The organism is Streptomyces griseus subsp. griseus (genome assembly GCF_000720255.1).
Lineage (GTDB): Bacteria > Actinomycetota > Actinomycetes > Streptomycetales > Streptomycetaceae > Streptomyces > Streptomyces griseus_I.
On sequence record NZ_JOJE01000001.1, the window covers coordinates 455,306 to 511,859 of the forward strand.

53 protein-coding genes and 1 riboswitch (2 of these 54 cut by a window edge) are annotated in these 56,554 nt (G+C 70.8%); of the genes, 23 read left to right on the forward strand and 30 right to left on the reverse strand.

The window, feature by feature from the left end; all coding sequences use genetic code 11:
* From IG99_RS02065 to IG99_RS02085, 5 genes are all read right to left on the reverse strand, one after another.
* Positions 1-186: the beginning of a lipoprotein gene (locus IG99_RS02065; protein WP_037668970.1), read on the reverse strand. Its footprint begins 1,005 nt before the window's first position; 186 of the gene's 1,191 nt are visible here — the first part of the coding sequence; the start codon lies at positions 184-186; its stop codon lies beyond the left edge, outside the window.
* Positions 187-233: 47 nt separating this feature from the next.
* Positions 234-1,244, reverse strand: coding sequence for a C40 family peptidase (locus tag IG99_RS02070; RefSeq protein WP_037668971.1), 1,011 nt, complete (start codon positions 1,242-1,244; stop codon positions 234-236).
* 237 nt (positions 1,245-1,481) lie between these two features.
* Complete coding sequence (locus IG99_RS02075; protein ID WP_037669603.1) at positions 1,482-2,519, reverse strand: C40 family peptidase; 1,038 nt, start codon at positions 2,517-2,519, stop codon at positions 1,482-1,484.
* Positions 2,520-2,743: 224 nt separating this feature from the next.
* Positions 2,744-4,087 carry an NYN domain-containing protein gene (locus IG99_RS02080; RefSeq protein ID WP_037668973.1) on the reverse strand — a complete coding sequence of 448 codons (1,344 nt, stop codon included), beginning with the start codon at positions 4,085-4,087 and terminating at the stop codon, positions 2,744-2,746.
* Between the two features lie 37 nt (positions 4,088-4,124).
* Positions 4,125-4,364, reverse strand: coding sequence for a hypothetical protein (locus IG99_RS02085; protein ID WP_020939540.1), 240 nt, complete (start codon positions 4,362-4,364; stop codon positions 4,125-4,127).
* A gap of 201 nt (positions 4,365-4,565) precedes the next feature.
* Here IG99_RS02085 and IG99_RS02090 point away from each other — a divergent pair, with 201 nt between their 5' ends.
* Positions 4,566-5,309, forward strand: coding sequence for a rhomboid family intramembrane serine protease (locus tag IG99_RS02090; protein WP_037668976.1), 744 nt, complete (start codon positions 4,566-4,568; stop codon positions 5,307-5,309).
* Positions 5,306-5,587, forward strand: a complete 282-nt coding sequence (locus tag IG99_RS02095) for an Lrp/AsnC family transcriptional regulator (RefSeq protein WP_037668979.1) — start codon at positions 5,306-5,308, stop codon at positions 5,585-5,587. The genes IG99_RS02090 and IG99_RS02095 overlap by 4 nt, the downstream gene beginning before the upstream one ends.
* Before the next feature lie 27 nt (positions 5,588-5,614).
* On the opposite strand, the gene IG99_RS02100 is transcribed toward IG99_RS02095, so the two are convergent.
* From IG99_RS02100 to ctaE, 6 genes are all read right to left on the reverse strand, one after another.
* A complete protein-coding gene (locus IG99_RS02100) occupies positions 5,615-6,979 on the reverse strand; it encodes an aminotransferase class V-fold PLP-dependent enzyme (protein WP_037668981.1) in 1,365 nt (454 codons plus the stop codon).
* A gap of 178 nt (positions 6,980-7,157) precedes the next feature.
* A riboswitch (SAM riboswitch) is annotated at positions 7,158-7,274 on the reverse strand.
* A 98-nt stretch (positions 7,275-7,372) separates the two neighbouring features.
* Positions 7,373-8,437: an anthranilate phosphoribosyltransferase gene (gene trpD / locus IG99_RS02105; RefSeq protein WP_037668984.1), complete on the reverse strand. Its 1,065-nt coding sequence runs from the start codon at positions 8,435-8,437 to the stop codon at positions 7,373-7,375.
* Between the two features lie 140 nt (positions 8,438-8,577).
* Entirely contained in the window at positions 8,578-10,215 is a 1,638-nt protein-coding gene (gene qcrB / locus IG99_RS02110) for a cytochrome bc1 complex cytochrome b subunit (protein WP_037668986.1), read from the reverse strand.
* Complete coding sequence (gene qcrA / locus IG99_RS02115) at positions 10,212-11,270, reverse strand: cytochrome bc1 complex Rieske iron-sulfur subunit (protein ID WP_037668988.1); 1,059 nt, start codon at positions 11,268-11,270, stop codon at positions 10,212-10,214. The genes qcrB and qcrA overlap by 4 nt, the downstream gene beginning before the upstream one ends.
* A complete protein-coding gene (qcrC, locus tag IG99_RS02120) occupies positions 11,267-12,079 on the reverse strand; it encodes a cytochrome bc1 complex diheme cytochrome c subunit (RefSeq protein WP_037668989.1) in 813 nt (270 codons plus the stop codon). Before qcrC ends, qcrA begins: the two co-directional genes overlap by 4 nt.
* A gap of 77 nt (positions 12,080-12,156) precedes the next feature.
* The gene (gene ctaE, locus IG99_RS02125; RefSeq protein ID WP_037668991.1) at positions 12,157-12,777 is read right to left on the reverse strand and encodes an aa3-type cytochrome oxidase subunit III; all 621 of its coding nucleotides are present in this window, start codon (positions 12,775-12,777) and stop codon (positions 12,157-12,159) included.
* A gap of 178 nt (positions 12,778-12,955) precedes the next feature.
* Here ctaE and IG99_RS02130 point away from each other — a divergent pair, with 178 nt between their 5' ends.
* Positions 12,956-13,357, forward strand: a complete 402-nt coding sequence (locus tag IG99_RS02130; RefSeq protein ID WP_037668993.1) for a response regulator — start codon at positions 12,956-12,958, stop codon at positions 13,355-13,357.
* Positions 13,358-13,394: 37 nt separating this feature from the next.
* Here IG99_RS02130 and IG99_RS02135 read toward each other — a convergent pair whose 3' ends face one another.
* From IG99_RS02135 to ctaC, 4 genes are all read right to left on the reverse strand, one after another.
* On the reverse strand, positions 13,395-14,669 hold the full coding sequence (locus tag IG99_RS02135; RefSeq protein WP_037668994.1) for a L,D-transpeptidase: 1,275 nt from the start codon (positions 14,667-14,669) through the stop codon (positions 13,395-13,397).
* A gap of 132 nt (positions 14,670-14,801) precedes the next feature.
* Complete coding sequence (locus IG99_RS02140; RefSeq protein WP_037668996.1) at positions 14,802-15,200, reverse strand: cytochrome c oxidase subunit 4; 399 nt, start codon at positions 15,198-15,200, stop codon at positions 14,802-14,804.
* Positions 15,197-16,933: an aa3-type cytochrome oxidase subunit I gene (gene ctaD / locus IG99_RS02145; RefSeq protein WP_037668999.1), complete on the reverse strand. Its 1,737-nt coding sequence runs from the start codon at positions 16,931-16,933 to the stop codon at positions 15,197-15,199. The genes IG99_RS02140 and ctaD overlap by 4 nt, the downstream gene beginning before the upstream one ends.
* Positions 16,930-17,889 (reverse strand): aa3-type cytochrome oxidase subunit II, encoded by a 960-nt coding sequence (gene ctaC, locus IG99_RS02150; protein ID WP_037669000.1) that lies wholly within the window; start codon positions 17,887-17,889, stop codon positions 16,930-16,932. Before ctaC ends, ctaD begins: the two co-directional genes overlap by 4 nt.
* A 314-nt stretch (positions 17,890-18,203) precedes the next feature.
* Between ctaC and IG99_RS02155 the strand changes: the two genes are divergently transcribed.
* The gene (locus tag IG99_RS02155) at positions 18,204-19,586 is read left to right on the forward strand and encodes a cysteine desulfurase/sulfurtransferase TusA family protein (RefSeq protein WP_078947486.1); all 1,383 of its coding nucleotides are present in this window, start codon (positions 18,204-18,206) and stop codon (positions 19,584-19,586) included.
* 17 nt (positions 19,587-19,603) lie between these two features.
* Here IG99_RS02155 and IG99_RS02160 read toward each other — a convergent pair whose 3' ends face one another.
* Entirely contained in the window at positions 19,604-20,575 is a 972-nt protein-coding gene (locus IG99_RS02160; protein ID WP_037669006.1) for a carbohydrate kinase family protein, read from the reverse strand.
* Between the two features lie 130 nt (positions 20,576-20,705).
* On the opposite strand from IG99_RS02160, the gene IG99_RS02165 reads away from it, so the two are divergent.
* Together IG99_RS02165 and IG99_RS02170 are read left to right on the forward strand one after the other, a co-directional pair.
* A complete protein-coding gene (locus IG99_RS02165; RefSeq protein ID WP_037669008.1) occupies positions 20,706-20,915 on the forward strand; it encodes a hypothetical protein in 210 nt (69 codons plus the stop codon).
* 128 nt (positions 20,916-21,043) lie between these two features.
* Entirely contained in the window at positions 21,044-22,897 is a 1,854-nt protein-coding gene (locus IG99_RS02170; protein WP_037669009.1) for a hypothetical protein, read from the forward strand.
* Between the two features lie 78 nt (positions 22,898-22,975).
* Here the strand turns inward: IG99_RS02170 and IG99_RS02175 are convergent, their stop codons facing one another.
* Positions 22,976-23,335 carry an iron-sulfur cluster assembly accessory protein gene (locus IG99_RS02175; RefSeq protein ID WP_037669012.1) on the reverse strand — a complete coding sequence of 120 codons (360 nt, stop codon included), beginning with the start codon at positions 23,333-23,335 and terminating at the stop codon, positions 22,976-22,978.
* Positions 23,336-23,577: 242 nt separating this feature from the next.
* Here IG99_RS02175 and nadA point away from each other — a divergent pair, with 242 nt between their 5' ends.
* Positions 23,578-24,774: a quinolinate synthase NadA gene (gene nadA / locus IG99_RS02180; RefSeq protein WP_037669604.1), complete on the forward strand. Its 1,197-nt coding sequence runs from the start codon at positions 23,578-23,580 to the stop codon at positions 24,772-24,774.
* A 19-nt stretch (positions 24,775-24,793) separates the two neighbouring features.
* Here nadA and IG99_RS02185 read toward each other — a convergent pair whose 3' ends face one another.
* The 6 genes from IG99_RS02185 to IG99_RS02210 form a co-directional block, all read right to left on the reverse strand.
* The gene (locus IG99_RS02185; protein ID WP_037669014.1) at positions 24,794-25,009 is read right to left on the reverse strand and encodes a PQQ-binding-like beta-propeller repeat protein; all 216 of its coding nucleotides are present in this window, start codon (positions 25,007-25,009) and stop codon (positions 24,794-24,796) included.
* Positions 25,010-25,169: 160 nt separating this feature from the next.
* On the reverse strand, positions 25,170-28,292 hold the full coding sequence (locus IG99_RS02190) for an efflux RND transporter permease subunit (RefSeq protein WP_037669015.1): 3,123 nt from the start codon (positions 28,290-28,292) through the stop codon (positions 25,170-25,172).
* 159 nt (positions 28,293-28,451) lie between these two features.
* On the reverse strand, positions 28,452-29,135 hold the full coding sequence (locus IG99_RS02195) for a response regulator (RefSeq protein ID WP_037669016.1): 684 nt from the start codon (positions 29,133-29,135) through the stop codon (positions 28,452-28,454).
* Complete coding sequence (locus IG99_RS02200; protein WP_037669018.1) at positions 29,132-30,406, reverse strand: sensor histidine kinase; 1,275 nt, start codon at positions 30,404-30,406, stop codon at positions 29,132-29,134. Before IG99_RS02200 ends, IG99_RS02195 begins: the two co-directional genes overlap by 4 nt.
* 69 nt (positions 30,407-30,475) lie before the next feature.
* Positions 30,476-30,754 carry a PspA-associated protein PspAA gene (gene pspAA, locus IG99_RS02205; RefSeq protein ID WP_037669019.1) on the reverse strand — a complete coding sequence of 93 codons (279 nt, stop codon included), beginning with the start codon at positions 30,752-30,754 and terminating at the stop codon, positions 30,476-30,478.
* Between the two features lie 34 nt (positions 30,755-30,788).
* Positions 30,789-31,559, reverse strand: coding sequence for a PspA/IM30 family protein (locus IG99_RS02210; RefSeq protein ID WP_037669021.1), 771 nt, complete (start codon positions 31,557-31,559; stop codon positions 30,789-30,791).
* A gap of 323 nt (positions 31,560-31,882) precedes the next feature.
* Between IG99_RS02210 and IG99_RS02215 the strand changes: the two genes are divergently transcribed.
* Positions 31,883-32,482 carry a DUF3043 domain-containing protein gene (locus IG99_RS02215; protein WP_037669022.1) on the forward strand — a complete coding sequence of 200 codons (600 nt, stop codon included), beginning with the start codon at positions 31,883-31,885 and terminating at the stop codon, positions 32,480-32,482.
* Between the two features lie 44 nt (positions 32,483-32,526).
* Positions 32,527-33,267, forward strand: coding sequence for a class I SAM-dependent methyltransferase (locus IG99_RS02220; protein ID WP_051864839.1), 741 nt, complete (start codon positions 32,527-32,529; stop codon positions 33,265-33,267).
* An 84-nt stretch (positions 33,268-33,351) separates the two neighbouring features.
* Here the strand turns inward: IG99_RS02220 and IG99_RS02225 are convergent, their stop codons facing one another.
* Positions 33,352-33,570, reverse strand: coding sequence for a hypothetical protein (locus tag IG99_RS02225; protein ID WP_037669023.1), 219 nt, complete (start codon positions 33,568-33,570; stop codon positions 33,352-33,354).
* A 162-nt stretch (positions 33,571-33,732) separates the two neighbouring features.
* On the opposite strand from IG99_RS02225, the gene IG99_RS02230 reads away from it, so the two are divergent.
* Positions 33,733-34,938: a bifunctional adenosylcobinamide kinase/adenosylcobinamide-phosphate guanylyltransferase gene (locus tag IG99_RS02230; RefSeq protein WP_037669025.1), complete on the forward strand. Its 1,206-nt coding sequence runs from the start codon at positions 33,733-33,735 to the stop codon at positions 34,936-34,938.
* 26 nt (positions 34,939-34,964) lie between these two features.
* Here IG99_RS02230 and IG99_RS02235 read toward each other — a convergent pair whose 3' ends face one another.
* Complete coding sequence (locus IG99_RS02235; RefSeq protein WP_037669027.1) at positions 34,965-35,894, reverse strand: class I SAM-dependent methyltransferase; 930 nt, start codon at positions 35,892-35,894, stop codon at positions 34,965-34,967.
* Between the two features lie 154 nt (positions 35,895-36,048).
* On the opposite strand from IG99_RS02235, the gene cobT reads away from it, so the two are divergent.
* From cobT to IG99_RS48580, 3 genes are all read left to right on the forward strand, one after another.
* Positions 36,049-37,164, forward strand: coding sequence for a nicotinate-nucleotide--dimethylbenzimidazole phosphoribosyltransferase (cobT, locus tag IG99_RS02240; protein WP_037669029.1), 1,116 nt, complete (start codon positions 36,049-36,051; stop codon positions 37,162-37,164).
* Positions 37,165-37,267: 103 nt separating this feature from the next.
* Complete coding sequence (locus tag IG99_RS02245) at positions 37,268-38,968, forward strand: phosphatidylglycerol lysyltransferase domain-containing protein (protein ID WP_037669032.1); 1,701 nt, start codon at positions 37,268-37,270, stop codon at positions 38,966-38,968.
* Positions 38,965-39,705, forward strand: coding sequence for a hypothetical protein (locus IG99_RS48580; RefSeq protein ID WP_037669035.1), 741 nt, complete (start codon positions 38,965-38,967; stop codon positions 39,703-39,705). The genes IG99_RS02245 and IG99_RS48580 overlap by 4 nt, the downstream gene beginning before the upstream one ends.
* Here the strand turns inward: IG99_RS48580 and IG99_RS02255 are convergent.
* Positions 39,609-40,370, reverse strand: coding sequence for a hypothetical protein (locus IG99_RS02255; protein WP_037669036.1), 762 nt, complete (start codon positions 40,368-40,370; stop codon positions 39,609-39,611). The two genes, IG99_RS48580 and IG99_RS02255, sit on opposite strands and share 97 nt — an antisense overlap.
* Before the next feature lie 60 nt (positions 40,371-40,430).
* On the opposite strand from IG99_RS02255, the gene IG99_RS02260 reads away from it, so the two are divergent.
* Entirely contained in the window at positions 40,431-41,225 is a 795-nt protein-coding gene (locus IG99_RS02260) for an adenosylcobinamide-GDP ribazoletransferase (protein ID WP_037669038.1), read from the forward strand.
* A 52-nt stretch (positions 41,226-41,277) separates the two neighbouring features.
* The gene (locus IG99_RS02265) at positions 41,278-41,889 is read left to right on the forward strand and encodes an RDD family protein (protein ID WP_234311730.1); all 612 of its coding nucleotides are present in this window, start codon (positions 41,278-41,280) and stop codon (positions 41,887-41,889) included.
* On the opposite strand, the gene IG99_RS02270 is transcribed toward IG99_RS02265, so the two are convergent.
* Positions 41,849-42,652, reverse strand: a complete 804-nt coding sequence (locus tag IG99_RS02270; RefSeq protein WP_037669043.1) for an endo alpha-1,4 polygalactosaminidase — start codon at positions 42,650-42,652, stop codon at positions 41,849-41,851. The two genes, IG99_RS02265 and IG99_RS02270, sit on opposite strands and share 41 nt — an antisense overlap.
* A 250-nt stretch (positions 42,653-42,902) precedes the next feature.
* Here IG99_RS02270 and IG99_RS02275 point away from each other — a divergent pair, with 250 nt between their 5' ends.
* The 7 genes from IG99_RS02275 (at position 42,903) to IG99_RS02310 (ending at position 53,982) form a co-directional block, all read left to right on the forward strand.
* Positions 42,903-44,441, forward strand: a complete 1,539-nt coding sequence (locus IG99_RS02275; RefSeq protein WP_037669044.1) for a leucyl aminopeptidase — start codon at positions 42,903-42,905, stop codon at positions 44,439-44,441.
* A gap of 381 nt (positions 44,442-44,822) precedes the next feature.
* Positions 44,823-46,211 (forward strand): dihydrolipoyl dehydrogenase, encoded by a 1,389-nt coding sequence (gene lpdA, locus IG99_RS02280; RefSeq protein ID WP_037669046.1) that lies wholly within the window; start codon positions 44,823-44,825, stop codon positions 46,209-46,211.
* A 60-nt stretch (positions 46,212-46,271) separates the two neighbouring features.
* Positions 46,272-48,083, forward strand: a complete 1,812-nt coding sequence (gene sucB / locus IG99_RS02285; RefSeq protein ID WP_037669049.1) for a 2-oxoglutarate dehydrogenase, E2 component, dihydrolipoamide succinyltransferase — start codon at positions 46,272-46,274, stop codon at positions 48,081-48,083.
* A 283-nt stretch (positions 48,084-48,366) separates the two neighbouring features.
* Entirely contained in the window at positions 48,367-48,990 is a 624-nt protein-coding gene (locus IG99_RS02290; protein ID WP_037669052.1) for a GntR family transcriptional regulator, read from the forward strand.
* A gap of 276 nt (positions 48,991-49,266) precedes the next feature.
* Complete coding sequence (gene aceE, locus IG99_RS02295) at positions 49,267-51,969, forward strand: pyruvate dehydrogenase (acetyl-transferring), homodimeric type (RefSeq protein WP_037669055.1); 2,703 nt, start codon at positions 49,267-49,269, stop codon at positions 51,967-51,969.
* A gap of 93 nt (positions 51,970-52,062) precedes the next feature.
* Positions 52,063-53,406 (forward strand): helix-turn-helix transcriptional regulator, encoded by a 1,344-nt coding sequence (locus IG99_RS44960; protein ID WP_078947490.1) that lies wholly within the window; start codon positions 52,063-52,065, stop codon positions 53,404-53,406.
* A gap of 57 nt (positions 53,407-53,463) precedes the next feature.
* Positions 53,464-53,982, forward strand: coding sequence for a DUF4240 domain-containing protein (locus IG99_RS02310; protein WP_037669057.1), 519 nt, complete (start codon positions 53,464-53,466; stop codon positions 53,980-53,982).
* 13 nt (positions 53,983-53,995) lie between these two features.
* On the opposite strand, the gene IG99_RS02315 is transcribed toward IG99_RS02310, so the two are convergent.
* Both IG99_RS02315 and IG99_RS02320 read right to left on the reverse strand, forming a co-directional pair.
* A complete protein-coding gene (locus IG99_RS02315) occupies positions 53,996-54,235 on the reverse strand; it encodes a hypothetical protein (protein WP_037669059.1) in 240 nt (79 codons plus the stop codon).
* 73 nt (positions 54,236-54,308) lie between these two features.
* A complete protein-coding gene (locus IG99_RS02320; RefSeq protein ID WP_078947491.1) occupies positions 54,309-55,133 on the reverse strand; it encodes a peptidoglycan recognition protein family protein in 825 nt (274 codons plus the stop codon).
* A gap of 187 nt (positions 55,134-55,320) precedes the next feature.
* On the opposite strand from IG99_RS02320, the gene IG99_RS02325 reads away from it, so the two are divergent.
* Positions 55,321-56,505, forward strand: a complete 1,185-nt coding sequence (locus tag IG99_RS02325) for a MarP family serine protease (RefSeq protein ID WP_037669061.1) — start codon at positions 55,321-55,323, stop codon at positions 56,503-56,505.
* Positions 56,506-56,520: 15 nt separating this feature from the next.
* Here the strand turns inward: IG99_RS02325 and IG99_RS02330 are convergent, their stop codons facing one another.
* On the reverse strand, positions 56,521-56,554 hold the 3' portion of the coding sequence (locus tag IG99_RS02330) for a GNAT family N-acetyltransferase (RefSeq protein ID WP_037669063.1). Its footprint extends 467 nt past the window's final position; 34 of the gene's 501 nt are visible here — the last part of the coding sequence; its start codon lies beyond the right edge, outside the window; the stop codon is at positions 56,521-56,523.

The following is a 56,554-nucleotide window of genomic DNA, read 5'->3' on the forward strand; positions in this document are numbered from 1 at the left end:
GGTGCCGGTGGCGCGGAAGGCCCTCTCGTCGTGGTGGAGGACCGCGGCGGCCCTGCGGTCCAGCACCCGCTGCACGTCGGCCCGGACGCCGTCGCCGACGGGCCGTCCGCCGCACGCCACCAGGGAGACGAGCAGCAGACAGAGCAGCACCGCGGAGGAACCCGACGCCCGCCTTCGACCAGCCACCTTGCCGATCGTACGGGTGCCGCGCCGCCTTGGTCAGACCCCCTCGGTCAGACCCTGGTGACCGTCGCGCCCGGCATCATGCCCACCGGGTCGTAGCGCACCGGCGCTCCCGGGTAGGGGGCGTGGATGACCTGGCCGTTGCCGGCGTACATGCCGACGTGACTGGCGTCGGACCGGTAGGTGACGAGGTCGCCGGGCTGCGCCTGGGAGAGCGGGACCTGCCGGCCGGCGTACCGCTGAGCCTGCGAGGTGCGCGGCAGGGAGACGCCGGCCTGCGCGTAGGACCACTGCATCAGGCCCGAACAGTCGAAGCCGGAGGGGCCGTTGGCGCCCCACACGTACGGCTTGCCGAGTGCGGCTCGGGCGGCGGCCACAGCGGCGGCCGCGCGGCCGGAGACCGGCACTGCGCCCCCGAGGCCGGGCAGGTCGTCGCGGCCCGAGCGGGAGGCCCGCTCGTAGGCCGCGCGCTCCTCGTCGGGCAGGGAGTTGAGCAGCTGCCGCGCCTTGGCGAGCTTCTTCTCCACCGTCCGCTTGTGGGAGGCGACGGACTTGCGGCTCTTCTCCAGCTCCGCGAGCTTCTTGGCCGCCTCGGCCCGCTCCTGGGCGAGTTGGCGCATCACGTCCTGGAGGTCCTTGAGCTCACCGGCCTGGTGGCTGCTGATGCGGTCGAGGACGGAGGCCCTGGAGAGGTAGTCGTCCGGGTCGTCGGAGAACAACAGGGCCAGCGTCGGGTCGATGCCGCCGGAGCGGTACTGCGCGCCTGCCAGTGAACCCAGCCGCTCGCGCATGGAGTTGACGCGCTCCTGCTGCCGGGCGATCCGGTCCTGGGCGTCGCCGACCTGCTCCCGCAGGACGTCGGCGCGCTCATCGGCCTTGTTGTAGGCCTCGGTGGCCTTCTCGGCCTCCTCGTAGAGGCGGTCCACCCGGGACCGGGTGTCGTCGTGCGGTGCGGCCACCGCCGGTACGGTGCCCAGGGCCGCGGTGGCGGCGGACAGCACACACAGGGCGGCGGCCCCCCTGTCGAACCCGGACGGCACAAGGCGGCGATGGGACCCCACGAAAGCCGCGCTCCTTCCACTGGCGGACACTGGCGGAACCCGGCCGCACGGGGGCGGACCGGGAAACGCGCCAGACAGTAGCCGCGTGAGGGGGCGCCGACCAACGACCGCCATGGGTACGCAACGTGACGCCCCGCCGCTGACGCAGGTCACCGGCGGGGCGTGGGGTCATTCGGAGTCATCGTAATTCGCCCGTTCGGGCGGTGCGCCGACTTGAATCTTGGGGCGTGGCCCGGGTCAGACCCGGACGCCGAACATGAAGGGGCCGCCGATGGTGCTCATCGACTCGTAGCGCACGACCGTGCCGGTGCGCGGGGCGTGGATGATCTGGCCGTTGCCCGCGTAGAGGCCCACGTGGTGCAGGTCGTTGAAGAAGAAGACGAGATCGCCGACCTGGAGCTGGCTCTCCGAATAGATGCGGGTGCCGATCTGGGCCTGCGCCTCGGAGGTGCGCGGGATCTGCACGCCAGCCGCGGCGTAGGCCCGGGAGGTGAGGCCGGAGCAGTCGTAGGAGCTGAGGCCGGTGGCGCCGTAGACGTACGGCTTGCCGAGCTGGCTCTGGGCCCAGGCGTAGGCCGCGCCGGCCCGGCCGGAGGCGGCGGTGGAGGAGCCGAGGACGTCGCGCTCGCTGGCGCGGCTGGAGCGCTCCTGCTCGGCGGCGAGCGCCGCCTTCTCCTTGGCCGTCAGGGTGTTGAGCAGCCGCTGTGCCTCGGCGAGCTTGCCCTGGACCTGCTTCTTCTTCTTGCCCAGCTCGGTGCGGGTGGAGGCGAGGTCCTTGAGCTTGGCGGAGGCCTCGGAGCGCTCCTGGGCGAGCTCGCGCTGCTTCTCCTGGATCTTCTTCAGCGCCTCGACCTGCTGGGCGCTGAGCTGGTCCATGGTGGACGCCTTGTCCAGGTAGTCATCGGGGTTCGACGACAGGAACAGCTGGACGGAGGAGTCTATGGTGCCGGTGCGGTACTGGGCGGCGGCCGCCAGACCGATGCTGTCGCGCAGCTGGTTGAGCTCTTCCTGGCCGCGGGCGACGTTGTCCTGGATGGTGGAGATCTCCTTCTGGAGCTTCTCCTGCTTCTCCTTGGCACCGTTGAACTTCTCGGTGGCCTGCTCGGCCTCCTCGTAGAGCTTGTCGACCTTCGCCTTGACCTCGTCCTTGCTGGGCTTCTCGCTCGGCGCGGCGTTGGCGGCCTGCGAGCTCAGGGCTACGGCGGCAGCGGCCGCGGTGGTGAGCACGGTCACGCGCGTTCGGCTCGGCTGCTTGGGTCGACGATGGGACGCCACGGAGGTGAACTCCTTCTTCTGAGTGATCACCCGCTCGGAGGTTCGATGGCAGACCCTAGTGACCTACTCGTGATCAGTTCAAATCCTGACGCCGAAATTATCAGTCACGCAATGCATTCTTTGCCCGGAACTCACCTGCCGTGATGCCCGGTTGACGCTACGTTGCGTGACAGTTCAGTCAATTCGGGCATTCCATGAGGAGGTTGACCTTAGGGACAGCGCCTTCAGGACAGCCGCTTCAGAAGTACCGCCGACGCCACCGGACGCGCTCCCGCCCGGGCCACCCCGTCGGCCACCTCACGGTCGGTCGAGGCGACGATGACGGGTCGGCCCGGCGGCTCGGCGCGCACCAGCTGCCGGATCAGCTCGTCCGCGGTGACCCCGGGCTTGGAGAACAGCACCCGCACCCCGCGAGGGGGCGCGAGCAGCACCGGAGCGGCCAGCTCGGCCCCGTCGAAGACACAGGTGACCTCGGCGCCGGTCTGCGCGGCGAGCTGCGAGAGCTGCCCGAGCAGCCGGAGGCGCTGCTTCTCCAGCGGCATCTGCGGATAGCCGGTCTTGGTGACGTTGTAGCCGTCGACGACGAGATGCGCCTGGGGCAGCGCGAGGAGTTGGTCGAGGATCGCGGGATCATTTTCGGACAAAGCCCGGGCGGCGATGTCCTTCGGAGTCATTCGTCCCGGTTCGACCGCGTCCACGGTCTCCGCGGGCCGCACCGACACCGGCGGCAACGCCAGTTCGCGGCGCAGCCCCTGGGCCGCGTCCAGCACGGTGTCGAGCAACAGCCGCACCCGCATGTCCCCGACGCTGCGCCCCTCGCGGGCCGCCCTGCGGGTGGCCTCCAGGGCGGCCTCGGCCTCCCCGAGCCGCGCCTTGAGCCGCCGGGTCTCGCTCTCCGCGGCGGAGACATGGGCCTGCCCCTCCGCGCGGACGGCCTCTATCTCGCCCTGGACCTTGCGCAGTGCCGCCTCGCCGCGCTTGACGTCACTGAGGGCCGCGCGCAGCTTGCGGTGAAGCGATTCCGCTTCCTTCCTGGCCGCCTCCAGCTCGACCCGCAGCCCCTCGGTCTCGGTGCGGGTCTGCTCGCGGGCGTGCGCCAGCTGCTCGCGCAGCCGCTCCAGCTCGGCCCGGCTCTCCTCGTCGGCCCGCTCGGCGTCCGCGCGCTGCGCCTCCTCACCGGCCGCGGCGACCAGCTTCACCCAGCCCGCGGGCCGCAGCACGTAGGCCGCGGCCGCCACATCGAGCGGGTCCGCGGCCGGGGGCGGCGAGCCGGAGTCCAGGGCGCCGGCGAGCTCCGGCTGGGCCTCTCTGAGCTTCTCCCCGATACGCTGACGGAACAGCGCGTCGGTCTCCAGCGCGGACGCCATCGCGTTTCCCGCGAACTTGGCCCGCCGGTTCGGCGCGAAGCGCGCGTACTGCCGTAGCTGCGCGGGAAGTTCGGCGACGGTCAGCCCGCCGAAGCCGTCCGAGACGATCTGCACGACTCTGCGCCGCACGCCGTCGGGCAGCGGACGGTCGAGCACCTCGGCGGCGCCGTCGCCCGGCCCCCCGCCCGTGGTCTCCGCCATCCGTCACACCCCAATGCCTGTGCGGGGCCGCTCCCAGTCAGGAGCCGGCGCCCGGCCTGTCCACGAGTTCCACCTGGTCCACGGCGTTGCACCAGCGGCACCGCACCGACTCGATGGTCTCACTGACCACCTCGCGCTCCTCGACGTTCGGCTCGCCCGCGAGGTCGAGATGGACGTACTCGACGACCTTCGACGAGCGAGTCACGTCGAACCGGGTGAGGTTGCCGCAGAGGGTGCAGCGCCACCGGGTGGTGGCGGTCGGCAGGGGAACCGTCATCGTGACTTGTCCGCTTCCTTCTAGTGTCGTCGTTCTTCGAGCGTCGTACTTCGTCGTCGTTCTCGCGGTGTCGGGTCGCGCCCAGGCTCCCCGCCCCGTGTGGCTCGTAACCCTACGGCCTGGCGGGTACTCGCCGCTCGGGCGTCCACGGCGGCGAGGCGGTCTGCGGGTGTGCGTCCCGTTACGTCATGCTCTGTGGTCATGGTCGGTAACTGGAGCGTGACGCTCGGCAGCACGGTCAGGGCGGTCCGGCGGACATCCACGCCGGTGACGTACTCACTGATCGCCCTGTGCTGCCTGGTCTTCCTGGTCGGCCCGGCGTCGGGGCTCAGTCCCGTGTACGGCTCCGGTGACGAGCTGCTCCTGGCGCAGCGGGGCTATTTCCGGCGTTGGGGCGTGATCCCCGCAGAACTGTTCGAGGGTTCACCCCGGGCCGCCCTGACCCCCGCCACGGCCCTCTTCGTGCACGGCAGCTGGGTGCACCTGCTGGGCAACATGCTCTTCCTCTACGTCTTCGGGGCCATGACCGAGGAACGGATGGGCCGGGTCCACTTCACGCTGTTCTACGCGGGCTGCGGTTACCTGGCCCTGCTGGGGTACGCGATCGCCAACGCCGGCTCCGAACAGTCGCTGGTCGGTGCGTCCGGGGCGATCTCCGCGGTCCTCGGTGCGTTCCTGTACCTCTTTCCCCGGGCCCGGGTGACCAGTCTCCTGCCGTTCCTGTTCTTCCTGCCCCTGCGATTCCCGGCGTGGGTCGTGCTGCCGCTCTGGGTGGCCCTGCAGTGGGTGGCGGCGGGGCGGGCGGGGCAGGGGCCCGGGGTGGCGTACCTGGCCCACCTGGTGGGCTTCGGGCTGGGCTTCCTCTACGCGTGGGTCCGATACGGGTGGGCGACTAGAGTGAAGGCCGCCCCAGCAACGGCCCCCGAGGGAGAGAACCAGCCGTGATCACCGCGATCGTCCTCATCAAGACCAGCGTGGACCGGATCCCCGAGATCGCGGAGTCGATCGCCGCGCTGGAGTCCGTCAGCGAGGTCTTCTCCGTCACCGGCACGTATGACCTGATCGCGATGGTGCGGGTGCGGGCGCACGAGGATCTGGCGGACGTCATCCCCGGGCGGATCAGCAAGATTCCCGGGGTCGAGGCGACGGACACGCATGTGGCGTTCCGGACGTACTCGCAGCATGATCTTGAGGCTGCGTTCGCCATCGGGCTGGACTCATGACAGGCGCCCATTGAGCCCCTGAGCAATTCAGCTCACCGCCGGGACGCAGCGGCCGTTCTCCGTCCTGTACGTCCACTTCGCGCCGCTGGTGATCAGTTCCCGGACCGCGCTCACGAAGCGGTCCACGTGCTCGTCCGGGGTTCCGGCGCCGAAGCTGACCCGGATCGCGTTGAGGGACTTCTCGCCCGGGGCCGCCTCGGGGGCCCCGCACTCGCCCTGGGTCTGGGGGTCGCTGCCGAGGAGCGTGCGCAGGAGGGGGTGGGCGCAGAAGAGGCCGTCGCGCACGCCGATGCCGTACTCGGCGGAGAGGGCGGCGGCGAAGTGGGAGCTGTTCCAGCCCTCGACGACGAAGGAGATCACGCCCACGCGGGGGGCGTCGTCGCCGAAGAGGGAGAGGATCCGGACCTCGGGGACGCCCGCGAGGCCCTCGCGGACCTTGGTGATCAGGTGCCGCTCGCGGGCGACCAGGGTGTCGAAGCCGGCCTCGGTGAGCGCCTTGCAGGCGGAGGCGATGGAATAGGCGCCGATGACGTTGGGGGAGCCCGCCTCGTGCCGGGCGGCGGTGTCGTGCCACTCCACGTCCACTCCCCCGTCCTCGCGCCGGGTGACCCTGCGGCTGGCGCCGCCGCCGGCGAGGTACGGATCGGCCGCGCGCAGCCAGTCGGCGCGGCCGGCCAGAACGCCGGAGCCGAACGGGGCGTACAGCTTGTGGCCGGAGAAGGCGACCCAGTCGACGTCGAGGTCACGGACGGAGACGGGGTGGTGCGGGGCCAGCTGGGCGGCGTCCAGGACGATCCGGGCGCCGTGGGCGTGGGCGGCCGCCGCGAGCTCCCGTACGGGCCACAGCTCGCCGGTGACGTTGGAGGCGCCGGTGACGCAGACGAGGGCCGGGCCGCAGGAGTCCCGGTCGGCGAGGGCCCGCTCCAGCGTCCGGACGGCCTCACCAGGGGTGCGCGGGGCGTCGAGGTAGGTGACCCGGGCCTCCTGCCAGGGGAGCAGGGAGGCGTGGTGCTCGGTCTCGAAGACGAAGACCTGGCAGTCGGCGGGGAGGGCGGCGGCGAGAAGGTTGAGGGAGTCGGTGGTGGAGCGGGTGAAGATCAGCTGGTCGTCCACGCGGCAGTCGAGGAACTCCGCGACCGTGCTGCGGGCGTTCTCGAAGAGGTCCGTCGACAGCTGCGAGAGGTAGCCGGCGCCCCGGTGGACGCTGCCGTAGTAGGGGGCGTACGCCGCCACGTCGTCCCAGACGCGCTGGAGGGCGGGGGCGCTGGCCGCGTAGTCGAGCGCGGCGTAGGTGACCTCTCCGCCCGTGACGAGCGGGACGGTGACATCGCTGCCCAGAACGGGCAGGGGGGAACAAAGCGACTGGGCGGCGGCAGCGGTGGAGACGGACATGACGGAACTCCCGTGAAGGCAGGCGGAATCACCGTGCCGGACAGCGCGTCGACGGCACGGGAAAGGTGAAAAGGGGGATGCGGAGGCGGGGCTCGGCGCCCTAGCGCATTCGCTTGCTCACGGAAGGCTCCCTCGATGACCAGGATCCCTGGGCTGTGCTCATCTCAAGAGCGTGAGGGATCCGCGCTTGCCGTGGACCTCGCTGCCTACGGCCTGGTCTTCACCCGGGGCACCCCACCACGGACGGAGGGTTGCCGGACAGTCGGCCGGGGCCTCATGACTGTCACTCATGACCTGCGAAAGAACGTACGTGAGGTGATCGCGGTCCCGCAACTCGTGTCCGGATCGCGGGACCGCATCTGGTTGTCCTCCGCGTTGCCCGCGGTGACCTTCCTACGCGTTGCTCGCGGCCACCCAGCGCTCCAGGGCCCGCTTGGCCGCTCCCGAGTCGATCGATCTCGCGGCCTTCTCCATGCCGGCCCCGATCTGCTCGGCCAGGGTTCCGGGGCCGGGGTCGAGGGCCACCAGGGCCGCTGCCGAGTTGAGCAGGACGGCGTCGCGGACCGGGCCCGGCTCGCCCTCCAGGAGGCGGCGGGCGACCTCCGCGTTGTAGGACGGGTCGGCGCCGCGCAGCGCCTCCACCGGGACCAGCTCGATGCCGACGTCCCTCGGGTCGAAGGTCTCCTCGGTCACCTTGCCGTCGCGGACGACCCAGACCCGGGAGGTGGCCGTGGTGGTCAGCTCGTCGAAGCCGTCGTCGCCGCGGAAGACGAGGGAGGAGTTGCCGCGTTCGGCCAGGACACCGGCGATGAGCGGGGCCAGGCGTGGGTCGGCGACGCCCACCGCCTGCGCCTTCACCTTCGCCGGGTTGGTGAGCGGACCGAGCGCGTTGAACGTGGTGCGGATGCCCAACTGGCCGCGGGTGGCGGCCACATGACGCAGCGCCGGATGGAACTTGATGGCGAAGCAGAAGGTGATCCCGGCCTCCTCGGCCACCTCGGCCACCCGCTTCGGAGTGAGTTCGAGGTTGACGCCGAGCTTCTCCAGGACGTCCGAGGCGCCGGACGCGGAGGACGCGGCCCGGTTGCCGTGCTTGACGACCTTGGCGCCCGTGCCGGCGATGACGATCGACGACATCGTGGAGATGTTCACCGTCTTGGCGCCGTCGCCGCCCGTACCGACGATGTCGACGGTCCGCCCCGGCACCTCGATCACGTTGGCGTGCTCGTACATCGTCCGGACCAGGCCGGTGATCTCCTCGACGGTCTCGCCCTTGGCGCGCAGTGCCACCGCGAACCCGGCGATCTGCGCGTCGGTCGCCTCGCCGCGCATGATCAGGTCCATCGCCCAGGCGGTGTCGTCCGCGGTGAGGTCGTGGCCGTCCAGCAGGCCGTTCAGCAGCATGGGCCAGGAGCGGGCCGCCGCGGTGTCGCCTCCAGCGGGGGTCACAGCGCTCATAGGGCCGCTCCGGGGTGTCGTAGAAGAGGGTGTCGTGGAAAGAGTGTGATGCCACCCTATCCAGCCGGAAGGCACGGCAGAGGGCCCCGTCCGAAGACCGGACGGGGCCCTGTGCGTTCGGCGTGGCGACGCCGCAGTGATCAGTGGTGGCCGTGGCCGCTCGTGATCTCCTTGTATTCCTCGACGGTGGGCTTGGGGATCTGGGACTCCTCGCCGTAGTACGCCTCGCTGAGCTTGGCGCGCAGCTTCTCGGAGCCCTTCACCTTGCGCTCGACGCCGTTCTCGTCGACCGTCGGGCCGATCTCGGCCGGCTTGTACTGCTCGTGCGCCGTGAGGGTGTGCAGCGCCTCCTGGCTGAGCGGCTCGTGGACCTCGATGAACTCACCGTGCGGCAGGCGCTTGATGGTGCCGGTCTCGCGGCCGTGCAGGATCTTGTCCTTGTCACGGCGCTGGAGGCCCATGCAGATCCGCTTGGTGACGACGAAGGCCAGGACCGGCCCGACGAAGAAGCCGATCCGGACGAACCAGGTGACCGCGTTGATCGACAGGTGGAAGTGGGTGGCGACGATGTCGTTGCCACCACCGATCAGCATGATCATGTAGCCGGTGACCCAGGCGACACCGAGGGCCGTACGGGTCGGGGCGTTGCGCGGGCGGTCCAGGATGTGGTGCTCGCGCTTGTCCCCGGTGACCCAGGACTCGATGAACGGGTAGAGCGCGATCAGGCCGAGGAACAGACCGAAGAGGACCAGCGGGATGAACACGCCCAGGACGAGCGTGTGACCCCAGAAGTTGATCTCCCAGCCCGGCATGGCGCGGATCAGACCCTCGGCGAAGCCCATGTACCAGTCGGGCTGGGCGCCCGTGGACACCTGGTCCGGCCGGTAGGGGCCCATCGCCCAGATCGGGTTGATGGACGCGATGCCGGCGAGGGCCGCGATGGCACCGAAGACCAGGAAGAAGAAGCCTCCGGCCTTGGCCATGTAGACCGGCAGCAGCGGCATGCCGACGACGTTCTTGTTGGTGCGTCCGGGACCCGCGAACTGCGTGTGCTTGTGGTAGAAGACCAGGATCAGGTGGCCGACCACGAGACCGAGCATGATGCCCGGCAGCAGCAGGATGTGGATCGAGTAGAACCGGGCCACGAAGTCGTGGCCGGGGAACTCTCCGCCGAACAGGAACATCGAGATGTACGTGCCGACGATCGGCACGGACAGGATCGCGCCCTGGGTGAAGCGGACACCGGTGCCGGAGAGCAGGTCGTCCGGGAGCGAGTAGCCGGTGAAACCGGTGAACATGCCCAGGACGAACAGCAGGAAGCCGAACAGCCAGTTGATCTCACGCGGCTTGCGGAAGGCGCCCGTGAAGAAGACGCGCATCATGTGCACGAACATGCCGGCGAGGAAGATGACCGCCGCCCAGTGGTGGATCTGCCGGATCAGCAGACCACCGCGGACGTCGAAGGAGATGTGCAGCGTGGAGCTGAACGCCTCCGACATCAGCTGGCCCTGCAGCGGGACGTAGCTGCCGTGGTACTCCACCTCGTTCATCGACGGGTGGAAGAACAGCGTCAGGTACACACCCGTGAGGATGATGATGATGAAGCTGTAGAGGCAGATCTCACCCAGCATGAAGGACCAGTGGTCCGGGAAGATCTTGCGCATGTTGGCCTTGGCCAGGGAGTAGATCCCGAGCCGGCCGTCGGCCCAGTCGGCGACGCGCTCGCCGGCCGGTGCCTTCCCGCGCGAGCGGGGCGTGGTGTTCTCGTTCGTGCTCATCCGCGCTCCCAGAATGCAGGACCGACGGGCTCTTCGAAGTCGCCGAGCGCCTCGAGGTAGCCCTCGTCGTTCACGCCGATGCGCAGCTGCGGCAGGGCGTGACCGGCGGGGCCGAAGATCACTCGGGCACCGTCGGAGAGGTCGAAGGTGGACTGGTGGCAGGGGCACAGCACGTGGTGCGTCTGCTGCTCGTACAGGGAGATCGGGCAACCGACGTGGGTGCAGATCTTCGAGTACGCGACGATGCCCTCGTGCGACCACTCGAGCTCGCGCTTGTCCTTGATGTTGCCCGGCTGGATACGGACGATCATCAGGGCCGACTTGGCGATCTCGTTCTGGAAATCCTCGTCGTGCTCCTCCAGGCTCTCGGGCTTGGCGAAGGTGAGCGAGCCGACGGCGACGTCCGAGGGACGCAGCGGCTCGTTCGTGTTCATGTTGACGAGCAGCTTGCCCTTGGCCCACAGCGTGTGGCGCAGCTTGTCCTCGGGCAGCGGGCCCAGGTCGCGCAGCAGCACGACGCCGGAGAGCGGAACCAGCGTCAGTGCGCCGAACAGGGTGGTGCGGATCAGCTTGCGACGGCCGATCGCCGACTCCTTGGCGCCCTGCCGGAAGTCCGAGAAGACCTTCTCGCGGACCTCGGGGGACGCCTCGATCGCGTGCCGGTCGTCGGCGACCTCCACGTCGGACATCAGGGTGCGGGCCCAGTGGACCGCGCCCGCGCCGATGCAGAAGAGCGCCGCGCCGAGCGTCAGGCCCAGCGCGAAGTTCAGCGCGCTGATGTGCCCGAGCGGGAAGACGAAGATCGACTTGTCGGCCGGGATCGTGACGTACGCGGCGATGAAGCCGATGGTGGCCAGCATCGACACCGTGAACAGGAAGGCGACGGCACGCTCGGACCGCTTCGCGGCACGCTCGTCGATGTCCTGGACGCGGTGCTCGTGGGGCGGCAGCCCCGGGTCGGCGAACGGGTTCTTCTCGTCCACGACCCCTACGCCGCCATGGGCGTTGTCCTGCTCAGCGGGCAGGTTCTCTTCTGGAATGTCTTGGCTACTCATGACTTCTTGGCCTTTGCGGTCCGGGCGGCGACCCACACGGCGACGGCGATCAGTCCGCCGAGACCGAAGATCCAGCCGAACAGGCCTTCGCTGACCGGCCCGAGGCCGCCCAGCTCGAGACCTCCGGGGCTCTCCGTCTCATCACCGTTGACCGCGTTGAGGTAGGCGATGATGTCCTTCTTGTTCTGCTCCGACATCGTGGTGTCGGGGAAGGAGGGCATGTTCTGCGGGCCGGTCTGCATGGCCTCGTAGATGTGCTTCGGGTCCACGCCCTCGAGCGACGGTGCGAACTTGCCCTTGGTCAGAGCGCCGCCCGCGCCGGTGAAATTGTGGCACTGCGCGCAGTTGGTGCGGAACAGCTCGCCGCCCTTGGCGATGTCCGCGCCCTCGGGGCCGTACTCGTTCTTGGTGGGAACGGCCGGGCCGGCGCCGAGCGACGAGATGTACGCGGCGAGCTGGTCGATCTGTGCCTGCGTGTAGACGACCTTCTTCTTCGGCACCTGGGCGCCCTGGGAGGTCGCCGCCGGCATACGGCCGGTGCCGACCTGGAAGTCGACCGCAGCGGCGCCGACGCCTACCAGGCTCGGACCGTCGGACGAACCCTGACCGCCGGTGCCGTGGCAACTGGCGCAGCCGACGGCATAGAGCTTCTTGCCCTCGTCGATGGCCAGGGACTGGGCGGTTTCATCGGCCTTCACCTTGCCCGCGGGCGCGAACAGGGTGTACAGCCCCCCAGTGCATACCAGCGCCAGGAGTAGGACGACGAGCGCCGCCAGCGGATGGCGTCGTCGTGCGGAGAGCTTTTTCACGGATTACCCCGGTGTCAGGATCTTCTGCGTCGATGCTTCTGGAAGGTGCGCGTGACCGCGCTTGGGAACGGGCCCTGCTACTTGATCAGGTAGATCGTGGCGAACAGGCCGATCCAAACGACATCGACGAAGTGCCAGTAGTAGGAAACGACGATGGCCGCGGTCGCCTGCTCGTGGGTGAACCTCTTGGCCGCGTACGTACGCCCGAGGACCAGCAGGAAGGCGATGAGACCGCCCGTCACGTGCAGGCCGTGGAAGCCGGTGGTCAGGTAGAAGACCGAGCCGTACGGGTCCGAGGAGAGCGAGAGCCCGTCCTTCTTCACCAGCTCGGTGTACTCGTAGATCTGACCGCCGATGAAGATCGCGCCCATGATGAACGTGACGATGAACCAGCCCCGGAGCTTCTTCACGTCACCGCGCTCGGCGGCGAAGACGCCGAGCTGGCAGGTGAGGGAGGAGAGCACCAGGATCGTGGTGTTCGTCGCCGAGAACGGAAGGTTCAGGCTGTGCGCCATTTCCTTCCAGTGATCGGGTCCCGTGACCGATCGCAGGGTGAAGTACATCGCGAAGAGGGCCGCGAAGAACATCAGCTCGGAACTCAACCAGATGATGGTTCCGACGCTGGTGAGGTTCGGCCGGTTGACCGACGGGTGCGCGTGCCCGGTTTCTACTGTCGTTGCTGTCGCCACGACCGACATTATGTCGGTCGCTTATCCAGCCCTCACCCCGGGGGGTCCCGTTCGGAGTGTTCGTACCGTGCGCACTGCCCGTATGGCCCACCGAAGTGCAGTTCGGACGGGTGTTGACGCGGTGTTCCAGGGGGTAGCATCCGCCGCATCGGTCCTGTCCGTACGACGCTGACGTCTCGGAGGAACAATGCAGCCGACCGCCACGGTGCTGGTCTACAGCGACAATTCCAACACCCGCGAACAGGTGCGGCTGGCGACGGGCCGCAGGCCCGCTCCGGATGTGCCCGTGGTCGAGTTCCTGGAGTGCGCCACGCCCGCGGCCGTGATCCGGGAGCTCGACAAGGGCGGGATCGACATCTGCGTCCTGGACGGCGAGGCCGTCCCCATGGGGGGAATGGGCGTCTGCCGGCAGATCAAGGACGAGATCTTCAACTGCCCGCCGGTGCTGCTGCTGATCGCCCGCCCGCAGGACGCCTGGCTGGCCACGTGGAGCCGTGCGGACGCCGCTGTGACGCTCCCGGTGGACCCGGTGGAGTTCGCGGCCGCACTGGCCTCCCTGCTGCGCCGGAAGAAGCTCACGAGCGCCTGAGGCGGGCTCTGGGGCCGCCGTCCCGTCCGAGGGGCGCTCAGACGCTCTGAGGCCGCAGCCGCGCCCGGTCCGCCGCGTCCGGTGCGTCCGGTGCGTCCGGGTTGCCGGCCACCAGGGCGCTGCCGGTGCGCCAGTTCTCCCAGGCGAGGTTCCAGTCGCCGAAGCCGTTGCCGAACGGCTCCATCGTGTCACCCGCGCTGTTGATGACCTGGACGATGTCGCCCTCGCGGACGGTGTCGAAGAACCACTGGGCGTTGTCGGTGCTCATGCCGGTGCAGCCGTGGCTGACGTTGGCGTACCCCTGGGAACCCACGGACCAGGGGGCGGCGTGGACGTACTCGCCGCTCCAGGTGACCCGGGTGGCGAAGTAGACGGGCAGGTCGTACGACTCGGACGACCCCTCGGCGATGCCCACGGTGCTGCTGCGCATCTGTACGAAGCGTTCCTTGCCCAGGACGACCTTGACCCCGTTGCGGGTGTCGAAGCCGGGCTTGCCGGTGGTGACGGGGATCTTCTTGATCTCCTCGTCGTTCTTGTAGACCGTCATGGTGTGCGTCGCGGCGTCCGTGACGGCGATGAGGCGGTCGCCGGTGGTGATCTTCAGCGACTTGGCCTTGCCGCCCCACAGCCGGTCGCCGATCTTGATGCCGTCCAGGTTGCTGCGGACCTGGATGGTGGCGTTGGTGGGCCAGTACTCCTTGGGCCGGTAGTGGAGCTTCTTGTCGTCCACCCAGTGCCAGGCGCCCTGTGCGGCGGGCTTGGAGGTGACCTTCAGGGCCCGTTCGACGACGGCGCGCTGGGCCGGGTCCTTGACGGGCTTGTTCAGCTCGGCGGTGATGGGCTGGCCGACGCCGTACGTGCCGCTCTTGGGGCCGAAGGTGACGTCCAGGGTCTTCTTGGTGGTGGGCTTGCCGGTGTCGAAGCTGAGGACCCGGCGGCCGGGGGCGCCGTCCTCGTCCTCCGTGCTCACCCGGACCGTGTAGTGGGCGTTGGCGGCCAGGGGCTCGGTGCTGTGCCAGCGGGCGCCGTCGGCGGAGAGTTCTCCCGCCACGTAGCGGCCCGTGGCATCTATCGCCGTGACGTCCGTGATGCGCCCGTCGGAGTCCTCGGAGGTGACCTCCAGGGGTTTGTCCGGGTCGGCCTTCTTTCCGTCGCCTGAGGGGGCGTTGAAGGCCACCTGGTCCGACGCGTCGTACGGCGCGGCCGACAGGGGGTTGCCGTCGCTGCTGCATCCGGGGACCGCGGTGGTCAGGGCGACGACCAGCAGCGTGCAGCTGGCCGCGGTACGGGGGCGGGGTGTGTGGCTGCTCATGGAGTCGACGCTAGGAACGTTCGTCAATGGCGGCGCGCCGAGTGACTCGTACGAGGGATGGCTATTGCTGCAAACGCAGGAGCCCGGACCCTCCTTGCGGAGTGTCCGGGCTCCCGATGCGTTCGGCGCGTGCTACTGGGTGCGGTTCTCACCGCGGTAGTACTCGAAGACCCAGCCCCAGAGACCGATCAGGATCAGCGGGGCGGAGAAGTACAGCAGCCACCAGCCGACCGCGATACCGAGGAAGGCGAAGGCACCGCCGATGCCCAGGGACAGCGGCTGCCAGCTGTGCGGGCTGAAGAAGCCCAGCTCGCCGGCGTCGTCCGCGACGTCCGCCTCCTTGTTGTCCTGGGCACCCGTGTCGACCCGCCGGGCGGTGAAGCCCAGGTAGAAGCCGATCATGATGGACAGACCGAAGGCCAGGAACAGGGCCGTCGTACCGGCGGGCTCCTTCGACCACACGCCATAGACGATCGCCATGACGAGGATGAAGACGCTCAGCCAGATGAACATCTTGCCCTGGATCTTCACTTGCCGGCCTCCTTGCTGCCCGCGATGGCGCTCGCACCGTGATCGCCGTGCTCCAGCTGCTCGAGCGCCGCGATCTCAGGGTGGTGCAGGTCGAACGCCGGGGATTCGCTGCGGATCCGCGGCAGGGTGAGGAAGTTGTGCCGGGGCGGCGGGCAGGCGGTCGCCCACTCGAGCGAACGGCCGTAGCCCCACGGGTCGTCGACGCCGACCGGCTTGCCGTACTTGGCGGTCTTCCACACGTTGTAGAAGAACGGCAGGATCGACAGACCGAGCACGAAGGAGCTGATCGTCGAGATCGTGTTCAGGGCGGTGAAGCCGTCGGCCGCGAGGTAGTCGGCGTAACGACGCGGCATGCCCTCGGCACCCAGCCAGTGCTGGACCAGGAAGGTGCCGTGGAAGCCGATGAACAGCGTCCAGAAGGTGATCTTGCCGAGGCGCTCGTCCAGCATCTTGCCGGTCATCTTCGGCCACCAGAAGTGGAAGCCGGCGAACATCGCGAAGACGACGGTTCCGAAGACGACGTAGTGGAAGTGGGCCACCACGAAGTACGAGTCGGAGACGTGGAAGTCCATCGGCGGCGAGGCCAGGATGACACCGGTCAGACCACCGAAGGTGAAGGTGATCAGGAAGCCGGTCGCCCAGAGCATCGGTGTCTCGAAGGACAACGAGCCCTTCCACATCGTTCCGATCCAGTTGAAGAACTTCACGCCGGTCGGGACGGCGATGAGGAACGTCATGAAGGAGAAGAACGGCAGCAGAACACCACCGGTGACGTACATGTGGTGCGCCCACACCGTCACGGAGAGACCGGCGATCGAGATGGTCGCGGCGATCAGGCCCATGTAGCCGAACATCGGCTTGCGGCTGAAGACCGGGATGATCTCACTGATGATACCGAAGAACGGTAGCGCGATGATGTACACCTCTGGATGGCCGAAGAACCAGAAGAGGTGTTGCCATAGCAAGGCTCCGCCGTTGGCCGCGTCGAAGACGTGGGCACCGAACTTGCGGTCCGCCTCCAGGGCGAACAGCGCGGCCGCGAGGACCGGGAAGGCCAGCAGGACCAGCACGGCGGTCAGCAGCACGTTCCACACGAAGATCGGCATGCGGAACATCGTCATGCCCGGTGCGCGCATGCAGATGATCGTGGTGATGAAGTTGACCGAGCCGAGGATGGTGCCGAAGCCGGAGAAGGCCAGACCCATGATCCACAGGTCGGCGCCGATGCCCGGGCTGCGGACCGCGTCCGACAGCGGGGAGTAGGCGAACCAGCCGAAGTCGGCCGCACCCGACGGCGTCAGGAATCCGCCGACCGCGATGAGAGAGCCGAACAGGTACAGCCAGTAGGCGAACATGTTCAGCCGCGGGAACGCCACGTCCGGCGCGCCGATCTGCAGCGGCATGATCCAGTTCGTGAAGCCGGCGAACAGCGGCGTCGCGAACATCAGCAGCATGATCGTGCCGTGCATCGTGAACGCCTGGTTGAACTGTTCGTTCGACATGATCTGCAGGCCCGGACGGGCCAGCTCGGCGCGCATGAAGAGCGCCATCACGCCACCGATGACGAAGAACGCGAACGACGTGACGAGGTACAGCGTGCCGATCGTCTTGTGGTCCGTGGTCGTCAGCCACTTGATGACGACTTCACCGCGGCGTTGGCGCCGGACCGGCAGCTCGTCCTGGTAGTGGGACCCTGCTGCCGCGGCACCCTGGGGTTCGTTGAGGATGCTCACAGGTTGTTCGTCTCCCGGTTCTTCTCGTGGCTCGTCTGCTCGATGCCCGCGGGAACGTAACCGGTCTGCCCCTTCTTGGCGAGGTCCTTGAGGTGCTGCTCGTAGCGCTCGGGGGAGACGACCTTCACGTTGAACAGCATCCGGGAGTGGTCGACGCCGCAGAGCTCGGCGCACTTGCCCAGGAAGGTGCCCTGCTTGTTCGGGGTCACCTGGAAGGCATTGGTGTGGCCCGGGATGACGTCCTGCTTCATCAGGAACGGCACCACCCAGAAGGAGTGGATGACGTCACGCGAGGTGAGGATGAAGCGGACCGTCTTGCCCTCGGGGAGCCAGAGGGTCGGACCCGGGTTGTGGGTCTGCGGGTTCCGCTCGCCGGGGGTGCCACAGGTGTAGACGCCGCCCGCGTCGGCCGGGAACTGGTCCTTGAACCGGTTCGGAATCGCGTCGAGGTTCTTGTCGGTCTTCGCGTTGCCGGTGGAACCCTCGACGTTCTCGACGTAGTTGAAGCACCAGCTCCACTGGAACCCGACCACGTTGACCGTGACGTCGGGCTTCTTGTCGAGGCTGAGGAGCTTCGACTCGTCGCGGGCGGTGAAGTAGAACAGCACCGAGACGATGATGATCGGAACGACCGTGTAGAGCGCCTCGATCGGCATGTTGTACCGGGTCTGCGGAGGGATCTCCACCTTGGTGCGGCTGCGCCGGTGGAACATCGCACTCCACAGGATGAGGCCCCACACCAGCACGCCGACGGCGAGCGCGGCAGCCCAGGATCCCTGCCACAGGGAGAGGATCCGCGGAGCCTCTTCCGTGGTGGGGGTGGGCATACCAAGGCGGGGGAAGTCCTCCCATGTGCAACCGGTGGCGGTCGCCAGGACCAGGCCCGCGGTCATTGCCTGCAGCAGCTTCCGCCGCATCGGGCGCCGCGGCGAGCGGTCGGAGCCGTTGGGACTCACGTAGCGCCTTCCCGAGAGTCTCGCCCGCGCGGTTGGCTGCGGCCTTCTCGCTGGTCGGTCGCCGCCCTGCGTCGGGCAGGGGTTTGGATGTTTATGCGGACCAAACCCTACTGGACGCCTTCGGGCGGGTCGCGGGGAGGGGTGCCATACGCGCCGCGGGTCAGCCCGAAGGGGGGTTGCCCGGCGGGAGCGCCCCATATCTCGGGCAGTTCGGTTGCGTTCGCGGCTGCGGATCCGTCGTGGTTCGTCGCGCCACGCGGCGGAGCCGCACATGTCACTGTCCCGCACCCCTTCGGGGCGCTTAGCGTTGCTGTGTGTCCTACTTCGATGCCGCATCCTCCGCTCCTCTCCATCCCGTCGCTCGGCAGGCTCTGCAGGCCTCACTCGACGAAGGGTGGGCCGACCCTGCCCGCCTGTACCGGGAGGGGCGCAGGGCACGGATGCTGCTGGACGCAGCACGGGAGGCGGCTGCCGAGGCGGTGGGGTGCCGAGCCGACGAGCTGGTGTTCACCTCGTCGGGGACCCGGGCCGTGCACTCCGGTATCGCGGGGGTGTTGGCGGGGCGGCGGCGGATCGGGCGCCACCTGATCGTGTCAGCGGTCGAACATTCTTCGGTTCTGCATTCGGCGGAGACGTTCGAGGCGGACGGTGGCGCGGTGACGCGAGTACCGGTGCTGCGGACGGGAGCGGTGGCCGTCGAGGCGTATGCGGATGCCCTTCGCGCCGACACGGCCCTGGCGTGTCTCCAGTCGGCCAACCACGAGGTGGGGACGGAGCAGCCGGTGGCCGAGGTGGCCGAGGTGTGCCGGGCGGCCGGGGTCCCGTTGCTCGTGGACGCGGCGCAGTCGCTGGGCTGGGGGCCGGTGGACGGCGATTGGTCGGCTTTGGCGGCAACTGCCCACAAATGGGGCGGTCCGTCGGGAGTTGGGTTGCTCGTGGTGCGGAAGGGGGTACGGTTCGCGGCTCAAGGTCCGGTGGACGAGCGGGAGTCGGGGCGGGCGGCCGGGTTCGAGAACATCCCGGCGATCGTCGCCGCTGCGGCCTCGCTGCGGGCGGTGCGGGCGGAGGCGGCGGCCGAGGCGGTACGGCTGCGGGAGCTGACGGACCGGATCCGGGCACGGGTGCCGGAACTGGTGCCGGACGTGGAGGTGGTCGGCGACCCGGTGCGCCGGCTGCCCGGCGTGGTCACCTTCTCCTGCCTCTACGTCGACGGGGAGGCCCTCCTCCACGAGCTGGACCGGGCTGACTTCTCCGTCTCCTCCGGCTCGTCCTGCACGAGCAGCACCCTGACGCCCAGCCACGTCCTGAAGGCGATGGGCGTGCTGAGTGAGGGGAACGTGCGGGTGTCGCTGCCGCTGGGGACACCCGCGGAGGAGGTGGAGCGGTTCCTGTCCGTTCTCCGGGACGCGGTGACGACGGTGCGGGAGAAGCTCGGCGCACCGGCATCATCCCCGGCCACGGTGTCCCGGGAGGACACCCTCGTCGTGGACACCCTCGGCAAGCGGTGCCCGATCCCGGTCATCGAACTGGCGAAGGTCATCGGAGACGTACCGGTCGGCGGCACGGTACGCGTCCTCTCCGACGACGAGGCGGCCCGCCTGGACATCCCGGCGTGGTGCGAGATGCGGGGGCAGGAGTACGAAGGTGAGGAGCCGGCGGAGAAGGGAACCGCTTACGTGATCCGCCGGCTCAGCTGACGCACCCGCACCCGGCCTCAGAGATGCGTCCGGACCTCCGCCGCCGCATCGTCCCCGTACGCCTTGGTGAACCGGTCCATGAAGTGCCCGCGCAGCAACTGGTACTCCTGCGTGCCGACCGTCTCGATGACGAGAGTCGCCAGCATGCACCCGACCTGCGCGGCCCGCTCCAGGGAGACACCCCAGGCCAGCCCCGAGAGGAAGCCCGCGCGGAACGCGTCGCCGACACCCGTGGGGTCGGCCTTGCGCTCCTCGTCCGGGCAGCCGACCTCGATCGGGTCCTCGCCGGCCTGCTCGATCCGGACGCCGCGGGAGCCGAGGGTCGTCACCCGGTGGCCGACCCGGGAGAGGATCTCCTCGTCCGTCCAGCCCGTCTTGGACTCGATGAGGCCCTTCTCGTACTCGTTGGAGAAGAGGTAGGTCGCCCCGTCCAGCAGTATCCGGATCTCCTCCCCGTTCATCCGGGCGATCTGCTGGGAGAAGTCGGCGGCGAACGGGATGGACCGGGAGCGGCACTCCTCGGTGTGCCTGAGCATCGCCTCCGGGTCGTCCGCGCCGATGGAGACCAGGTCCAGGCCGCCGACGCGGTCCGCGACGGTCTTCAGCTCGATCAGGCGGGCCTCGCTCATCGCGCCCGTGTAGAAGGAGCCGATCTGGTTGTGATCGGAGTCGGTGGTGCAGACGAAGCGGGCGGTGTGCAGGGTCTCGGAGATGCGGACCGAGTCGGTGTCGACGCCGTGCCGGTCGAGCCAGGCGCGGTACTCGTCGAAGTCGGATCCCGCGGCGCCCACCAGGATCGGCCGGGTGCCCAGCTGGCCCATGCCGAAGGCGATGTTCGCGCCGACTCCGCCCCGGCGTACGTCGAGCTGGTCGACGAGGAAGGACAGCGAGACCGTGTGCAGCTGGTCCGCGACGAACTGGTCGGCGAAGCGGCCGGGGAAGGTCATGAGGTGGTCGGTGGCGATGGAGCCGGTGACTGCGATGCGCACGGCGTGGACTCTCCTGCGGGGAGACGGATTGACAGTTCACGCTATCGGGTCGGCGCCGGGCTCTGAAGCAGGCAAAACTACCCGATAGTAGATCTTTCTTCGCAGGGTTTGGGGTGCCTACGGTTCCCTCATGACAAACCTTACGGTCCATGCCCCCGTCCCGGCCGACTTCGAGGGCGACCTGGCGTCACTGCGTGGCGACTGTGCCCGGATGGTGCCGCACTGGACGACTCCCGACCGGATCATTTCCACTCCCGTCTCCCCCGCGCTCATCCACGGTGTGAACGTGCCGCCGTCGTCGGCGCGGCTGCTGGAGGCGATGTCGGACTACGGGGACTGAGCCGGCCGCGCTTCGAAGGGCACGGGGCGCTTTTTGAGGGAACCGTGCGCTCCCCCGCTGCGTCCCATCGCTGTCCCCCGTAAAGAGGATGCGGGATACGACAGCAGTGCAGCCGAAGGAGCGATGCGGTGAACACCGAGCGACCCGAGAACGACGACTCCACGGGCGCCTCCGGCGACGTTCCGGAGGATGCCCGGGAGGAGAAGGGGGCTGTCGGCTCGGGAGAGGCCGAGACGGGGGCCGAGGACGAGGTCCGCGGCGAGGCGGAGGAAGACCGGACCGAGGTGGCGGCGGAAGCTCCCCGAGACCCGGCGAAGGCCGAGGCCGAGGCCGATGGCGAGCCGGAGACGCCCTCGACGGCAAGCGAGACCGACGCGGCCGCTGACACCGGCGCCACCGCCGACGCCGACGCCACCCCCGCTGGAACCGGCGACGAGAAGCCCAGCGCGGCTGCCCGAACAGTGGCCGACGCGCCCACCTCCGCCACCGAGCCGCTCGCCTCCGCCACCGAGGCGCCCGCCTCCCCCGGCGACGACGCCGAACTCACGCCTCTCGCTCACGGCGAGCCCTCCGCCGGTGCCCCCGGGCGTCGACGCTCCCCCGCGATCATCGCGTCCGTGGCCGCTGCCGTGCTGTTGGTCGGGGGCGGTGGGGCGTTCCTCGCGGCGAACGCTTCCGGTGGAAGCGGGGGCGGTACGGAGTCGGGGGCGCCCGGTGGGGGCGGGACTCCGCCGCCGATCGCGCTGGACGGGTATTCCGAGGCGAGCCCCAGCGGGGGGACCAACGGGATCGCGCCCGGCGAGCCCAATCCGTACGGCCAGTCGTTCAAGGTCGACGGCAAACTCCCGGACGGTCCCGACTCGGCGCCCGTCTACTGGGCGAAGGGCGAGGTCACCAAGGAAGAGGTGGCTGGTCTCGCCAAGGCGCTCGGTGTCGACGGGGCGCCGGTGGCCGAGGGTGAGGCCTGGCAGGTGGGTCCGGCCAAGGCCGGCGAGGGGCCGACTCTGCACGTGGACCGGAAGGCGCCGGGCGCCTGGACGTTCACCCGGTTCACCCCCGGTACCGACAACTGCAAGGGCGGCGCCGCCGTCTGCATGAAGGACCCCATGTCACCGGCCGCCGACCCCGTGAGCGTGGAGGCCGCGAAGAAGGCGGCCGCGCCGGTCCTCAAGGCTGTGGGCCAGGACGACGCGAAGGTGGACGCGAGCCAGGTCATGGGCGCGCAGCGGGTCGTGAACGCCGATCCCGTGGTCGGCGGGCTGCCCACGAACGGCTGGACGACCGCGCTGACCATCGGTCTGCAGGGCGAGATCGTCGGCGGCAGCGGCCAGCTGGACGCTCCGGTCAAGGGCGACACGTATCCCGTGCTCGGCGCGCGGAAGACGCTCGAGTTGCTGAGCACCACTCCGGGGGCGGCCCATCGAGGGGTGTCGAGCGAGGCTCCGGCGACGGAGTCCACCACGGTCGAGGGCGCGGTGTTCGGGCTGGCCTCGCACACCTCGCGCGGACAGCAGACGCTCCTGCCGTCCTGGTTCTTCGAGGTACGCGCGCCGGGGTCCGACGAGGTCGCCACGGTGACGTACCCCGCGCTCGACCCCAAGTACCTCACCTCGACCATCACGAGCGAGCCGTCCGGGCAGCCCAGCCCGCGGCCGAGCGGCCCCGGCGACGAGGCGACCGGAGCGCCGCGGGACGTCAAGGTGGACGGCTACACGGCCGAGGGCAAGGAGCTGACCGTGAGCTTCACGGGCGGGGTGTGCGCGGACTACCGGACGACGGCGAAGGAGAGCGGGGACAAGGTGACCGTCACCGTGACCGAGACCCCGTACCCGGACAAGGTCTGCATCATGATCGCCAAGGTCTACCACCAGACCGTGCAGCTGGACGAGCCACTCGGCGACCGGAAGGTGGTCGGCACGGGCGGCAAGGCGGTTCCGCTGGAGAAGCCCGGGGCGCGGCTGCCGGAGACCTCGGCCCGTTAGCCCATCCGGACACGCGCGAAGGCGGCGGCCCCTCGGAGGGGACCGCCGCCTTCGTGTGGTTCAGCCGGCGTGGGCGGCTCAGTTGAAGGAGTCGCCGCAGGCGCAGGAACCGGTCGCGTTCGGGTTGTCGATCGTGAAGCCCTGCTTCTCGATGGTGTCGACGAAGTCGATGGAGGCGCCGCCCAGGTACGGGGCGCTCATCCGGTCGGTGACGACCTTGACGCCACCGAAGTCCTTGACCACGTCACCGTCGAGGGAACGCTCGTCGAAGAAGAGCTGGTAGCGCAGGCCCGAGCAACCGCCGGGCTGAACGGCGACGCGCAGCGCCAGATCGTCACGGCCTTCCTGGTCGAGCAGGGCCTTGACCTTCGCCGCGGCGGCGTCGGACAGGATGATGCCGTCGTCGGTGACGGTGCTGGTCTCGTCCGATACGGACATCTACATCTCTCCCGGGTTGTACGGAGACTGCTTGCCGACGGTTGCAACCGGCGGGGCCGCGGATTCATTCCGGGCCGGGGACTTGTTTCCCCTTTTCCTTTTCATGCTCGCACACACGCGGGGGAAAGCCAGAGGCGTCCTCGGGATTCATGTCACATCGACGCTATGGGCATCGTCAAAGTGACATGAAGCAGTTATGATAGATAACGTCAATTCGACGAAAAGTAGAAAGGGTGCGTGTCGTGACCACCGCCCCCACCCAGGAGCTCGACGTACAGCCGACGCCCCTCGCCCTGCTGCTCCTCGGCCGTGAGGCCGACCCGAAGAGCGAGCGGGGCGTGGACTGCCCCGGCGACCTTCCCTCCCCCTCCGACCCGGACCTGGTCGAGCGCGCCCGCGCGGCCAAGGAGAAGCTCGGGGACAAGGTCTTCGTGCTCGGCCACCACTACCAGCGCGACGAGGTCATCCAGTTCGCCGATGTGACGGGTGACTCCTTCAAGCTGGCCCGGGACGCGGCCGCCCGGCCAGAGGCCGAGTACATCGTCTTCTGCGGTGTCCACTTCATGGCGGAGTCCGCGGACATCCTGACCGGCGACGACCAGAAGGTCGTCCTGCCGGACCTGGCCGCCGGCTGCTCGATGGCCGACATGGCGACGGCCGAGCAGGTCGCCGAGTGCTGGGACGTGCTCACCGAGGCCGGCATAGCCGAGCAGGTCGTGCCCGTGTCGTACATGAACTCGTCCGCGGACATCAAGGCGTTCACGGGCAGGCACGGGGGCACCATCTGCACGTCGTCGAACGCGAAGCGGGCCCTGGAGTGGGCCTTCGAGCAGGGCGAGCCCGCCACGACGAAGGTCCTGTTCCTGCCCGACCAGCACCTCGGCCGCAACACCGCCGTCCGGGACATGGGCCTGTCCCTGGAGGACTGCGTCGTCTACAACCCGCACAAGCCGAACGGCGGGCTGACGACGGAGGAGCTGCGCGCAGCGAAGATGATCCTGTGGCGCGGTCACTGCTCGGTGCACGGCCGGTTCAGCCTGGAGTCCGTGCGGGACGTGCGCGAGCGCATCCCCGGCGTGAACGTGCTGGTCCACCCGGAGTGCAAGCACGAGGTGGTCGCCGCCGCGGACTACGTCGGCTCGACCGAGTACATCATCAAGGCGCTGGAGGCGGCCCCGGCCGGCTCCAAGTGGGCCATCGGCACCGAGCTGAACCTGGTCCGCCGCCTGGCGAACCGATTCGCCCCCGAGGGCAAGGAGATCGTCTTCCTCGACCGGACGGTCTGCTTCTGCTCCACGATGAACCGCATCGACCTGCCGCACCTGGTCTGGACCCTGGAGTCCCTCGCCGAGGGCAAGCTCGTCAACCGCATCCAGGTCGACCAGGAGACCGAGGCGTACGCCAAGCTGGCGCTGGAGCGGATGCTGGCGCTGCCGTAGCACCGGCTGCCGACGTGGCTCACCTCGAGGCGGGTTTCCGCTCGGGGTGGGCCGGGTCGAGGCTGAAGACGGTGCCGTCGGGGTTCAGCACCACGAGGGCGCCCTCGTCGAGGAAGACCCTCGACGCGTAGGGCATGCCGACGACCTGGTCGGCCCGGGAGGAGGACTCCCACAGCAGGGTGCCCTCGCGGGCGTCGAGGGCGGCGACGCGTCCGCCGGGGCTGGACACGTACACCGTGCGTCCCTGTCCGTCGGTACCGGAGTGCCGGGCTGCTTCGGCTCGAACCCCCTTCCCCCGCAGAGCAGTTGGAGCTCACAGGATTCGTCACGCACGACGGCGGCCGTTTCCCGGACCTGTCGGGGTCCGGGAAACGGCCGCCGTCGCTGACGGTTCGTCACACGCGGGCGTGCTCCGGCTCGTCCGAGTCCGACGTGGCACCGTCGGTCAGGCCCGCCTTCTTCGCGCGCTTCGCCGCCCGCTTCTTCGCGCGGCGCTCCTTGCGCAGCTCCAGCATCGCGTAGAGCGTCGGGACGAGCAGCAGGGTCAGCAGGGTCGACGTGATGAGGCCGCCGATCACGACCACCGCCAGCGGCTGGGCGATGAAGCCGCCCTCTCCGGTGACCCCGAGGGCCATCGGGAGGAGGGCGAAGATCGTCGCCAGAGCCGTCATCAGGATGGGGCGGAGCCGGTGACGGCCGCCCTCGACGACCGCCTCGACGACGCCGTATCCCTGCTTGCGGTACTGGTTGATGAGGTCGATCAGCACGATCGCGTTGGTGACCACGATGCCGATCAGCATCAGCATGCCGATCATCGCCGGGACGCCCATGGGGGTGCCGGTGACGAGCAGCAGGCCGATGGCGCCGGTCGCCGCGAACGGGATGGAGACCAGCAGGATCAGCGGCTGGGCCAGCGAGCGGAACGTCGTGACCAGGAGCATGAAGACGATCGCGATCGCCGCGAGCATCGCCAGGCCGAGGTTCTTGAACGCGTCGTCCTGGTCCTGGGAGACACCGCCGATCTCGGCCGTGGCGCCCGCCGGGAGCTTCAGGGCGTTGATCTTGGCCTGGAGGTCCGCGCTGACCCCGCCCGTGTTGTCACCGGTCGGCTTGGCGCTGATGGTGGCCGCGCGCCGGCCGTCGATCCGGGTCATCGACACCGGTCCGTCGACCAGCTTCACGGTCGCGATGTCACCCAGCTTCACCGGGCCCAGGGGCAGGTCCTTCAGCTGCTGGAGCGTCTTCGCCGGCTTGGCCGAGGTGATGACGACGTCCCGCTCGGTGTCGTCGAGGATCGCCTTGGCGGTGGTGGTGCCCCGTACCGCCTGGGTCACCGCGGCGCCCAGCGTCTGGTCGTCGAAGCCGGCCGCGGCCGCCTTGTCGTTGGCCTTGACCGAGATGCGCGGCACGCTCTGGGACAGGTCGCTGGTCACGTCCGTGACGTGGTCGAGGCCGGCCACCGCGTCCCGGACCTCCTCGGCGGCCTGGCGCAGCACACCGGCGTCGGCCGCCTTCACGACGACGCTGAGGTCCTGGTTGCCGAAGCCGTCACCGACGCCGACCGTGGTCGTGCCGACGCCCTTGAGCTTGCCGAGGCCCTCCTCGATACGGTCCTGGACGTCCTCGGACGACGCCGAGTCCTCCAGCATGACCTGGTAGGAGGCCTGGTTGGAGTCCGTGCCGCCGCCGAAGGCGGCCAGGAAGCCGGAGGAGCCGATGGTGACCTGGTAGTCCTTGACGCCCTTGGTGTCGCCGAGCAGGGCCTCGACCTTCTTCGCCTGTACGTCGGTCGCGCCCAGGCTGGTGCCCGGCTTCAGCTCCTGCTTGACGGTGAGGACCTGCTGCTCGCCCTGGTCGAAGAAGTTCGTCTTCAGCAGCGGCGCCATGCCGAAGGTGCCGACGAGGACCACCACGGCGATCGCCACGCTGGTCAGCCGGCGCCGGGTCGCGAACCGCAGGACGGGGACGTAGACGCGCTGGAGGCGGCTCTTCGCCTCCTTCTCCTCCGCCGCGCGGCGCGCCTCCTCGGCGTCCTCGGGGGTGCCCTTCGGGGCGCGCAGGAACCAGTACGACAGGACGGGGACGACCGTCAGCGACACCACCAGGGACGCCAGCAGCGCCGCCGTCACGGTGAGGCTGAAGGCACCGAAGAACTCGCCCACCAGGCCGCCGACCAGGCCGATCGGCAGGAAGACGGCGACCGTGGTGAGGGTGGAGGAGGTGACCGCACCGGCGACCTCGCGGACCGCGGTGAGGATCGCCGACTCGCGCTCCTCGCCGTAGCCGAGGTGGCGCTTGATGTTCTCCAGGACCACGATCGAGTCGTCGACGACCCGGCCGATCGCGATGGTCAGCGCGCCCAGCGTCAACATGTTCAGGGAGAGGTCCCGCGTCCACAGGACGATCAGGGCGAGGACGACCGAGAGCGGGATGGAGACCGCGGTGACCAGCGTCGAGCGGATGGACGCCAGGAAGACCAGGATGACGAGGACCGCGAAGAGCAGACCGAGCGCGCCCTCCGTCGTGAGGCCCTCGATGGACTTCTTCACCGCCGGGCCCTGGTCGCTGACCACGGTGACGGAGGCACCGGCGCCGAGGTCCTCGCGCATGCCGGGCAGCTTGTCCTCGACCGCGTCCGAGATGGCGACCGCGCTGCCGTCGTGGTCCATGGTGACCGCGACGGCGAGGCTGGGCCTGCCGTTCGTCCGGGTGATCGAGTCGGCGGGGGCCTCCCGCTCCTCGACGGTGGCCACGTCACCCAGGCGGACCGGCTTCTTCCTGCCGGTGATCATCAGGTCCTGGATCTGCTTCAGGGAGGTGAAGCCGCCGCCGACCTGGACGGTGCGGTTGGCGCCGTCCTCGTCGAAGGAACCGGCCGGGACGGTGGCGCCGCCCGCCTGCAGGGCCTGGCCGAGCTCCCGCGTGGTCAGTCCGGCCTTGGCCAGCTTCGCGTCGTCGGGCGTGACGGTGACCCGGAGGTCCCGCACGCCGTCCAGGGTGACCTGGCCGACGCCGTCGATGTCCTTCAGGTCCGGCACGATCGTCTTGTCGAGCCGGTCGGCGAGGGCCTGCTGGTCCTTGTCGGAGGTGACGGCGAGGACGACGGTCGGGATGTCGTCCGTGGAACCGGCGACGACCTGCGGGTCCACGTCGTCCGGGAGCTGGACGCGGGCCCGGTTGACGGCCTGCTGGACGTCGGCGACGAGTTGCTTGGTGTCGTTGCCGTAGTCGAAGGACGCCATGATCACGGCGTTGCCCTCACTGGCCGTGGAGGTGACGCCGGTGAGGCCGTCGACGGCCTCAAGGGAGTCCTCGATGGGCTCGACGACCTGCTTCTCGACCACGTCCGGCGACGCGCCCTGGAAGGGCGCGATGACGGACACCACCGGCAGTTCGATGGTGGGCAGGAGCTGCTGTTTGAGCTGGGGTATCGCGATCGCCCCGAAGGCGAGCGCGATGATCGACATCAGGCCGATCAGGGCCCGTTGTGCGAGGCTGAACCTGGACAGCCAGGACATGGGTCAGGGTCTCTCTTCTGTGAGCGGCAGAAGCGGCAGCAGGCGCACAGATGAGCGCCCGCCCTTACACCTTGAGCCATCGGGAGAGGGCGATCCCTAGCCCCCAGGTCCATTTCCTTATACGGCGCATACTCCGGCCGCAGTACGCCCGGGTAGAGGTCACTCCACCCTTGGGCGTACCAGGCCCGACTCGTAGGCGATCACCACGAGCTGGGCCCGGTCCCGGGCGCCGAGCTTGGCCATGGCCCGGTTGACGTGTGTCTTCACCGTCAGCGGGCTCACCTCCAGGCGTTCGGCGATCTCGTCGTTGGAGAGGCCGCCGGCGACCTGGACGAGGACCTCGCGCTCCCGCACCGTGAGCGTCTCCAGACGTTCGGCGCGGGCGGGGTCGCGGTCGTCGTCCGCCGCGTCGCCCTGGGCGAGGAAGCGGGCGATCAGGCCCTTGGTGGCGGCCGGGGAGAGCAGGGCCTCGCCGCCGGCGGCGACCCGGATGGCGTTGAGGAGTTCCTCGGGTTCGGAGCCCTTGCCCAGGAAGCCGGAGGCGCCCGCGCGCAGCGACCGCACAACGTAGTCGTCCACCTCGAAGGTGGTCAGGATGACCACGCGGACATGGGCCAGCGCGGGGTCGGCGCTGATCAGGCGAGTGGCGGCGAGACCGTCCGTGCCGGGCATCCGGATGTCCATCAGGACCACGTCGGCACGCTCCCGCTTCGCCAGCAGGACCGCCTCCTCGCCGTCGGACGCCTCGCCGACCACCTCCATGTCGGGCTCGGAGTCGACGAGCACACGAAAGGCGCTGCGGAGCAGCGCCTGGTCGTCGGCGAGCAGGACACGGATCGTCATACGAGGTCCTTCGGGGCGGGGGCGGTCTTGACCGGCAGGATCGCATGCACACGGAAACCGCCGCCGTAGCGGAGACCGGTGGTGAGGGTGCCGCGCAGGGCGGTGACGCGCTCGCGCATGCCGAGCAGACCGTGGCCGCCGCCTCCGCCGGGGCGGTCGCCGTCCTCCGGGCGGTCGTCGGAGGCAGGACGGGCGCCTGCCTCGGGGGGTTCCGCCGGGGCCGGGCGGCCGTTGTCGAGGACGGTGATCTCGATGTCGGGCCCGACGCGGACGACGCTCACCTCGGCCTTGGCCTCGATGCCCGCGTGCTTCTGCACGTTGGTGAGGGCCTCCTGGATGACGCGGTAGGCGGCCAGATCGACGGCGGCGGGCAGGGTGGTGCCGTGGTCGGCGCGGGCGACCTCGACCTGGAGGCCGGCGTTGCGGAAGGTGCCGACGAGTTCGTCGAGGCGGTCCAGGCCCGGCGCGGGCTCGGTCGGCGCCTCCGGGTCGCCGGACTGGCGCAGCAGACCGACCGTGGCGCGCAGTTCGTTGAGCGCGGAGCGGCTGGCCTCCCGTACGTGGGCGAGGGCCTCCTTGGCCTGGTCGGGGCGCTTGTCCATGACGTGCGCGGCGACGCCCGCCTGGACGTTGACCAGGGCGATGTGGTGGGCGACGACGTCGTGCAGGTCACGGGCGATGCGCAGGCGTTCCTCGGCGACGCGGCGGCGGGCCTCCTCCTCGCGGGTGCGCTCCGCGCGTTCGGCGCGCTCCCTGATGGCGTGGATGAAGGCGCGACGGCTGCGGACGGCATCGCCCGCGGTGGCGCCGATGCCGGTCCAGGCGAAGATGCCGAGGTTCTCCTGGGCGTACCAGGGCAGGGAGCCGGCGAGCATGGCGGCGCCGGTGAGGACGGTCATGGTGAGCAGGCCGACGCGCCAGGTGGTGGGGCGGTCGGTGGTGGAGGCGACGGTGTAGAGGGCGATGACGGCGGACATCGCCACGGGGGCCCGGGGGTCGCCGGTGACGGACTCGACGACCGACAGGGTGCCGGTGAGGGCGAGGACCGTCATGGGGGCGCGGCGCCGGAAGACCAGGACGGCGGCGGCGAGGGTCATCAGGACCAGGCTGAAGGGGTCCGGCGTGCGCAGGCCCCAGGTGACACCGTCCTCCCCGTGCGGGTCCACGAACGAGCCGGCCACCATGCACACCAGCACACCGGCCGCCAGCGCCGCGTCCAGCGCGAGGGGGTGGGCCTTGGCCTGGCACCGGGCGCGTTCGAGTGTGCTCACGGTTGATTACGGTACGGGGGAGTTGTCTTCACCGGTACCGGTGTGTGGGGGTCTGCCGCGAAGCCCCCGTCACCCCGGGATCAAACCGTCGTCGCTGAGCATCTCGCGGACCTCCTCCAGGGTCGCGTCCGGGGACGGGAGGATGAGGTCCGACGGTTCCAGGGAGTCGTCGGGGAGGGGCTCACCGAGGTCGCGGACCTTGGTGAGCAGGGCCTGGAGGGTGCGGCGGAAGCCGGGGCCGTCGCCGTTCTCCATCTCGGCCAGGAGTTCGTCGTCCAGCTTGTTCAACTCGGCGAGGTGGCTGTCGGCCAGTACCACCTGCCCCTCCCCCATGATCCGTACGATCATGTCGCCTCCTCGGCGTGGGCCCTTTACCGCTCGTCTACTGCTTGTCGAAGCGCGGGGTGTCCTGCGGCTGCTGCTGCCCCTGCGACTGGCCGCTGCCGCCCTCGATGGCCTGCTGTCCCGAGGACGAGCCTCCGGCCAGCTCCGCCTTCATGCGCTGCAGCTCCAGCTCTACATCCGTACCACCGGAGAGCCGGTCCAGCTCGGCCTGGAGGTCGTCCTTGGCCATGCCGGTGGGGTCGTCGAGGGCGCCGGAGGCGAGGAGCTCGTCGAGGGCGCCGGCGCGGGCCTGGAGCTGCGCGGTCTTGTCCTCGGCGCGCTGGATGGCCAGGCCGACGTCGCCCATCTCCTCGGAGATGCCGGAGAAGGCCTCGCCGATCCGGGTCTGGGCCTGGGCCGCGGTGTACGTCGCCTTGATCGTCTCCTTCTTCGTACGGAAGGCGTCGACCTTGGCCTGGAGGCGCTGGGCCGCGAGGGTGAGCTTCTCCTCCTCGCCCTGCAGCGTGGCGTGCTGCGTCTCCAGGTCCGTCACCTGCTGCTGGAGCGCCGCGCGGCGGGAGAGCGCCTCGCGGGCGAGGTCCTCACGGCCCAGCGCGAGCGCCTTGCGGCCCTGGTCCTCCAGCTTGGACGACTGTGACTGCAACTGGTTGAGCTGAAGTTCCAGACGCTTGCGGGAGGTCGCCACGTCGGCGACGCCGCGGCGGACCTTCTGGAGGAGCTCCAGCTGCTTCTGGTACGAGTAATCGAGGGTCTCGCGCGGGTCCTCGGCCCGGTCAAGGGCCTTGTTCGCCTTCGCGCGGAAGATCATCCCCATACGCTTCATGACACCGCTCATGGGCTTCGCGCGCCCCCTTCTGACGTCCAGCTCCAGCTCTGCGACAGAACCCACAGTACGGGCCCTGCATCCATTGACGCACTGTTCGGGGCCGGATGCGCTCATCCCCAAGGACGAGTGCGTACGCCTCCGGTCCGGCGTAGGGAGTAGGTGGCCCCCGGGTTCCACGACGTTCGCCGGGGGAGCCGCGGGTGTGCGCAACGTCCCCCTCTGTCCCCCTACAGGACGACTGGTGTTGCCGGATCGTTCCCCGCGGGGCTGGGGTCCATGCCCCGGACCCCGTACCCTTGGGTTTTGTGTTCCGTAGCCGTGCCAAGGAAGAGAAGGCCCCGAGCGCCGACGGCGCTCCGGTGACCCTCACCAAGCAGACCCGTGACCCGCAGGCCAAGAAGGGCAGGCCCACGCCCAAGCGCAATGAGGCCCAGTCCCAGCGCCGCAGCGTCGCCAACACCTCGCTGACGCGCAAGGACGCCGCCAAGCGGCAGCGCGAGGAGCGCCGTGCCGCGATGGAGCGGCAGCGCCAGGCGCTGGCCGGCGGGGACGAGCGGTTCCTGCCCGCCCGCGACAAGGGCCCGGTCCGCAAGTTCGCGCGTGACTTCATCGACTCGCGGTTCAACGTGGCGGAGTTCTTCCTGCCGATGGCCGTGGTCATCCTCGTGCTGAGCATGGTGCGCGTGGGCTCGCTGCAGAGCATCGCGCTGCTGCTGTGGCTGGTCGTGATCGTGCTGATCGTCCTGGACTCGTTCCTCACGAGCTTCCGGCTGCGCAAGCAGCTGACCGCGCGCTTCCCCGACCAGAACCGGCGCGGCGCGGTCGCCTACGCCCTGATGCGCTCCCTCCAGATGCGTCGGCTCCGGCTGCCCAAGCCGCAGGTCAAGCGCGGAGAGCGGCCCTGAGCACGGAGTCGTTCACCGGGGGTGCGGCGCAGGCCTGGCTCGGCATGCTGGGCGGGCTGCGGAACGTCGTACGGCAGGAACTCGTCGCGCGCCAGCTCGACGAGCAGATAGTGGGCCGGTACCCGGTCGGGCAGCGGCTGCGGGTGCTCGACGTGGGGATGGGCCAGGGCACGCAGGCGCTGCGGCTGGCGCGGGCCGGGCACCAGGTGACCGGTGTGGAGCAGGACGCGACGATGATCGCGGCGGCCCGGGAGTCCCTGTCCGGCGAGCCGGAGGGCATCCGGGAGCGGATGCGGATCGTCGAGGGCGACGGCCGGGACACCGGCGTGCACTTCCTGCCCGGCAGCTTCGACGTCGTGCTGTGCCACGGCGTGCTGATGTACGTCGAGGAGCCGGACGCCCTGCTGGCCGGGCTGGCCCGGATGCTGGCCCCGGGCGGGCTGCTGTCGCTGCTCGTGCGCAACGGCGACGCGCTGGCGATGCGGCCGGGGCGGTCCGGCGACTGGGCCGCCGCCCTGGGCGCCTTCGACACGGCGGCGTACACCAACCGACTCGGGCTCGACGTCCGCGCGGACCGGCTCGCCACGCTGACGGCGACGCTGGCCGGGATCGGGGCGCCGCTGCGGAGCTGGTACGGCGTGCGGGTCTTCACCGACGACGCGGCGGACGGGGCGGAGCTGCCGCCGGACATGGACGCGCTGCTCGCGGCGGAGGAACGGGCGGGGCGCACGGATCCGTATCGCGGGGTGGCGGCATTGCTGCACCTGTGCGGGGTGCGTGGCTGACCTCCCCTCACACGAACGGGACACGAAGCGGGGCGGCCCTGGCGGGCCGCCCCTTCTTGCTGTCCTGTGGCGTCCTTCAGCTGTCTACGACGCCTGCTCCTCGGCGTGCAGGCTCATCGGGCCGTAGATCTCCGTGACGTCCTCGAACAGCCGTACCTGGTCCGTGCCGCCTTCGAGCAGGGCCTTCCAGTGCTCCCCGACCCACGACTCGGCGTCTCCTTGGGTCGTGAACTCCTCCGGCTGCACCGCGGGCTGGACCTCCGTCCCGTCGGCCTTCTCGAACCGCCACGTCCATGCCGCCATGTACGCCTCCCAGATGTGAACAGGTGCAGGGCATGAAGCCTATGTGTTCCCCCCGTCGCGCCGTCGAAGACCGCGGCGGTTGGTCGCCCGCGGGTCGCTTCGGGAACCCCGTGGGGGGTCTCGGGCGCGCACGCCGGACAGGGGACGGTGAGAATCGGTTGCGTGGAAGTTACTTTGCTCGGTACCGGTGCCCCCGACGGACTCCCCCGTCCCGACTGTCCCTGCGCGGTGTGCGCGACCTCGGTCGGGGCGGACGCGCGCGCGGCGACCGCGCTGCTCGTGGACGGGACGCTGCTGCTGGACCTGACGCCCGGCGCGGCGTTCGCGGCGGCGCGGGCGGGCCATTCACTCGCGGGTGTGAGGCAGGTGCTGCTGTCGCATCCGCACGACGGGCCGCCGGTCGAGGTGCCGGCCGGGGTGCCGCAGCCCGGGCGGGTGCCGGACGGGCGGGAGTTGACGCTGCTGACGGGGCATCGGGTGCGGGCGGTGGCGCTGGACGCGCCGGGCACGGGCTACGAGGTGACCGGGCCGGACGGGCAGCGGTTGCTGTATCTGCCGCCCGGGGGTGCGCCGGCCGGGCTGGCGGAGGGGCACTCCGCCGAGGCGTACGACATGGTGCTCTCGGACGTGGTGGGGCGGCCGGACGCGTTGGCGAAGCTGCGGGCGGTGGGGTCGGTCGGACCGGCCACGGACGTGGTCACCGTTCACCTCGGCCACGGGGTTCCGCCCGGCGCGGAGTTGCGTCGGCGGCTCGCGGCGGCCGGGGCGCGCGCGGTGGCGGACGGGGCGACGCTGGTGGTCGGGGCGTACGAGGAGGTGCCGGACGTGCCGCGGCGGACGCTGGTGCTGGGTGGGGCGCGGTCAGGGAAGTCCGTGGAGGCCGAGCGGCGGCTGGAGTCCTTCCCGGACGTCCTGTACGTGGCGACGGGCGGGTCACGGGGCGGGGACACCGAGTGGGCGGCGCGGGTGGCCACCCATCAGGAGCGGCGGCCGGGGTCGTGGCGGACGGCGGAGACGTGCGACCTGGTGCCGCTGCTGGCGGAGGAGGGGGCGCCGGTGCTGATCGACTGTCTGTCCCTGTGGCTGACGGACGCGATGGACTCCGTCGGGGCGTGGGACGACGCGGTGTGGGCGGACGGGGGTGAGCGGGCGTTGCGGGCGCGGGTGCAGGAGTTGACGGCGGCGGTGCGGGCGGCCCGGCGGACCGTCGTCGCCGTGTCGAACGAGGTCGGGTCCGGCATCGTCCCGGCCACCGCGTCGGGGCGGCGGTACCGCGACGAGCTGGGCCGCCTGAACGCGGCGTTCGCGGACGAGTGCGAGCAGGTGGTTCTGGTGGTGGCAGGGCAGGGGGTGGTGCTGCGGGGGTGAGGCCGGGGTGTGGGCTCCCCCTGTTCTCAGGCCCCGGCGAGGTTCGGTTTGCGGGCGATCAGTCGGTACGCGTTGGAGAACGCTGTGTGGCGGAGGACGGGGGCCAGGGTGTGGTCGAGGAGGGCGGCTGTGACGGTGAAGGGGGCTGTCGCCGGGGTGGGGAGGATGCGGGCGAGGGCGTGGACGGTGGCCTTGGTGAGGTCGGTGGGGGTGTGGGGGGCGTGACGGTCCAGGGTGACGATCGTGCAGCCCTGGTACTCCAGCTCCACGAGGAGGTTGGCCGGAGGGATCAGGTGGAGGTGGGTGGGCTGGGTGTGAGGGTGCCACCACTTGCCCAGGAGTGAGGCGAACGTGCTGCGGGGGTTGGTGAGTTCGAGCAGGAGGTGGCCGCCGGGGCGGAGGGCCGTGAGGGCGGCGTGGAGCTCCGCCCGGGGGTCGTGGGTGCGCTCCAGGTGGTGCAGCATGCTGACGACGTCGTAGCGGGCCCGCAGGCGCGCGGTGATCTCCGGGGTGGTGAGGTGCCCGACGTGCGCCTCCTCCACCCGCTCCGCCGCCCAGGCCCGTTCCAGCCGGTGGCCGGGGTCGATGCCGTCGAAGGAGGTGTAGGGGAAGACCTCCTTCGCGACCTTGGGGAAGCGGGCGGTGCCCGTGCCCACGTCCAGCCAGCTCTCCGGCTCCGGGAACGGCAGTATCGCCCGGGCGGTGGCACGCAGGTGCCGGACCATGGGGACGCCGGGCGGGGCGGCCAGGGCGCGGCGGTGGTGCTCCCGTCCCTCCGCCGTGAGGCGCGGGTTCTGGAAGGCGTGGGCGCAGTCCACGCACTCGTCGAGGGTGAAGGCGCCCTGCTTGCGGGGGCGCAGACGCGTCGAGCCGCACCAAGGACAGTCCTCGCGGCGCGGCTCGTGGAAGTGCTCGATCGGCAGGGTGAGTTGCGTGTGTCTGGGCTTTCCGGGCACGGGCGGCTCCCGACGGTGGGACAACAGAGGGACGTACGACAATCCGTTGCAAAACGGAACGTATGGGATCGGCCCCTCAGGTGCAATCACGTCACGGGGGTGTGGTGGCCATGTGGCGCGGTCCGGTTCGACCGGTGCCGGTACTGTTCGGCGAATGAGCTCGCTTAATCTCGACGACTTCACCGATCTGATCGAACGCCCCGACGGAGGGGTCCGCCGTGACGCCGAGGCGCGCCGGGAACGTCAGATCGTGCCGCCCGGATCGCTGGGGCGCCTCGACGACCTGGGTGAGTGGCTGACCGCGGCGCAGGGCTCCGTCCCGGTGCGGCCGGTGGAACGGCCTCGGGTGGTGCTGTTCGCCGGCGACCACGGCATCGCCGAGCTGGGGGTCTCCGCCCGGCCCGCGGGCAGCGCCGCGGAGTTGGTCCGGGAGGTCCTGGGGGGCGGTCGGCCCGTGTCCGTGCTGGCGCGGCGGCTCGGGGTGCCGGTGCGGGTCGTGGACATGGCCCTGGACTGCGACCCGCAGACGCTGCCGGAGGACGTCGTACGGCATCGGGTGCGGCGCGGCAGTGGGCGTGTCGACCTGGAGGACGCGCTGACCCTGGAGGAGGCCGAGGCGGCCTTCCGGGCCGGGGTCGCGGTGGCCGACGAGGAGGCCGACTCGGGTACGGACCTGGTCGTGCTCGGTGATGTGAGTGTGGGCGGGACCACGGTGGCGGGGGTGCTGGTCGCCGCGCTGTGCGGGACCGACGCGTCCGTGGTGACCGGGCGGGGCGGTCTCGCGATCGACGACCTGGCCTGGATGCGCAAGTGCGCGGCGATCCGGGACGCGCTGCGGCGGGCCCGGCCGGTGCTCGGCGATCAGTTGCAGCTGCTGGCGACGGTGGGCGGGGCCGATGTCGCCGCGATGACCGGGTTCCTGCTGCAGAGCGCCGTACGGAAGACGCCGGTGATCCTGGACGGGGTGGTGGCCGCCGCGTGTGCGCTGGTGGGGCAGCGGATCGCCTTCCGGGCGCCGGACTGGTGGCTGGCCGCGCACGACAGCGGGGAGCCGGGGCAGGCGAAGGCGCTGGACCGGATGGCGCTGGAGCCCCTGCTCGATCACGGCGTGCGGGTGGGCGAGGGCGCCGGGGGCCTGCTGGCGCTCCCGCTGGTCCAGGCCGCGGCGGCGCTGGCGGCGGAACTCCCTGAGCGGCCGGAGAAGGCGGAGGAGCCGGAGGGCGCGGAAGACGAGAAGGCGGAGGAGCCCGAGGAGCCGGAGGAGGAGTAGAGGAGGAGTAGCGGTCCGGCCGGTTCGGCCCGCCGGACCACACCGTCAGGGCCGGGCGGCGTTGCGCCGAGGCGTATAGTGTCGGCCCATATGATCCCATCTCATGGGATATGCCCGATTCGCCGTCTGGTACCTGCGTCTCGTCGCGTTCGTCAACTTCCTCAGTGCGGTGTGGATGTCCCTGGGGCAGGACGTGCGGCGGCACAACCAGGAGGACCTGTTCACGCCGTATCTGCTGACCGCCGGCTTCGCCCCCGGGGTCTTCACGGCGTTCCTGGCGATCACCATGCGGCGCAGAAAGCGTGCCGCGTGGATCCTCAACCTCGGGCTGGGCGGGGCGTTCCTCGCGCTGTTCGCGTTCGCCATGGCGTTCCCCGAGATCCGGCGCCATCCGCAGAACTGGGTCTCCTTCGGCCTGACCACCGCCTTCGTGGGCGCGCTGGTGCTCGGGCGGCGGGAGTTCTACGCCAAGGGTGACCGGGCCAACCCGAAGCTCGCGGCCGTCGTCGCCGTCGGCGGCCTGCTCGCCTCGTCGCTGCTCGCCGCGCTGCTGGTGACGGCGACCGACCGGGCGCGGGCCGCGTCCACCTTCGCCGAACGCTGGCGCTACGGCACGCTGCGGCTGGTCTCCATCTCCGACTTCCGCTCCCCCGCCATCACCACCCCGAACTGGGTGGACGTGGCCATCAACGTGCTCAGTACGGCCCTGGTCCTCGCTGTCCTCTACGCCGCGTTCCGCTCCCGGCGCGCCGTCGACCCGCTCACCCGGGACGACGAGGAGCGGCTGCGGGAACTGCTGGAACGGCACGGGGAGCGGGACTCGCTCGGGTACTTCGCGCTGCGCCGGGAGAAGAGCGTGGTCTGGTCCCCGACCGGCAAGGCGGCCGTCGCCTACCGCGTCGTCGGCGGGGTGTCGCTGGCGTCCGGGGATCCGCTCGGCGATCCGGAGGCGTGGCCCGGGGCGATCGAGCCGTGGCTCGCCGAGGCCCGCGCGCACGGGTGGATCCCGGCGGTGATGGGGGCGAGCGAGGAGGCCGGGACGGTGTACGCGCGGCACGGGCTCGGCGCGCTGGAGCTGGGGGACGAGGCCGTGGTGGAGGTCGCCGACTTCACCCTGGACGGGCGCGCCATGCGCACCGTACGCCAGGCGTACAACCGGGTGCGGCGGGCCGGGTACACCGTGCGCGTACGGCGCCACGAAAACATCCGGGCCGACGAGATGGCCCGGCTGGTGCGGCGCGCCGACGGCTGGCGCGACGGGGCCACCGAGCGTGGCTTCAGCATGGCGCTGGGGCGGCTCGGGGACCCCGGGGACGGGCGGTGCGTGATGCTGGAGTGCGCGGACGCCCAGGGCGAGGTGAAGGCGCTGCTGTCGTTCGTGCCGTGGGGACCGAAGGGGCTGTCGCTGGACCTCATGCGGCGCGACCGGGACTCCGAGAACGGGCTGATGGAGTTCATGGTCATCGAACTGTTGCGGCGCGCCGGGGAGATCGGGGTCACGCAGGTGTCGCTGAACTTCGCGATGTTCCGCTCGGTCTTCGAACGGGGCGCGCGCCTCGGTGCCGGGCCGGTGCTGCGACTGTGGCGGTCACTGCTCAGCTTCTTCTCCCGGTGGTGGCAGATCGAGTCGCTCTACCGCGCCAACGCCAAGTACCGGCCGATCTGGGAGCCGCGGTTCCTGCTCTTCGAGAAGAGCGCGGACCTGCCCCGCATCGGTCTCGCGTCGGCGCGCGCGGAGGGGTTCCTGGAGGCGCCGGGGCTGCCGGGCCGGCTGCGTCGCGGGCACCTGGAGACCCACCGGTGAGCACGCTCGCCCGCTGGGCCCGCGCGGAGTGGGGACCCCTCTACGCCGCCGTGCGCGAGCCGCTGCTCGACAGGCGCTGGGCGGCGGTTCCGATGACGCTGGGGGCGGTGTGTCTGACGGCGGCCCTGCAGGTCACGCAGAACCAGTCATGGGGGCACGGGCCGGTCCAGGACATCGGGGCCGTACGCGCCGGGGACCCCCTGTGGCTCGCCCTGCTGCGCACCCCGCTGTCGCTCTTCGTGCCGGCGCTGGACCTGCCCGTGTGGGGTGCGCTCGCGCAGATCCTGCTGGTGTTCGGGATCGCTGAGATCTGCCTGGGCCGGTGGCGGACCCTCGTGGTGGCGTACGCCGCCACCCTCGCCGGCACTTTGTACGCCCGTACGGGCATCTCTCTGGGGCCCGACGCCCCGTTGGGCCTGCCCGCCGCGGACGCGCACGTCGTCGACACCGGCCCGTCGGCCGCGGTGGTGGGTCTGGCGGTGTTCGTGGGTCTGCGTTACGGGGCGTACGTCACCGCGGGCGCGGTGGTCGTGGCGATGGTCGTCGAGGTCCTGCTGAAGGAGAACCTGGCCGGAAAGGAGCACCTGGCGGCGATCGTGGGGGTGCCGGCGCTGTACGTGGTCCCGGTGTGGCGGCGGCGTCAGCGGCCGTCCGGGAGTTGCGCCGGGTCGGGTTTGCCGCCCAGCCAGTCCTCGAACGCCCGGCGGGGACGGGACCAGCGGCGGTCGTGCCGGTAGGCGCGCAGCCCGGCCTTGGCCCGGGCGCGGGGGCGGTTGCGGTAGAAGCGGCGGGCCCAGGCGGAGCCGGGGCGGGCCAGGCGGATGGCGCCGACCAGGGCGATGAAGGGGATGATCACGCCGAAGACCGCGAGGCGGGCCTTGCCCTTGAAGAGGGCGATGAGGGCGAAGAGGAAGTTCACCCCGATGGTGCCGAGGGCGGTGCCACGGTTCTGGGCCTCCTCGCCGGAGAGGTTGTTGACCCCGAACGGGGCGAAGCCGAGGAGGAGCAGGCCCACCAGGGCCGCCGTGACCACCACGACCTCGACGCTCTTGCGGCCGTCCTCGGTCCAGTAGACGTCGTCGAGGTGCAGGATCAGCGCGAACTCGTCGAGGACGAGCCCGGCGCCGATGCCGAACAGGACCCCGCACAGGGCGGAGCCGAAGCCGAACCGGCTGCTGGCGACCGCGCCGAAGCCGCCGATCAGGGTGAGCAGGATCCCCGGGACCACGTGGTGGATGTGCACCCCACCCGCCGACTCGACATTGCGGAACGGGCCCTTGCCCGCCCGGATGAGGCGGGTGACGCCCCGGGTGATGACGAAGGTCAGGACCAAGGAGGTGAGAGCGAGGAGGAGCGGCAGTTTGCCCGGCTCGATGATGTTGCGCTGCAACCAATCTCCCATATGCGCACTTTATCCCTGACCCCCTGAGGCGCTCCTCCGACCGCCCGGTAACCTGCGCCGGTGCCCGCCTCACCCACCACCCCCTGGCCGGACGGCCTCCGCTTCGCCTTCGGCACCCTGACCGTGCTGCCGGTCAAGGTGACTCGCTGGGACCGCGAGGCGGCGCGCGGCGGCATGCTGTGCGCCCCGGTGGCCGGACTCGTGGTCGGCGTGTGCGCCGCCGCGCTCGGGCTGCTGCTGCTCGTCCTGGGTGCCGGTCCCCTCCTCGCCGCCGTCGCCTCCGCCGCCGTACCGGCCGTGCTCACCCGCGGTCTGCACCTCGACGGGCTCGCCGACACCGCGGACGGGCTGGGCAGCGGGAAGCCCGCCGAGGACGCGCTGCGGATCATGAAGCAGTCCGACATCGGGCCGTTCGGCGTGATCACCCTGGTGTTCGCGCTGTTCGCCCAGGTCGCCGCGCTGGCCGAGGCCTACGGCGACTCCTGGGGCCGGGGTGCGCTCGCCGCCGTCGTCTCCGCGTCCGCCGCCCGGCTGGCGCTGACGCTGGCGGCCCGCGCCGGGGTGCCGGCCGCCCGGCCCGAGGGGCTGGGGGCCGCGGTCGCCGGGGTGGTGCCCACCGCCGGCGCGGCGGTCGTCGCGCTCGCCGTCACCGGGTTCGCCGCGGCCGCGGGCGCCCTCGTCGGACCGTACGAGATCCTCCGCGCCGCCCTCGCGGTCGTCGTCGCGGCAGCCGTCGCCGAACTGCTGCTGCGGCACTGCACGCGCCGCTTCGGCGGGGTCACCGGCGACGTGTTCGGGGGGCTGGCGGAGACGGCGGCGACGACGGCTCTCGTGGTTGTGGCACTCGGCCACTGAGCTCTCGGCTACTCTCTCGGCCGTACACGGACAACAGATCGTGATGCGGGGGATGTCTGTGCCGAGAACGCGCCGTGCCATGGCCTGGTCGATCGACTTCGCACTCGTGCTCGCGGCGGCCTCGGTGCTCGCCGTGTTCACCTTCCACCGGCTGTCCGCGCTCGTCACGGACGTGCCGGAACTCGCCACCCGCAGCGGCTTCGACCTGCTCACCTCGCGCGGGGACGTGCTGGACGCCTCGGAGCGGTTGGGGCTGTCCCTGTGGAACACGTCGGTGCTGTACGTGGAGGAGGCCTTCGGGCTGCTGGTCCTCGCCACGTTCCTCTACCAGTGGGCGTGCCTCGCCCTCGCCGGACGCACCGTCGGCAAGGCCCTGCTCGGGCTGAGGGTCTCCTCGTGCCGGGGCCGCCGGGCGGCTCTGCGGGCCGCCCTGACCACCACAGCCGACATCGCCGTGTACGCCGTGGCCTGCGTGCTGTTGGTGGAGGGCCACCTCGTGCTGTCGGTGCTGGTGTGGGCGGTGGCCGTGGTGGTCTTCCTCCTCAACGGGTTGTCCGTGCTGGCGCCCGGCCGGCGCTCCCTCGCCGACCGCATGGCGGGGACGTCCGTGACGGGGCTCGGACTCAGCACGCCCGGCGCCATGCCCCCAGTTCGTACTTCTTGAGCATCGAACTCAGCCGCAGGCGGCGGGAGTCGGCGCAGAAGCGGCCCGTGGGGAGTTCGTACTCGACGTGGAAGACCGCCTTGCCGGCCTTCACGAACGGCTCCAGGGTGGCGCATTCGTGGTACTGGGCGCACTGCTCGTTGACCGCGAAGTCGAAGTCGCCCACGAGCTGGGGGATCTGGTCGAGGTCGTTCTTCAGTCCGACGGACATCCCTCGTTCGTGGGCCATGCGCGCGATCAGGCGGTTGTAGCGGAGTTGGTCGGCCGCTTCGACGGGGAAGCCCGTGGTGTTGTCGTAGCCGTCCATGTTGTCCGGCTCGACCGCGTCGAAGCCCTTCGCGCGGCACATGTCGAGGCGGGCCGCCATCAGGGGTTCCAGGACGTCGGTGCGGCGGATGTCGAGCCAGCGCTCGCCTTCCCAGCCGTTGCCCTTGCCCACCACCGACTTGGGGAACTTCCCGGCGTCCGGGCGCCAGTCCTCCAGGGCGCCGGTGGAGAGGTAACAGATGACCTTGCGGCCCTCGTCGTGCAGGGCGGCGACGGTCCGCGCGGAGTGGTCGAAGCCGTCGATGTCGTAGACCGGCACGTCGACGGAGGTGTCGAGGCGGCCGCTGAGCTGCCACTGCCAGTCGATGCCGGGGGCGGGCCGCCAGCGCTCGCCGCTGTCCGTTGAACTGCCATGGCCTTCCTGCTCGTCATCAGGTGTGGAGGCGCAGCCGGCGAGCAGCAGTAGAAGGGCGACGAGCAGGATCGGGCGTTTCACCGGGGCGTTCTCCAGGCTGGGGCGCGATGTTGTCCCATGGATGATCTCCGACGGACGAAGCCCGCGGGAATGAGCTGACGCCCGTACGCGCGTAGGCTCGTCCCGGGTCTTCCGCACCGGTTCGCCGCGCCGGAGCGCGCCCCCGACCTCAACCGCACCCCCGGCTCCGCTCTAGGGTCGGCTGTCGGGGCCGGTCGACCCACACCTTTCGACCACCTGAACTTCACATCGGAAGCGAGATTTCACCACCGTGACTGCTCTCACTCTCAGCACCGCCGCGGCGCCCGGCCTGCGCGCCGACGCGATCGTCGTCGGCGTCGCCAAGGGCACCGCGCCCAAGTCTGGGGACCTCGTCGTCGCACCCGGCGCAGAGGCCGTGGACAAGGGATACGACGGCCGGCTCGCCGCCGTCCTGGAAACCCTCGGCGCCTCCGGGGCCGAGGGCGAGGTGACGAAGCTGCCCGCCCCGGCCGGCTTCAAGACGCCGCTCGTGGTGGCGGTGGGGCTGGGCGCCGTGCCCGACAAGGACTCCTCCTTCGACACCGAGGCACTGCGCAAGGCGGCCGGTGTGGCCGCCCGCAACCTCAACGGCTCCAAGAAGGCCGTCTTCGCCCTGCCGCTGGCGGACGCGGCCGCCGTCCGCGCGGTCGCCGAGGGCGCGCTGCTCGGCGCGTACTCCTTCGACACCTACAAGGACAACGGCAAGGACGCCAAGGCCAAGAACGGCAAGGCGCCGCTCGCCGAGGTCGCCCTGCTCGGCGCCAAGCCCCGCGACAAGGCGCACAAGGCCGCCGTCGAGCACGCCACCACCGTCGCCGTGGAGCTCAACCGCGCCCGCGACCTGATCAACACCCCGCCGAACGACCTCACCCCCGAGGCGTTCGCCGCGATCGCGCAGACCGCGGCCAAGGAGCACGGCATCAAGGTACAGGTGCTCGACGACAAGGCCCTCGCCAAGGGCGGCTACGGCGGCATCCTCGGCGTCGGCGGCGGCTCGGCCGCCACTCCCCGCCTGGTGAAGCTGTCGTACACGCACTCCAAGGCGAAGAAGCACCTGGCCTACGTCGGCAAGGGCATCACCTACGACTCGGGCGGCATCTCGCTGAAGCCGGCCGGGCACAACGAGACGATGAAGTGCGACATGAGCGGCGCGGCCGCCGTGTTCGCCGCGGTCGTCGCCGCCGCCCGCCTGGGCCTGGAGGTCAACGTCACCGGCTGGCTGGCGCTGGCCGAGAACATGCCGTCGGGTTCCGCGGTGCGCCCCGGTGACGTGCTGCGCATGTTCAGCGGCAAGACGGTGGAGGTGCTCAACACCGACGCCGAGGGCCGGCTCGTGCTGGCCGACGCGCTGTGGGCCGCCTCCGCGGAGAAGCCGGACGCGATCGTCGACGTCGCGACCCTGACCGGGGCGATGGTGCTCGCGCTGGGCAGCCGGACGTTCGGGATCATGTCCAACGACGACGCGTTCCGCTCCGCGGTCCACGAGGCGGCGGAGGAGGTGGGTGAGCCGGCGTGGCCGATGCCGCTGCCGGAGCACCTGCGCAAGGGGATGGACTCGCCCACCGCCGACATCGCGAACATGGGTGAGCGGATGGGTGGCGGACTCGTCGCCGGGCTCTTCCTGCGGGAGTTCGTGGGTGAGGGGATCACCTGGGCGCACCTGGACATCGCGGGGCCCGCGTTCAACGAGGGCGGTCCCTTCGGGTACACGCCCAAGGGCGGTACGGGGTCGGCCGTGCGGACGCTGGTGCGGCTCGCTGAGCTGACGGCCTCCGGCGACCTGGGCTGAGTTCTCTCGGGAGCGGGGTTCTGTGCGCCGGACCACTCGGGCCGATCCGTCGTACGGCGGGTGCGGTCCATGGGGGCCGGTCGCGCAGTTCCCCGCGCCCCTGGGGCGTTGCCCTCAGCGCGCAGACCGGTCGCGCCCGCGCGGCGGAGCCGCACATCGACAGCCCCGCGCCCCTGGGGGTCGCTGCACTGAGGGCGTGCTCGTCTGAACGTGGGGTGTCTCACACCCCGGCCCCGCGTCTCGTCCGCCTCCGACAAGTGCGAAGATGGGGCTCGGCAGGACAGGGCCCCCACCGAAGGGCCGAAAGCAAAGAGCGGCCGGACACCAGCCGCCGACCGGTCAGTGGAGACCGGCGTGGCGCACATGCATGGAGGACGTGACGTGGCGAACGACGCCAGCACCGTTTTCGACCTAGTGATCCTCGGCGGTGGTAGTGGCGGTTACGCCGCGGCCCTGCGCGGGGCGCAGCTGGGCCTGGACGTCGCCCTGATCGAGAAGGACAAGGTCGGCGGTACCTGCCTGCACCGGGGTTGCATCCCCACCAAGGCCCTGCTGCACGCGGGCGAGATCGCCGACCAGGCCCGCGAGAGCGCGCAGTTCGGCGTCAAGGCGACCTTCGAGGGCATCGACATCGCCGGGGTCCACAAGTACAAGGACGGAGTCATCTCCGGCCTGTACAAGGGTCTCCAAGGTCTCGTCGCCTCCCGCAAGGTGACCTACATCGAGGGTGAGGGCCGGCTGTCCTCCCCCACCTCCGTCGACGTGAACGGCCAGCGCGTCCAGGGCCGTCACATCCTGCTCGCGACCGGCTCCGTGCCGAAGTCGCTGCCGGGCCTGGAGATCGACGGCGACCGCATCATCTCCTCGGACCACGCCCTCGTCCTGGACCGCGTGCCGAAGTCCGCGATCATCCTGGGCGGCGGTGTCATCGGCGTCGAGTTCGCCTCGGCGTGGAAGTCCTTCGGCGCGGACGTCACCGTCATCGAGGGTCTCAAGCACCTCGTCCCGGTCGAGGACGAGAACTCCTCCAAGCTTCTTGAGCGCGCGTTCCGCAAGCGCGGCATCAAGTTCAACCTGGGCACCTTCTTCCAGAAGGCCGAGTACACCCAGGACGGGGTCAAGGTCACCCTCGCCGACGGCAAGGAGTTCGAGGCCGAGGTCCTCCTCGTCGCCGTCGGCCGCGGGCCCGTCTCCGCCGGTCTCGGCTACGAGGAGCAGGGCGTCGCGATGGACCGCGGCTACGTCCTGGTCGACGAATACATGCGCACCAACGTCCCGACCATCTCCGCCGTCGGTGACCTGGTCCCGACGCTCCAGCTCGCGCACGTCGGCTTCGCCGAGGGCATCCTGGTGGCGGAGCGTCTGGCCGGTCTCAAGACCGTCCCGATCGACTACGACGGTGTCCCGCGGGTGACGTACTGCCACCCCGAGGTCGCCTCCGTGGGCATCACCGAGGCCAAGGCCAAGGAGATCTACGGTGCGGACAAGGTCGTCGCTCTGAAGTACAACCTGGCGGGCAACGGCAAGAGCAAGATCCTGAACACCGCGGGCGAGATCAAGCTCGTCCAGGTCAAGGACGGCGCCGTGGTCGGCGTCCACATGGTCGGCGACCGCATGGGCGAGCAGGTCGGCGAGGCCCAGCTGATCTACAACTGGGAGGCGCTGCCGGCCGAGGTCGCCCAGCTCATCCACGCCCACCCCACGCAGAACGAGGCGCTCGGCGAGGCCCACCTGGCCCTCGCGGGCAAGCCGCTGCACGCGCACGACTGACCCCTCGGTCGAAGAAGCGACGACACAGACTTCCGCAATTCGTAAGGAGCAACCGAAACCATGGCGGTTTCCGTAACCCTTCCGGCGCTCGGCGAGAGCGTCACCGAGGGCACTGTCACCCGCTGGCTGAAGGCCGAGGGTGAGCGCGTCGAGGCCGACGAGCCGTTGCTCGAGGTCTCCACCGACAAGGTCGACACCGAGATCCCCTCCCCCGCCGCCGGTGTCCTGGCGTCCATCAAGGTCGCCGAGGACGAGACCGTCGAGGTCGGCGCCGAGCTGGCCGTGATCGACGACGGCACGGGCGCCCCCGCAGCGGCTCCGGCCCCCGCCGCCGAGGAGGTCGCCCCGCCGGCCCCCGAGCCGGCCCCGGCCGCCCAGCCCTCCACCGAGCAGGCGGCTCCGGCCCCCGCTCCCACCGCCGAGGCCGCCACGGGCGGCGGCTCCGCCGAGGGCACGGACGTGGTCCTGCCCGCGCTCGGCGAGTCCGTCACCGAAGGCACCGTCACCCGCTGGCTGAAGTCGGTCGGCGACTCCGTCGAGGCCGACGAGCCGCTGCTCGAGGTCTCCACGGACAAGGTCGACACCGAGATCCCGGCGCCCACCTCCGGTGTGCTGCTCGAGATCACCGTCGGCGAGGACGAGACCGCCGAGGTCGGCGCCAAGCTGGCCGTCATCGGCGCCCCGGGTGCGGCTCCGGCCGCTGCACCGGCCCCGTCCGCCCCGGCTCCGGCGCCCGCCGCCGAGGCCCCCGCCGCGCCGGCTCCGGCCCCGGCCGCCCCCGCGGCTCCGGCGCCCGCTCCGGCCGCCCCGGCCCCGCAGGCGCCCACCACTCCGGCCCCGCAGCAGCAGACCACCCCGGCTCCCGAGCCGGTCCCGTCCGCCCCCGCTCCGGCGCCCGCCCCGGTCACCCCGGCCCCCGCCGCGCCCGCCGCTCCGGCCGGTGACGACGGCGCCTACGTGACCCCGCTGGTGCGCAAGCTCGCCGCCGAGAACGGCGTCGACCTGGGCACCGTCAAGGGCACCGGCGTCGGCGGCCGTATCCGCAAGCAGGACGTCATCGCCGCCGCCGAGGCCGCCAAGGCCGCCGCCCCGGCTCCGGCCGCCGCCGCTGCCCCGGCCGCGAAGAAGGCGCCGACCCTGGAGGCCTCCCCCCTCCGTGGCCAGACCGTCAAGATGCCGCGCATCCGCAAGGTCATCGGCGACAACATGGTCAAGGCGCTGCACGAGCAGGCGCAGCTGTCGTCGGTCGTCGAGGTCGACGTCACCCGCCTGATGAAGCTCCGCGGCAAGGCGAAGGACTCCTTCGCCGCGCGTGAGGGCGTCAAGCTCTCCCCGATGCCGTTCTTCGTCAAGGCGGCGGCCCAGGCGCTGAAGGCCCACCCGGTCATCAACGCCAAGATCAACGAGGCCGAGGGCACGATCACCTACTTCGACACCGAGAGCGTCGGTATCGCGGTGGACTCCGAGAAGGGCCTGATGACCCCGGTCATCAAGCACGCGGGCGACCTCAACATCGCCGGTATCGCGAAGGCCACGGCGGAGCTGGCCGGCAAGGTCCGCGCCAACAAGATCACGCCCGACGAGCTGTCCGGCGCGACCTTCACCATCTCCAACACCGGTTCGCGCGGTGCGCTCTTCGACACGATCATCGTGCCGCCGGGCCAGGTCGCCATCCTCGGCATCGGTGCCACGGTCAAGCGTCCGGCCGTCATCGAGACCGAGGAGGGCACGGTCATCGGCGTCCGCGACATGACCTACCTGACCCTCTCCTACGACCACCGCCTGGTCGACGGCGCCGACGCGGCCCGCTACCTGACGGCGGTCAAGGCGATCCTGGAAGCGGGCGAGTTCGAGGTCGAGCTCGGCCTCTAGCCCGCATCGCAGGTACGGCTGTACGGTGCCCCGTCCGGACTTTCCGGGCGGGGCACCGGCGTGCCCAGGGGCGCGGGGCTGTATCGATGTGCGGCTCCGCCGCGTGGGCGCGACAAGCCGCAGACAACCCGGCAGCCGCTCGACGACCACACGCACCGAGCCCCAACGCGCCCAAACCCATGTGCGCCTCGTCTCACCTGCACGAAAGCGCCCTTACAGGCCACTCCCGCGGAGAGAACCGGCCGTATTGTCTAAACGTCAAAGCCCTCCCTAAGGAGCCCTCATGACCGCGCCCGTCGTCCACTCGCTGCGCGAACAGATCCGCGAGCACATCGTGGAAGGGATCGTCAGCGGGCGCTGGAAGCCGGGCGAGCGGATCGTGGAGCGGCGTATCGCCACCGAGCTGGAGGTCAGCCAGACCCCGGTCAGGGAGGCCCTGCGCGAGCTGGAGTCCCTGCGGCTCATCGAGTCCGCCCCCAACAAGGGCGTACGCGTGCGCAACCTGACCGCCGCCGACCTGGAGGAGAGCTACCCGGTGAGGGCCGGCCTGGAGGCCATCGCCGCGGAGCTCGCGGCGGAGCAGCTCGCGGGGGACTGCTCGGCCTTGGAACCGCACGTCGCCGCCCTCTACGACGCCGACCGGAACGCGGACGGGACGGGCCAGGTCCGGCACACCGTCGGCTTCCACCGGGAACTCGTGCGCGCGGCCGGCAACTCCGTGCTGCTGCACACCTGGGAGGGCCTCGGCATCGAGGTGTTCACCGCGCTGTCGATCCGCTGGCTGGGCACCGTGCAGCAGTCCTACGCCGAGGAGCACGAGGAGCTCGTGGCGGCGTTCCGGCGCCGGGATCCCCGTATCGCCGACATCGTGAAGGCACACGTACTGGGCTGCGCACCGCGCGCCTGAGCCGGACCGAGCACTGAGCGACCGCTCGCTCAGACGTGTCCCCACCTGCGAAAACCATGCGAAAACGCGGCACCCGGTGCCTGGAACCGAGGCACCCCGTGCCGATTTTCTCGTGATCAAGAGGTTTTGCCCCTCAACCCTTTGATCGATCATCGATCAGGGGGTTACAGTCGCCGACGGGCTTGCACCCAAGCCCCACCGCCCTGTCCTGCCAAAGACAAAGGGCACCCCTGAACCCTGATGAGGGAACCCCCTTCGACTGAGGAAGGCGGCGACATGACCGACCCCAACGCCATCCAGCCGAGCGCGCTCGACCAGCTCCCCGACCGGGACCCGGAGGAGACCGCCGAATGGCAGGCCTCCCTGGACGCCGTCGCCAAGGCGGCCGGGCCGCACCGTGCCGCGTACCTGATGCGCCGCACGCTGGAACGCGCCGAGGGCGCCGGCATCGCGCTGCCGAAGCTCCTCGAGACGGACTACGTCAACACCATCCCCACCTCCGCCGAGCCCGCCGTGGACGGCGACGAGGCGATGGAGGCCCGGATCACGGCCTGGAACCGCTGGAACGCGGCCGCCATGGTGACCCGGGGCAGCAAACACGGCGTCGGCGGCCACATCGCCACCTTCGCCTCCGCCGCCTGGCTCTACGAGACCGGCTTCAACCACTTCTTCAAGGGCAAGGAGGGGGACGGCTCCGGTGACCAGCTCTACATCCAGGGCCACGCCTCCCCCGGTATCTACGCCCGCGCCTTCCTCGACGGCCGGCTGAACGAGACGCACCTCGACAATTTCCGCCAGGAGGCCGGCGGCAACGGCCTGCCCTCCTACCCGCACCCGCGGCGCCTGCCCTGGCTGTGGGAGTTCCCGACGGTGTCGATGGGCCTCGGCCCGCTCTCCGCGATCTACCAGGCGCGCTTCAACCGCTATCTGACCAACCGCGGTATCAAGGACGTCTCCGCCTCCCACGTCTGGGCCTTCCTCGGCGACGGCGAGATGGACGAGCCGGAGTCCACGGCGGCACTCGCACTCGCCTCCCGCGAGGGCCTGGACAACCTGACCTTCGTCATCAACTGCAACCTGCAGCGCCTCGACGGTCCGGTCCGCGCCAACTTCAAGATCGTGCAGGAGCTGGAGGCCCAGTTCCGCGGCGCCGGCTGGAACGTCGTCAAGAGCCTGTGGGGCTCCGCCTGGGACGAGTTGTTCCAGCTGGACACCACGGGCGCGCTGGTACGCCGCCTGCGCGAGGTACCCGACGCCCAGGTGCAGACGTACCAGACGCGCGACGCCGCCTACATCCGCGAGGACTTCTTCGGCAAGGACCCGGCGCTCGTCGAGATGGCGAAGCTGCTGAGCGACGACAAGATCCTCGAGTGTTTCCACCTCTCCCGCGGCGGCCACGAGGCCCGCAAGGTGTACGCGGCCTACAAGGCGGCCCTGGGGCACAAGGGCGCGCCGACCGTGATCCTCGCCCAGACCGTCAAGGGCTTCACCCTCGGTGAGGGCTTCGCGTCGAAGAACGCCAACCACCAGATGAAGAAGCTGACGGTGGACGAGTTCAAGAACATGCGTGACCTTCTCGAACTCCCCATCTCCGACAGCCAGTTCGTCGACGGGGTCGTCCCCTACGGCCACCCCGGCACCGACTCCCCCGAGGTCCGCTACCTCCAGGAGCGCCGCGCGGCCCTCGGCGGCCCGGCCCCGGCCCGCCGCGTCCACCCGGTGGCCCCGCTGCCCGCCCCGGCGGAGAAGGCGTTCGCCTCCTTCGACAAGGGCTCGGGCTCCCAGAACGTCGCCACCACCATGGCCTTCGTCCGCCTCATCAAGGACCTGGTCCGCGACAAGGAGACGGGGAAGCGCTGGGTGCCGATCGTCCCCGACGAGGCGCGCACCTTCGGCATGGAGAGCCTGTTCCCCTCCCTCGGCATCTACTCGCCGAAGGGCCAGACGTACGAGCCGGTCGACCGCGACCAGCTGATGTACTACAAGGAGGCCAAGAACGGCCAGATCCTCAACGAGGGGATCACCGAGGCCGGTTCGATGGCCGACTTCATCGCCGCGTCCACCGCGTACGCGACGCACGGCGAGGCGATGATCCCGTTCTACATCTTCTACTCGATGTTCGGCTGGCAGCGCACGGCCGACCAGATGTGGCAGCTCGGCGACCAGCTGGGCCGCGGCTTCCTCGTCGGCGCGACGGCGGGCCGCACCACGCTCACCGGCGAGGGCCTCCAGCACGCGGACGGCCACTCCCCCGTGATCGCCGCGACCAACCCGGCCGCGCTGACGTACGACCCGGCGTTCGCGTACGAGGTCGCCACGATCGTCAAGGACGGCCTGCGCCGCATGTACGGCGAGGCGGCTCCGGGTGAGGACCAGAACGTCTTCTACTACCTCACCGTCTACAACGAGCCGCTGCCGCAGCCGGCCAAACCGGCCGCCGCCGGTGTCGACGAGGGCATCGTCAAGGGTCTGTACCGCTTCAACACGGCGGAGTCGGCGGGTCTGTCGCCGGCGGCCAACTCCCCGAGGATCCAGCTCCTCGGCTCCGGTACGGCGATCCACTGGGCGCTGAAGGCGCAGCGGCTGCTCGCCGAGGAGTGGGGCGTGGCCGCGGACGTCTGGTCGGCGACCTCCTGGACGGAGCTGCGCCGTGACGCCCTGGAGGCCGACGCGGCACTCCTGCGCGGCGAGGAGCGCATCCCCTACGTCCGTCAGGTGCTGCAGGGCGCCGAGGGCCCGGTGCTCGCGGTCTCCGACTACATGCGCCAGGTCCCCGACCAGATCGCCCAGTGGGTCGAGCAGGACTACTCCTCCCTCGGCGCCGACGGCTTCGGCCTCTCCGACACCCGCGAGGCCGCCCGCCGCCACTTCGGCGTCGACGCGGAGTCCGTCGTCGTGGCGGCGCTGGCCCAGCTCGCCCGGCGCGGCGAGGTGCAGGCGACGTCCGTCAAGGAAGCGCGGGAGAAGTACGGCCTGTAAGGGCTTTACGGCCTGTAAGGGCTGAGGTGCGATGAAGGGGTACGGCTGCCGCCGTACCCCTTCGTTGTCAGTGGCCCCCGGCATCATGAACCCATGCGTGCCGCCCGGCTCATCAAAATGGTGCTCCTCCTGCAGTCCCGGCCCTCCATGACCGCCGCCGAGCTCGCGCGGGAGCTCGAGGTGTCGGAGCGGACCGTGACGCGTGACGCGCAGGCGTTGTCGGAGGCGGGGGTGCCGGTGTACGCGGACCGCGGGCGGGTCGGGGGGTACCGGCTGGTCGGGGGGTACCGGACGCGGCTGACCGGGCTCGCGCGCGGGGAGGCCGAGGTGCTGTTCCTGTCCGGGGTGCCGGGGGCGCTGCGGGAGATGGGGCTGGAGGACGCGGCCTCGGCGGCCCGGCTGAAGGTGTCCGCCGCGCTGCTGCCCTCCCTGCGGGACGCCCCGCGGACGGCGGCGCAGCGGTTCCATCTGGACGCGCCGGCCTGGTTCCAGGAGCCCCAGACGCCCCCGCTGCTGCCCGCGGTCGCGGACGCGGTGTGGGACGACCGGCCGATCCGCGCCCGCTACCGGCGCGGGGAGGCCGAGGTCGAGCGGGAGCTGGAGCCGTACGGGCTCGTGCTGAAGGCGGGTGTCTGGTACATGTGCGCGCGGGCCGTGGCGGAGGGGGCGGGCGGGGGTGCGGGTGCCGCCGACAGGGGCGCGGCGGGCACGACGGGCTCGGGCGCGCCGGGCACGACGGGCTCGGGCGCGGCACGCTCGGGTACCGCAGGCACGGGTACGGCGGGCGCGAGTGCAGCGGGCTGGGATGCGACGGGCGCGCGTGCGGCCGGCTCCGGCGCGGCGGACGCGGGTGCGGCGGGCCCGGGCGCGGCCGGCTCGGGTACCGCAGGCACGGGTACGGCGGGCGCGAGTGCAGCGGGCTGGGATGCGACGGGCACGGGTGCGGCCGGCTCCGGCGCGGCCGACTCCGGTGCGGTGGGCTCGGTGGGCGGGGGTGCGGGTGCGGTGGGCGTGGGTTCCTTTCGGATGTACCGGATCGACCGGTTCGTCGCCGTGGAGGCGCTGGAAGGCCTGGCGGGCCTGGACAGGCGGTTCGAGCGGGACCAGGACTTCGATCTGCCGGTGTTCTGGGCCGAGCAGGCCGAGCGGTTCGCGCGGTCGATCATGCGGGCCGAGGTCGTCGTACGGCTCTCGGCGACCGGCGTGGACCGGCTGCCGTACGTCGTCGATCCGGTGGCCGCGCGGGACGCCCTCGCGGTCGCGGAGGAGGCCGACGCGCAGGGGTGGGTGACGGTGACGCTGGGGGTGGAGTCGGAGGAGGTGGCCCACACGCAGCTCACGGCGCTGGGGCCGGAGGCCGAGGTGCTCGCCCCGCGGACGCTGCGCCGGCGGTTCGCCGAGGACGCGCAGCGGCTCGCGCGGGCGTATGGCATGTGACAATCCCGTGCACTCCGGGGTGCGCCCCACCCCCGGAAGTCCGATGCTTGACCCGTGATGGACGAGACGGAGTTCTGGGAGCTGGTGGACGCGAGCCGTGAGGCCGCCGAGGGCGACCCGGAGGATCAGGCCGACCTGCTCGTGGAGCGGCTGCTCCAGCTGGACCCCGAGTCGATCCTGGACTTCGCCCGTCACTTCGAGGCCCGCTACAACCGGGGCTACACCTGGGACCTGTGGGGCGCGGCGTGGGTGCTGCTGGACGGGGCCAGCGACGACGCCTTCGACTTCTTCCGCTGCTGGCTGATCGGCCAGGGCCGCGAGGTGTACGAGGGTGCCGTGCACGATCCGGACTCGCTGGCCGACCTGCTGGACGACTTCGACGAGGACGTCGACGGCGACGGTGAGGAGCTGGGCTACGCGGCGGACGAGGCGTACGAGCAGCTCACCGGTACCGTGGCGCCCGATCTGGGCATCCCGCCCGCGGCCCCGGAGCCCGAGGGCGCACCCCTCGACTTCGAGAACGAACGGGCACTGGCCGAGCGCTACCCCAAGCTTTGGGACCGCTTCCGGGATTGAGCCGCTCGGTTCCTCATGCCTCGGCGCGCCTGCGGACGGTGTCCGAGGGGATGTAGGCCTGTGCCTGGTCCGCCCTGACCGCGTGGTGCATCGGCGCGGCGTTGGCCTGGTCGAGGGCGGACGCGGTGACCGCGGCGGGGCCGAGGACGACCGTCGCGACGGCGCAGATCACCGCCCAGGGCCCGCGGGCGGTCCCTGGCCGGCGGGCCGCCTTCTCCGTCGCGTTCGTGGTGTGCGTACGGCTGTCGCTCATGGTCCCCGCCCTCCGGTCGGTCTGTGTTGTCCATGACCGTAGGGCGCGAGGATCGGAGGAGCCTGCGTGCCGCCTATGGCGTCGCTGTGGACGTCCTGCCCTGGAGTCGGGCCGCCTTCTCCCTGATCTCCGGGAGGCGGGCCGCCAGAGCGGCGCCCGGGCAGCTCGTCATGTAGCCGTCCTTGTGACCGGCCAGGGCGGGGAGGGTGGCGGCGCGTCCGGCGGCGTAGCGGCTGCCGCTGTTGCTCGAGGTGAGGCGGACGCGGGTGCGGGGGTCGATGTCGGCGGGTCCCAGTTTCCAGGCGGCCACCGCGGCGATCGCGTCGGTCATCCTCCGGGGGACGGGGATGCCGGCCGTGAAGGTGCCGATCGCGGCGATGCCCACGGTGCGGTGGTTGAAGCCCTGGGTGTGGGCGCCGGTGACGGCGCGGTCGACGCCGCCGGCGCGGCCCTCGTAGATCGTGCCGCAGCGGTCGACGAGGAAGTTGTAGCCGATGTCGTCCCAGTCGCGGGCGCCGGTCTGGCCCGTGTAGAGGTCGCGGATGATGCGCGGGACGTCGGCGCAGTCGTAGCCGTTGGGCGAGTCGGTGTGGTGGACGAAGACGGCGACGATCTCGTCGTCGTAGCGCGGGGGCGGCTGGGGGCGGGCGGCATCGCCCAGCCAGGCCGTGCGGGGCACGATGGGCGGTTTCGCTGCCGGGTGGGGGGCGGCCGCGCGGGCCGGGCGTGGGCGGGCGGTCACCGTGGCCGTCACCGCGCGGTCGACGCCGTCGGCGCACAGCACCAGCGCGGCGACGGCGGCGAGGCCGGGCAGGCAGCCCAGGAGCACCAGCGCCGGGGCCGGTATGCGGCCCGGACGCCGTCTGTGTGCCCCGCGCGTTCTTCGGAGGACACGCATGGTCCCACTGTCGGTCCGATCCGCCGCGCCCGCGATGTGTGCTGTGCCACCCGGTGGAACCAAAGTCCTGGTCCGCGACGTTTTTCGAGGTACACGCACGCGTGGCGGGTTCCGGTCGCCACGCGCGCGTGGCTGATCACTGGGCCTCTCCCCCACGTATGAAGGGGTCCTAGAGAAAGGCGGCTCCGTGGACCTGCTCGACATCCTGCTGTTGCTGGTGATCCTGGCGTACGCGGGCTCCGGCTACCGGCGCGGACTGGTGGCGGGCTGTGTCTCGCTCGCGGGGTTCGTGGGCGGCGCGGCGGTCGGCGTGTGGATCCTGCCGTGGATGATGGATCTGGTCACCCCCGGGACGACGGCGGCGACGGTGACGGCGGTGCTCACCGTGCTGGTCCCGGCGGCGGTCGGGCACGAGCTCGCGGGTCGGCTGGCGCTGCGGCTGCGGCGCGAGCTGGACCGGGGCCCGCTGCGGGTGGCCGACGGCGTCGGCGGGGCCGCGGCGAACGCGGTCGCCGTGCTCATCGTGGCGTGGGTGGCCGCGAGCGTGCTGGGCGCGTCCTCGTCGCCGCTGGTGACGTCCGCGATCCGGGACTCGAAACTGCTCGGGGCCGTGCAGGACGCGATGCCGGACACGACGCCGTCGTGGTTCTCCGACGCCACGTCCGCGCTCGCGCAGGCGGGTTTCCCGCAGGTCTTCAACCCGTTCGAGAACGAGTCGACCGCCGAGGTCGCCAAGCCCACCGGAGACAGCGTCACGGCGAGCGCCACGAACGCCGCCAAGCTGAGCACGGTGAAGATCGAGGGCGTCTCCGGCGACCAGGGCCGCGAGGGCAGCGGCTTCGTGTACGCCCCCCAGCACGTGATGACCAACGCCCACGTGGTGGCCGGCATCGACCGGCCGACCGTGCGCGTGGGGGGCGTAGGGCGGTCGTACGAGGCCCGGGTCGTGCTGTTCGACCCGAACAAGGACGTGGCCGTGCTGTACGTCCCCGAGCTGCGCGCGCCCGTGCTGCGGTTCCAGGGGGAGGCCAAGCGCGGCGACCAGGCGGTGGTGGCGGGCTATCCGCAGGACGGCGACCTGAATCTGCAGGCGGCCACGGTCGCGGTCCGGGTGAACGCGACCGGCCAGAACATCTACAACGACGCGACGGTGACCCGTCAGATCTACTCGATCCGCTCCACCGTCCGCCCCGGCAACTCCGGCGGCCCGCTGCTGACCACCGACGGCCGTGTCTTCGGTGTCGTCTTCGCCCGCTCCACGTCCGACAACGAGACGGGCTACGTCCTGACGGTGGACGAGGTCGCCCCCGACGCCGAGCGGGCGGCGGACGCGACGGCGCCGGTGGACACGGGCCGGCTGATCACGTCGTGACGGAGTCCGGACGCCTCAGAGCAGGGACCGGCCCATGAGCACGTCGTCG

What these genes read in the sequence shown, in the direction of transcription:
- IG99_RS02080 (WP_037668973.1), bottom strand. Translation starts at nt 4,087, where the DNA reads ATGGCGGAGACCACGGGCGGGGGGCCGGGCGACGGCGCCGCCGAGGTG.
- IG99_RS02085 (WP_020939540.1), bottom strand. Translation starts at nt 4,364, where the DNA reads ATGACGGTTCCCCTGCCGACCGCCACCACCCGGTGGCGCTGCACCCTC.
- IG99_RS02090 (WP_037668976.1), top strand. Translation starts at nt 4,566, where the DNA reads ATGGTCGGTAACTGGAGCGTGACGCTCGGCAGCACGGTCAGGGCGGTC.
- IG99_RS02100 (WP_037668981.1), bottom strand. Translation starts at nt 6,979, where the DNA reads ATGTCCGTCTCCACCGCTGCCGCCGCCCAGTCGCTTTGTTCCCCCCTG.
- trpD (WP_037668984.1), bottom strand. Translation starts at nt 8,437, where the DNA reads ATGAGCGCTGTGACCCCCGCTGGAGGCGACACCGCGGCGGCCCGCTCC.
- qcrB (WP_037668986.1), bottom strand. Translation starts at nt 10,215, where the DNA reads ATGAGCACGAACGAGAACACCACGCCCCGCTCGCGCGGGAAGGCACCG.
- qcrA (WP_037668988.1), bottom strand. Translation starts at nt 11,270, where the DNA reads ATGAGTAGCCAAGACATTCCAGAAGAGAACCTGCCCGCTGAGCAGGAC.
- ctaE (WP_037668991.1), bottom strand. Translation starts at nt 12,777, where the DNA reads ATGTCGGTCGTGGCGACAGCAACGACAGTAGAAACCGGGCACGCGCAC.
- IG99_RS02130 (WP_037668993.1), top strand. Translation starts at nt 12,956, where the DNA reads ATGCAGCCGACCGCCACGGTGCTGGTCTACAGCGACAATTCCAACACC.
- IG99_RS02135 (WP_037668994.1), bottom strand. Translation starts at nt 14,669, where the DNA reads ATGAGCAGCCACACACCCCGCCCCCGTACCGCGGCCAGCTGCACGCTG.
- IG99_RS02165 (WP_037669008.1), top strand. Translation starts at nt 20,706, where the DNA reads ATGACAAACCTTACGGTCCATGCCCCCGTCCCGGCCGACTTCGAGGGC.
- IG99_RS02175 (WP_037669012.1), bottom strand. Translation starts at nt 23,335, where the DNA reads ATGTCCGTATCGGACGAGACCAGCACCGTCACCGACGACGGCATCATC.
- IG99_RS02190 (WP_037669015.1), bottom strand. Translation starts at nt 28,292, where the DNA reads ATGTCCTGGCTGTCCAGGTTCAGCCTCGCACAACGGGCCCTGATCGGC.
- IG99_RS02195 (WP_037669016.1), bottom strand. Translation starts at nt 29,135, where the DNA reads ATGACGATCCGTGTCCTGCTCGCCGACGACCAGGCGCTGCTCCGCAGC.
- pspAA (WP_037669019.1), bottom strand. Translation starts at nt 30,754, where the DNA reads ATGATCGTACGGATCATGGGGGAGGGGCAGGTGGTACTGGCCGACAGC.
- IG99_RS02210 (WP_037669021.1), bottom strand. Translation starts at nt 31,559, where the DNA reads ATGATCTTCCGCGCGAAGGCGAACAAGGCCCTTGACCGGGCCGAGGAC.
- IG99_RS02220 (WP_051864839.1), top strand. Translation starts at nt 32,527, where the DNA reads ATGCTGGGCGGGCTGCGGAACGTCGTACGGCAGGAACTCGTCGCGCGC.
- IG99_RS02225 (WP_037669023.1), bottom strand. Translation starts at nt 33,570, where the DNA reads ATGGCGGCATGGACGTGGCGGTTCGAGAAGGCCGACGGGACGGAGGTC.
- cobT (WP_037669029.1), top strand. Translation starts at nt 36,049, where the DNA reads ATGAGCTCGCTTAATCTCGACGACTTCACCGATCTGATCGAACGCCCC.
- IG99_RS02245 (WP_037669032.1), top strand. Translation starts at nt 37,268, where the DNA reads ATGGGATATGCCCGATTCGCCGTCTGGTACCTGCGTCTCGTCGCGTTC.
- IG99_RS02255 (WP_037669036.1), bottom strand. Translation starts at nt 40,370, where the DNA reads ATGGGAGATTGGTTGCAGCGCAACATCATCGAGCCGGGCAAACTGCCG.
- IG99_RS02265 (WP_234311730.1), top strand. Translation starts at nt 41,278, where the DNA reads ATGTCTGTGCCGAGAACGCGCCGTGCCATGGCCTGGTCGATCGACTTC.
- sucB (WP_037669049.1), top strand. Translation starts at nt 46,272, where the DNA reads ATGGCGGTTTCCGTAACCCTTCCGGCGCTCGGCGAGAGCGTCACCGAG.
- IG99_RS02290 (WP_037669052.1), top strand. Translation starts at nt 48,367, where the DNA reads ATGACCGCGCCCGTCGTCCACTCGCTGCGCGAACAGATCCGCGAGCAC.
- aceE (WP_037669055.1), top strand. Translation starts at nt 49,267, where the DNA reads ATGACCGACCCCAACGCCATCCAGCCGAGCGCGCTCGACCAGCTCCCC.
- IG99_RS44960 (WP_078947490.1), top strand. Translation starts at nt 52,063, where the DNA reads ATGCGTGCCGCCCGGCTCATCAAAATGGTGCTCCTCCTGCAGTCCCGG.
- IG99_RS02310 (WP_037669057.1), top strand. Translation starts at nt 53,464, where the DNA reads ATGGACGAGACGGAGTTCTGGGAGCTGGTGGACGCGAGCCGTGAGGCC.
- IG99_RS02315 (WP_037669059.1), bottom strand. Translation starts at nt 54,235, where the DNA reads ATGAGCGACAGCCGTACGCACACCACGAACGCGACGGAGAAGGCGGCC.
- IG99_RS02320 (WP_078947491.1), bottom strand. Translation starts at nt 55,133, where the DNA reads ATGCGTGTCCTCCGAAGAACGCGCGGGGCACACAGACGGCGTCCGGGC.